52 protein-coding genes and 1 tRNA gene (2 of these 53 only partly in view) are annotated in these 56,470 nt (G+C 65.0%); 31 read left to right on the forward strand and 22 right to left on the reverse strand.

All coding sequences use genetic code 11. The annotated features are described in order from the left end of the window. Positions 1 to 834 carry the end of a polyribonucleotide nucleotidyltransferase gene (gene pnp / locus IVA96_RS24750; RefSeq protein WP_247419794.1) on the forward strand. Its footprint begins 1,329 nt before the window's first position, so only the last 834 of its 2,163 coding nucleotides appear in the window; the start codon falls outside the window, past its left edge; the stop codon is at positions 832 to 834. Between the two features lie 113 nt (positions 835 to 947). On the opposite strand, the gene katG is transcribed toward pnp, so the two are convergent. After that, a complete protein-coding gene (katG, locus tag IVA96_RS24755; protein ID WP_247419797.1) occupies positions 948 to 3,116 on the reverse strand; it encodes a catalase/peroxidase HPI in 2,169 nt (722 codons plus the stop codon). A 114-nt stretch (positions 3,117 to 3,230) separates the two neighbouring features. Between katG and IVA96_RS24760 the strand changes: the two genes are divergently transcribed. The 3 genes from IVA96_RS24760 to IVA96_RS24770 are packed head-to-tail and all read left to right on the forward strand — an operon-like array spanning position 3,231 to position 5,223. Then, positions 3,231 to 4,157, forward strand: a complete 927-nt coding sequence (locus IVA96_RS24760) for a hydrogen peroxide-inducible genes activator (protein WP_247276488.1) — start codon at positions 3,231 to 3,233, stop codon at positions 4,155 to 4,157. Positions 4,158 to 4,165: 8 nt separating this feature from the next. Beyond that, on the forward strand, positions 4,166 to 4,630 hold the full coding sequence (locus IVA96_RS24765) for a GNAT family N-acetyltransferase (RefSeq protein WP_247419799.1): 465 nt from the start codon (positions 4,166 to 4,168) through the stop codon (positions 4,628 to 4,630). Continuing rightward, on the forward strand, positions 4,627 to 5,223 hold the full coding sequence (locus IVA96_RS24770; protein ID WP_247419801.1) for a glutathione S-transferase family protein: 597 nt from the start codon (positions 4,627 to 4,629) through the stop codon (positions 5,221 to 5,223). Before IVA96_RS24765 ends, IVA96_RS24770 begins: the two co-directional genes overlap by 4 nt. Here the strand turns inward: IVA96_RS24770 and fabI are convergent. The 3 genes from fabI to fabA all read right to left on the reverse strand — a co-directional run bounded on the left by fabI (position 5,220) and on the right by fabA (position 7,942). Beyond that, positions 5,220 to 6,020, reverse strand: a complete 801-nt coding sequence (gene fabI / locus IVA96_RS24775; RefSeq protein ID WP_247419803.1) for an enoyl-ACP reductase FabI — start codon at positions 6,018 to 6,020, stop codon at positions 5,220 to 5,222. The two genes, IVA96_RS24770 and fabI, sit on opposite strands and share 4 nt — an antisense overlap. Positions 6,021 to 6,157: 137 nt before the next feature. Next, positions 6,158 to 7,381, reverse strand: a complete 1,224-nt coding sequence (gene fabB, locus IVA96_RS24780; RefSeq protein WP_130363909.1) for a beta-ketoacyl-ACP synthase I — start codon at positions 7,379 to 7,381, stop codon at positions 6,158 to 6,160. A 39-nt stretch (positions 7,382 to 7,420) separates the two neighbouring features. Then, positions 7,421 to 7,942, reverse strand: coding sequence for a bifunctional 3-hydroxydecanoyl-ACP dehydratase/trans-2-decenoyl-ACP isomerase (gene fabA / locus IVA96_RS24785; RefSeq protein ID WP_247276493.1), 522 nt, complete (start codon positions 7,940 to 7,942; stop codon positions 7,421 to 7,423). Positions 7,943 to 8,294: 352 nt separating this feature from the next. Here fabA and irrA point away from each other — a divergent pair, with 352 nt between their 5' ends. After that, a complete protein-coding gene (irrA, locus tag IVA96_RS24790; RefSeq protein ID WP_247276494.1) occupies positions 8,295 to 8,786 on the forward strand; it encodes an iron response transcriptional regulator IrrA in 492 nt (163 codons plus the stop codon). A gap of 90 nt (positions 8,787 to 8,876) precedes the next feature. On the opposite strand, the gene IVA96_RS24795 is transcribed toward irrA, so the two are convergent. Continuing rightward, positions 8,877 to 9,407 carry an SH3 domain-containing protein gene (locus IVA96_RS24795; protein ID WP_247276495.1) on the reverse strand — a complete coding sequence of 177 codons (531 nt, stop codon included), beginning with the start codon at positions 9,405 to 9,407 and terminating at the stop codon, positions 8,877 to 8,879. 339 nt (positions 9,408 to 9,746) lie between these two features. On the opposite strand from IVA96_RS24795, the gene IVA96_RS24800 reads away from it, so the two are divergent. Then, positions 9,747 to 10,748, forward strand: coding sequence for a D-glycerate dehydrogenase (locus IVA96_RS24800; RefSeq protein ID WP_247419807.1), 1,002 nt, complete (start codon positions 9,747 to 9,749; stop codon positions 10,746 to 10,748). Here the strand turns inward: IVA96_RS24800 and IVA96_RS24805 are convergent. Continuing rightward, complete coding sequence (locus tag IVA96_RS24805) at positions 10,745 to 11,656, reverse strand: LysR family transcriptional regulator (RefSeq protein ID WP_247419809.1); 912 nt, start codon at positions 11,654 to 11,656, stop codon at positions 10,745 to 10,747. The two genes, IVA96_RS24800 and IVA96_RS24805, sit on opposite strands and share 4 nt — an antisense overlap. A gap of 121 nt (positions 11,657 to 11,777) precedes the next feature. Here IVA96_RS24805 and IVA96_RS24810 point away from each other — a divergent pair, with 121 nt between their 5' ends. After that, a complete protein-coding gene (locus tag IVA96_RS24810; protein WP_247419812.1) occupies positions 11,778 to 12,785 on the forward strand; it encodes an aldo/keto reductase in 1,008 nt (335 codons plus the stop codon). A 6-nt stretch (positions 12,786 to 12,791) separates the two neighbouring features. Here the strand turns inward: IVA96_RS24810 and moeB are convergent, their stop codons facing one another. Then, entirely contained in the window at positions 12,792 to 13,595 is an 804-nt protein-coding gene (gene moeB, locus IVA96_RS24815) for a molybdopterin-synthase adenylyltransferase MoeB (RefSeq protein ID WP_247276499.1), read from the reverse strand. A 249-nt stretch (positions 13,596 to 13,844) separates the two neighbouring features. On the opposite strand from moeB, the gene IVA96_RS24820 reads away from it, so the two are divergent. Further along, positions 13,845 to 15,203: a serine protease gene (locus IVA96_RS24820; RefSeq protein ID WP_247419815.1), complete on the forward strand. Its 1,359-nt coding sequence runs from the start codon at positions 13,845 to 13,847 to the stop codon at positions 15,201 to 15,203. Positions 15,204 to 15,341: 138 nt separating this feature from the next. Here the strand turns inward: IVA96_RS24820 and mutM are convergent, their stop codons facing one another. Then, positions 15,342 to 16,223, reverse strand: coding sequence for a bifunctional DNA-formamidopyrimidine glycosylase/DNA-(apurinic or apyrimidinic site) lyase (gene mutM / locus IVA96_RS24825; RefSeq protein ID WP_247276501.1), 882 nt, complete (start codon positions 16,221 to 16,223; stop codon positions 15,342 to 15,344). 80 nt (positions 16,224 to 16,303) lie between these two features. Here mutM and ubiE point away from each other — a divergent pair, with 80 nt between their 5' ends. The 12 genes from ubiE (at position 16,304) to IVA96_RS24885 (ending at position 34,498) form a co-directional block, all read left to right on the forward strand. Beyond that, positions 16,304 to 17,065, forward strand: a complete 762-nt coding sequence (gene ubiE, locus IVA96_RS24830; protein ID WP_247276502.1) for a bifunctional demethylmenaquinone methyltransferase/2-methoxy-6-polyprenyl-1,4-benzoquinol methylase UbiE — start codon at positions 16,304 to 16,306, stop codon at positions 17,063 to 17,065. Next, complete coding sequence (gene ubiB, locus IVA96_RS24835) at positions 17,062 to 18,636, forward strand: 2-polyprenylphenol 6-hydroxylase (RefSeq protein ID WP_247276503.1); 1,575 nt, start codon at positions 17,062 to 17,064, stop codon at positions 18,634 to 18,636. The genes ubiE and ubiB overlap by 4 nt, the downstream gene beginning before the upstream one ends. A gap of 56 nt (positions 18,637 to 18,692) precedes the next feature. Further along, positions 18,693 to 20,147: a bifunctional phosphopantothenoylcysteine decarboxylase/phosphopantothenate--cysteine ligase CoaBC gene (coaBC, locus tag IVA96_RS24840; protein WP_247419818.1), complete on the forward strand. Its 1,455-nt coding sequence runs from the start codon at positions 18,693 to 18,695 to the stop codon at positions 20,145 to 20,147. Continuing rightward, positions 20,144 to 20,602, forward strand: a complete 459-nt coding sequence (dut, locus tag IVA96_RS24845; RefSeq protein ID WP_247276505.1) for a dUTP diphosphatase — start codon at positions 20,144 to 20,146, stop codon at positions 20,600 to 20,602. The genes coaBC and dut overlap by 4 nt, the downstream gene beginning before the upstream one ends. A 190-nt stretch (positions 20,603 to 20,792) precedes the next feature. Next, the gene (locus IVA96_RS24850; RefSeq protein ID WP_247276506.1) at positions 20,793 to 23,297 is read left to right on the forward strand and encodes a PAS domain-containing sensor histidine kinase; all 2,505 of its coding nucleotides are present in this window, start codon (positions 20,793 to 20,795) and stop codon (positions 23,295 to 23,297) included. After that, positions 23,294 to 24,814, forward strand: a complete 1,521-nt coding sequence (gene tsaE / locus IVA96_RS24855; protein WP_247276507.1) for a tRNA (adenosine(37)-N6)-threonylcarbamoyltransferase complex ATPase subunit type 1 TsaE — start codon at positions 23,294 to 23,296, stop codon at positions 24,812 to 24,814. Before IVA96_RS24850 ends, tsaE begins: the two co-directional genes overlap by 4 nt. An 87-nt stretch (positions 24,815 to 24,901) precedes the next feature. Further along, positions 24,902 to 25,219 carry a PilZ domain-containing protein gene (locus IVA96_RS24860; protein WP_247276508.1) on the forward strand — a complete coding sequence of 106 codons (318 nt, stop codon included), beginning with the start codon at positions 24,902 to 24,904 and terminating at the stop codon, positions 25,217 to 25,219. A 123-nt stretch (positions 25,220 to 25,342) separates the two neighbouring features. Continuing rightward, positions 25,343 to 26,065 carry a nucleotidyltransferase family protein gene (locus IVA96_RS24865; RefSeq protein WP_247276509.1) on the forward strand — a complete coding sequence of 241 codons (723 nt, stop codon included), beginning with the start codon at positions 25,343 to 25,345 and terminating at the stop codon, positions 26,063 to 26,065. Between the two features lie 242 nt (positions 26,066 to 26,307). After that, the gene (gene addB / locus IVA96_RS24870; RefSeq protein ID WP_247276510.1) at positions 26,308 to 29,454 is read left to right on the forward strand and encodes a double-strand break repair protein AddB; all 3,147 of its coding nucleotides are present in this window, start codon (positions 26,308 to 26,310) and stop codon (positions 29,452 to 29,454) included. Beyond that, positions 29,448 to 32,957 (forward strand): double-strand break repair helicase AddA, encoded by a 3,510-nt coding sequence (addA, locus tag IVA96_RS24875; RefSeq protein ID WP_247276511.1) that lies wholly within the window; start codon positions 29,448 to 29,450, stop codon positions 32,955 to 32,957. Before addB ends, addA begins: the two co-directional genes overlap by 7 nt. 67 nt (positions 32,958 to 33,024) lie before the next feature. Further along, positions 33,025 to 33,345, forward strand: a complete 321-nt coding sequence (gene trxA / locus IVA96_RS24880; RefSeq protein ID WP_074121876.1) for a thioredoxin — start codon at positions 33,025 to 33,027, stop codon at positions 33,343 to 33,345. Between the two features lie 145 nt (positions 33,346 to 33,490). Continuing rightward, positions 33,491 to 34,498, forward strand: coding sequence for an ATP-dependent DNA ligase (locus IVA96_RS24885; protein ID WP_247419829.1), 1,008 nt, complete (start codon positions 33,491 to 33,493; stop codon positions 34,496 to 34,498). A gap of 12 nt (positions 34,499 to 34,510) precedes the next feature. On the opposite strand, the gene IVA96_RS24890 is transcribed toward IVA96_RS24885, so the two are convergent. From IVA96_RS24890 to aroA, 12 genes are all read right to left on the reverse strand, one after another. Beyond that, positions 34,511 to 35,251, reverse strand: coding sequence for a metallophosphoesterase family protein (locus IVA96_RS24890; protein WP_247276512.1), 741 nt, complete (start codon positions 35,249 to 35,251; stop codon positions 34,511 to 34,513). A gap of 17 nt (positions 35,252 to 35,268) precedes the next feature. Continuing rightward, a complete protein-coding gene (locus IVA96_RS24895) occupies positions 35,269 to 36,612 on the reverse strand; it encodes a folylpolyglutamate synthase/dihydrofolate synthase family protein (RefSeq protein WP_247276513.1) in 1,344 nt (447 codons plus the stop codon). Then, positions 36,609 to 37,550 carry an acetyl-CoA carboxylase, carboxyltransferase subunit beta gene (accD, locus tag IVA96_RS24900; protein WP_247276514.1) on the reverse strand — a complete coding sequence of 314 codons (942 nt, stop codon included), beginning with the start codon at positions 37,548 to 37,550 and terminating at the stop codon, positions 36,609 to 36,611. The genes IVA96_RS24895 and accD overlap by 4 nt, the downstream gene beginning before the upstream one ends. Positions 37,551 to 37,661: 111 nt before the next feature. Continuing rightward, the gene (trpA, locus tag IVA96_RS24905) at positions 37,662 to 38,498 is read right to left on the reverse strand and encodes a tryptophan synthase subunit alpha (RefSeq protein WP_247276515.1); all 837 of its coding nucleotides are present in this window, start codon (positions 38,496 to 38,498) and stop codon (positions 37,662 to 37,664) included. After that, on the reverse strand, positions 38,495 to 39,709 hold the full coding sequence (trpB, locus tag IVA96_RS24910) for a tryptophan synthase subunit beta (RefSeq protein ID WP_247276516.1): 1,215 nt from the start codon (positions 39,707 to 39,709) through the stop codon (positions 38,495 to 38,497). The genes trpA and trpB overlap by 4 nt, the downstream gene beginning before the upstream one ends. Beyond that, positions 39,706 to 40,377: a phosphoribosylanthranilate isomerase gene (locus tag IVA96_RS24915; protein ID WP_247276517.1), complete on the reverse strand. Its 672-nt coding sequence runs from the start codon at positions 40,375 to 40,377 to the stop codon at positions 39,706 to 39,708. The genes trpB and IVA96_RS24915 overlap by 4 nt, the downstream gene beginning before the upstream one ends. A 66-nt stretch (positions 40,378 to 40,443) precedes the next feature. Beyond that, positions 40,444 to 40,836, reverse strand: a complete 393-nt coding sequence (locus IVA96_RS24920) for a lipopolysaccharide assembly protein LapA domain-containing protein (protein WP_247276518.1) — start codon at positions 40,834 to 40,836, stop codon at positions 40,444 to 40,446. A gap of 71 nt (positions 40,837 to 40,907) precedes the next feature. Further along, positions 40,908 to 41,213 carry an integration host factor subunit beta gene (locus tag IVA96_RS24925; RefSeq protein WP_008539997.1) on the reverse strand — a complete coding sequence of 102 codons (306 nt, stop codon included), beginning with the start codon at positions 41,211 to 41,213 and terminating at the stop codon, positions 40,908 to 40,910. A 173-nt stretch (positions 41,214 to 41,386) separates the two neighbouring features. Beyond that, entirely contained in the window at positions 41,387 to 42,367 is a 981-nt protein-coding gene (sppA, locus tag IVA96_RS24930; RefSeq protein WP_247419823.1) for a signal peptide peptidase SppA, read from the reverse strand. A 255-nt stretch (positions 42,368 to 42,622) separates the two neighbouring features. Further along, positions 42,623 to 44,329, reverse strand: a complete 1,707-nt coding sequence (rpsA, locus tag IVA96_RS24935) for a 30S ribosomal protein S1 (protein WP_247276520.1) — start codon at positions 44,327 to 44,329, stop codon at positions 42,623 to 42,625. Between the two features lie 266 nt (positions 44,330 to 44,595). Beyond that, positions 44,596 to 45,234, reverse strand: coding sequence for a (d)CMP kinase (gene cmk / locus IVA96_RS24940; protein ID WP_247276521.1), 639 nt, complete (start codon positions 45,232 to 45,234; stop codon positions 44,596 to 44,598). Beyond that, entirely contained in the window at positions 45,231 to 46,568 is a 1,338-nt protein-coding gene (gene aroA, locus IVA96_RS24945; protein WP_247276522.1) for a 3-phosphoshikimate 1-carboxyvinyltransferase, read from the reverse strand. The genes cmk and aroA overlap by 4 nt, the downstream gene beginning before the upstream one ends. Positions 46,569 to 46,727: 159 nt before the next feature. On the opposite strand from aroA, the gene IVA96_RS24950 reads away from it, so the two are divergent. From IVA96_RS24950 to IVA96_RS24960, 3 genes are all read left to right on the forward strand, one after another. Next, entirely contained in the window at positions 46,728 to 47,135 is a 408-nt protein-coding gene (locus tag IVA96_RS24950; RefSeq protein ID WP_247276523.1) for a TIGR02300 family protein, read from the forward strand. Positions 47,136 to 47,228: 93 nt separating this feature from the next. Next, positions 47,229 to 47,304, forward strand: a tRNA-Ala gene (locus IVA96_RS24955). A gap of 135 nt (positions 47,305 to 47,439) precedes the next feature. After that, a complete protein-coding gene (locus IVA96_RS24960; protein WP_247276524.1) occupies positions 47,440 to 47,682 on the forward strand; it encodes a GIY-YIG nuclease family protein in 243 nt (80 codons plus the stop codon). Positions 47,683 to 47,698: 16 nt separating this feature from the next. Here IVA96_RS24960 and IVA96_RS24965 read toward each other — a convergent pair whose 3' ends face one another. Further along, positions 47,699 to 48,160, reverse strand: coding sequence for a MarR family transcriptional regulator (locus IVA96_RS24965; protein WP_247276525.1), 462 nt, complete (start codon positions 48,158 to 48,160; stop codon positions 47,699 to 47,701). 152 nt (positions 48,161 to 48,312) lie between these two features. Between IVA96_RS24965 and IVA96_RS24970 the strand changes: the two genes are divergently transcribed. The 8 genes from IVA96_RS24970 to IVA96_RS25005 all read left to right on the forward strand — a co-directional run bounded on the left by IVA96_RS24970 (position 48,313) and on the right by IVA96_RS25005 (position 55,849). Further along, positions 48,313 to 48,738 (forward strand): organic hydroperoxide resistance protein, encoded by a 426-nt coding sequence (locus tag IVA96_RS24970; protein ID WP_247276526.1) that lies wholly within the window; start codon positions 48,313 to 48,315, stop codon positions 48,736 to 48,738. A gap of 175 nt (positions 48,739 to 48,913) precedes the next feature. After that, positions 48,914 to 50,119 (forward strand): CaiB/BaiF CoA-transferase family protein, encoded by a 1,206-nt coding sequence (locus IVA96_RS24975; RefSeq protein WP_247276527.1) that lies wholly within the window; start codon positions 48,914 to 48,916, stop codon positions 50,117 to 50,119. 397 nt (positions 50,120 to 50,516) lie between these two features. After that, entirely contained in the window at positions 50,517 to 51,833 is a 1,317-nt protein-coding gene (gene ugpB, locus IVA96_RS24980; RefSeq protein ID WP_247276528.1) for a sn-glycerol-3-phosphate ABC transporter substrate-binding protein UgpB, read from the forward strand. Positions 51,834 to 51,882: 49 nt separating this feature from the next. After that, complete coding sequence (gene ugpA / locus IVA96_RS24985) at positions 51,883 to 52,764, forward strand: sn-glycerol-3-phosphate ABC transporter permease UgpA (protein ID WP_247303926.1); 882 nt, start codon at positions 51,883 to 51,885, stop codon at positions 52,762 to 52,764. After that, complete coding sequence (ugpE, locus tag IVA96_RS24990) at positions 52,764 to 53,612, forward strand: sn-glycerol-3-phosphate ABC transporter permease UgpE (RefSeq protein ID WP_247276530.1); 849 nt, start codon at positions 52,764 to 52,766, stop codon at positions 53,610 to 53,612. Before ugpA ends, ugpE begins: the two co-directional genes overlap by 1 nt. Before the next feature lie 20 nt (positions 53,613 to 53,632). Further along, complete coding sequence (locus tag IVA96_RS24995) at positions 53,633 to 54,718, forward strand: sn-glycerol-3-phosphate import ATP-binding protein UgpC (RefSeq protein WP_247276531.1); 1,086 nt, start codon at positions 53,633 to 53,635, stop codon at positions 54,716 to 54,718. Between the two features lie 382 nt (positions 54,719 to 55,100). After that, positions 55,101 to 55,526, forward strand: coding sequence for an Hsp20 family protein (locus IVA96_RS25000; RefSeq protein WP_014438749.1), 426 nt, complete (start codon positions 55,101 to 55,103; stop codon positions 55,524 to 55,526). 50 nt (positions 55,527 to 55,576) lie between these two features. Next, positions 55,577 to 55,849: a DUF1150 domain-containing protein gene (locus tag IVA96_RS25005; protein WP_007598581.1), complete on the forward strand. Its 273-nt coding sequence runs from the start codon at positions 55,577 to 55,579 to the stop codon at positions 55,847 to 55,849. Positions 55,850 to 56,051: 202 nt separating this feature from the next. Here the strand turns inward: IVA96_RS25005 and ptsN are convergent, their stop codons facing one another. Further along, positions 56,052 to 56,470 carry the 3' portion of a PTS IIA-like nitrogen regulatory protein PtsN gene (gene ptsN, locus IVA96_RS25010; RefSeq protein ID WP_027514736.1) on the reverse strand. It continues 43 nt past the right edge of the window, so 419 of the gene's 462 nt are visible here — the last part of the coding sequence; its start codon lies off the right edge, out of view; the stop codon is at positions 56,052 to 56,054.

Raw genomic sequence — 56,470 nt, forward strand, 5'->3', positions numbered from 1 at the left:
GTCTGCGGCGCCTCGCTGGCGCTGATGGACGCCGGCGTGCCGTTGAAGCGGCCGACCGCGGGCATCGCGATGGGCTTGATCCTCGAAGACAAGCGCTTTGCGGTTCTCTCGGACATCCTCGGTGACGAGGACCATCTCGGCGACATGGACTTCAAGGTGGCCGGCACCGAGCTGGGCATCACCTCGCTCCAGATGGACATCAAGATCGAGGGCATCACCGAGGAGATCATGCGCGTCGCCCTCGGCCAGGCCAAGGATGGACGTATCCACATCCTCGGCGAAATGGCCAAGGCGCTCACCAACGCCCGCGCGGAGCTCGGCGAATACGCGCCGCGGATCGAGACCTTCAAGATCCCGACCGACAAGATTCGCGAAGTGATCGGCACCGGCGGCAAGGTGATCCGCGAAATCGTCGAGAAGACCGGCGCCAAGGTCAACATCGAGGACGACGGCACCGTGAAGGTCGCCTCCAGCGACGGCGAGGCGATGAAGGCCGCGATCAAGTGGATCAAGTCGATCGCGTCCGAGCCGGAAGTCGGCCAGATCTATGACGGCACCGTCGTCAAGGTGATGGAATTCGGCGCCTTCGTGAACTTCTTCGGCTCCAAGGACGGCCTCGTCCACATCAGCCAGCTCGCGTCCAACCGCGTGCAGAAGACCTCCGATGTCGTCAAGGAAGGCGACAAGGTTAAGGTCAAGCTGCTCGGCTTCGACGACCGCGGCAAGACCCGCCTGTCGATGAAGGTGGTCGACCAGACCACCGGCGAGGACCTCGAGGCCAAGGAGAAGGCCGCCGAGGGCGAGAAGGCCCCGCGCGAAGCGGCGGGCGAGTAAGTCTCGCCACACGGACAAAAACATGAAGGGCGGCCGAGAGGCCGCCCTTTTGTTTGTACTCGCCCCGGGGAGCGCTGCGCTCCCTCTCCCGCAAGCGGGAGAGGTGCAGAGCCTCAAGCCGTGAGATCGAACCGGTCGAGATTCATCACCTTGGTCCAGGCCTTGGCGAAGTCCTTGACGAACTTCTCCTTGGAATCCGACGTGGCGTAGACCTCGGCGAAGGCGCGGAGCTGCGAGTGCGCGCCGAAGATGAGATCGACGCGCGTGCCGGTCCACTTGACCGCGTTGGTCTTGCGGTCGCGGGCCTCATAGGTGCCGTCAGCGCCGGCCGGCGTCCACTGCGTGCTCATGTCGAGCAGGTTGACGAAGAAGTCGTTGCTTAGCGTTCCCACCTTGGCGGTGAAGACGCCGTGCTTCGAACCGTTCGCATTGGCGCCGAGCACGCGCAGGCCGCCGACGAGCACCGTCATCTCCGGGCCGGTGAGCCGAAGCAGCTGCGCACGATCGACGAGCGCCTCCTCGGGCATCATGAACTGATGCCGCTTGCCGATATAGTTGCGGAAACCATCGGCCCGCGGCTCCAGCGGCGCGAAGGAAGCAGCATCCGTCTGCTCCTGCGAGGCATCCATGCGGCCCGGCGTGAAGCCGACCTTGACCTCGACGCCGGCATCCTGGGCGGCCTTCTCGACCGCGGCGGTGCCGCCGAGCACGATCAGGTCTGCGAGCGAGACCTTCTTCGCGCCGGACGAGGCGTTGAAGTCCTTCTGAATCGCTTCGAGCTTGCCGAGCACCTTGGAGAGCTGAGCGGGCTGGTTCACCTCCCAGTCCTTCTGCGGGGCGAGACGGATGCGCGCGCCGTTGGCGCCGCCGCGCTTGTCCGAGCCGCGGAACGTCGAGGCCGACGCCCAAGCGGTCGAGACCAGCTCCGATACGGACAGACCCGAGGCGAGGATCTTCGTCTTCAGCGAGGCGATGTCCTGCTCGCCGACCAGCTCGTGATTCACGGCCGGAATCGGGTCCTGCCAGATCAGCGTCTCCTTCGGCACCAGCGGGCCGAGATAGCGCTGGATCGGCCCCATGTCGCGGTGCGTGAGCTTGAACCAGGCGCGGGCGAAGGCGTCCGCGAACTGATCGGGATGCTCGAGAAAGCGTCGCGAGATCTTCTCATAGGCCGGATCGAAGCGGAGCGAGAGGTCCGTGGTCAGCATCGTCGGCCGATGCTTCTTCGACTTGTCGAAGGCATCAGGAATGATCGCCTCGGCATTCTTGGCCGTCCACTGGTGCGCGCCGCCGGGGCTCTTCGTCAGCTCCCATTCGTACTTGAACAGGTTCTCGAAGAAGCTGTTGCTCCACTTTGTCGGCGTGGTGGTCCATGTCACCTCGAGACCACTGGTGATGGAATCGCCCGCGAGGCCCGTACCGTGCTTGCTCTTCCAGCCGAGGCCCTGGTCCTCGAGCGCGCCCGCTTCCGGCTCCGGACCGACCAGCGACGGATCGCCCGCGCCGTGGGTCTTGCCGAACGTATGGCCGCCGGCGATCAGCGCGACGGTTTCCTCGTCGTTCATCGCCATGCGGAAGAAGGTCTCACGGATATCCTTGGCCGCGGCGATCGGATCCGGCTTGCCGTTCGGGCCTTCCGGATTGACGTAGATGAGGCCCATCTGGACCGCGCCCAGCGGCTCGGCGAGCTGACGCTCACCGCTGTAGCGCTCATCGCCCAGCCAGGTCCCTTCGGGGCCCCAGTAGAGCTCTTCCGGCTCCCAAACGTCGGCGCGGCCACCCGCGAAACCAAACGTCTTGAAGCCCATCGATTCCAGCGCGACGTTGCCCGCGAGCACCATCAGGTCGGCCCACGAAAGCTTGCGGCCGTACTTCTGCTTGATCGGCCACAGCAGCCGGCGCGCCTTGTCGAGGTTGGCGTTGTCGGGCCAGCTGTTGAGCGGCGCGAAGCGCTGCTGACCGGCGCCGGCGCCACCGCGGCCGTCGGTGATGCGGTAAGTGCCCGCGCTGTGCCAGGCCATGCGGATCATCAGGCCGCCGTAATGACCGAAGTCGGCCGGCCACCACTCCTGCGAGTCCGTCATCAGAGCGGTCAGGTCCTTGATGACCGCGTTCAGGTCGAGCGACTTGAACTCCTTGGCATAGTCGAATTCTTTGCCCATCGGATCGGACAGGTCGGAATTCTTGTGCAGCACCTCGATGTTGAGCTGCGTCGGCCACCAGTCGCGGTTTGAGCGCGCGGGTTTTCCGCCCGAAAACGGGCATTTCGAAGTGTCGTCCATGAATACCTCCTCTGGCGGCGGCGAACTCGCGCCCTTGACCAGGTAGAACCACTCTAAGCATCGCCTCCTATCAGGGGAAGTTGACTTTAATGATCGCTGCGATAGGATTTTCTGATGATAAACCTGACGCTGCGTCAGCTTCGCTATTTCGATGCGCTGGCGCGCCACGGCCATTTCGGCCGCGCCGCCGAGGCCTGCTCGATCTCGCAGCCAGCCTTGTCGATGCAGATCAAGGAGTTGGAAGGGACCCTCGGCGGCCTGCTGCTGGAGCGTAGCGCGCGGCAGGTGGCGCTGACCCGGTTCGGCGAGGAGCTCGCGCAACGCGTCCGCGAGATTTTGCGCTCGGTCGATGAGCTCGGCGATTTCGCCCGGGCTTCACAGGATCGCTTCGCCGGCCGCCTGCGCATTGGCATGATCCCGACCATCGCACCGTATCTCCTGCCCAAGATCACCAAGAATCTCACGCGCATGCATCCCGAGCTCGACATCCGCGTGCGCGAAACCATGACGCCGCGGCTGATCCAGGAGCTGGTCGAAGGCCGGCTCGACACCGCCATCGTCGCGCTGCCGGTGTCCGAGCCCTCGCTCACCGAGGTCGCGCTATTCGACGAGAAATTCCTGCTGGTGCGGCCGGGCGCGGACGAGGGCACCCCGGTGCCGTCGCGCGAGATGATGCGCGAGATGCGGCTATTGCTGCTCGAAGAGGGGCACTGCTTCCGCGAACAGGCGCTGTCCTTCTGCAACATGCAATCGGCGCCGCCGCGCGAGATGCTGGATGCGAATTCGCTCTCGACGCTGGTCCAGATGGTCAGTGCCGGCATCGGCGTCACCCTGATTCCGGAGATGGCGGTGCCGGTGGAGACGCGATCGGCCTCGGTCTCGCTGGCGCGCTTCCGCGACCCCGAGCCCTCCCGCACCATCGGCATGGTCTGGCGCAAGACCAGCCCGCTGGCGCGACAGCTGCTGCAAATCTCCGAGGTGGTGTGCCTGTCGGCCGGCAAGGCGCGCCCACGTCAGGCGGCGCGCAGCCTCAGAGCCTGAGTTGCCGGATGTCGCAACCGATCATCCGCATCGCGCGCGCAGACGAATATGACGAGATCGCCCGCGTCTGGATGCTGAGCTGGGTCTCGACCGGCCTCGCCGAGGTCAGCGATTTCCTGCTGGCAAATCTCCGCGCCCGGATCCGACGCGAGATCGAGGACGGCTGGAGCCTGTTCGTCGCCGACGACAACGGCACGATCGCCGCGATGCTGGCGCTGCATCTGCCGAAGCGCTATCTCGACATGCTTTTCGTCGCGCCCGCTTATCAGGGCCAATCGCTCGGCCGGCGATTGCTCGCCTTCACACGCACGCAACTGCCTGACGAGATGTACCTGCGTTGCGTGCGCGAGAACGAAAAGGCCTGGCGCTGGTATGAGCGCGAAGGTTTCGTGTTCGAGACGGAAGAGATCGAACCGTCGAACGGGTTCGTGATGAAATATTATCGATGGAAGAATAAAGGAGACGCGTCATGATCAAGCTTTATTGGTCACCCCGCTCGCGCTCGTTCACGACGCTCTGGTTGATGGAGGAGAGCGGTCTGCCCTACGAGCGCGTGCTGACCGACATCTCGACCGGCGCGCAGAAGGCGCCGGATTATTTGAAGATCAACCCGATGGGCAAAGTGCCGGCGTTGACTGACGGCGACGCCGCGCTCGGCGAGGCCGCTGCGATCTGCGCCTATATCGGCGATCGCTATCCCGAGACCAAGCTCGCGCCCGCTGTGATCGATCCGCGCCGCGCGCGCTATCTGCAATGGCTGTTCTTCTCGCCGAGCTGCATCGAGCCCGCCATCATCCAGATCTTCACCAAGATCGAGATCCCGACCTCGACCGCGGCCTGGGGCAGCGCGACGCAGGTCTTCGACGTGCTGGAAGCGGCGCTCGAGAAGGGACCGTGGATCTTGGGCGACAATTTTTCCGCTGCTGACATCACAATCGGCTCGGGCCTGAACTTCGCGGTGCGTCTGTTCAAGATGGTGCCGTCGCGTCCGGCCTTCGACACCTATCTCGCGCGCTGCATGGCCCGGCCGGCGTTCCAGCGCGCAGAGAAGATCGCGGCCGGCTAGTCCGGCGACTTCAAGTCGTCCGGCTTCGGCATCAGGATGATGTTGTACCCGGAATCGACGTAGTGAATCTCGCCGGTCACGCCGCCCGACAGATCCGACAGCAGATACAGCGCCGAGCCGCCGAGCTCGTCGAGCGTGACGCCGCGGCGCAGCGGCGCATGTTTCTGCTGGAATGCGAACATCGCCCGCGCTTCACTGATGCCGGAGCCGGCGAGCGTACGGATGGGGCCTGCGGAGATCGCGTTGACGCGGATGCCGCGCGGCCCGAAATCCGCGGCGAGATAGCGCACTGAGGCTTCCAGCGCCGCCTTGGCCACACCCATCACGTTGTAATTCGGCATCGCCCGCATCGAGGCGCCGAAGGTCAGCGTGATCATGCTGCCGCCCTCTGTCATCAGCTCGGCGGCGCGCTTGGCGACTTCAGTGAAAGAGAAGCAGGAGATCACCATGGTGCGCGAGAAATTCTCGCGGGTGGTGTCGGCGTAGCGGCCCTTCAGCTCGTTCTTGTCGGCGAAGCCGATCGCGTGGATCACGAAGTCGAGCTGGCCCCACTTGTCGCGGAGCGCTGCGAAGGTCGCATCGACGCTGGTGATGTCCTCGACGTCGCAAGGCAGCACCAGATCGACGCCGAGCTGCTCCGCCAACGGCTTGACGCGCTTGCCCAAGGCCTCGCCCTGAAAGGTGAAGGCCAGCTCGGCGCCCTGGGCATGCAGCGTCCTCGCCATGCCCCAGGCGATCGAATGATCATTGGCGATGCCCATGATCAGACCGCGCTTGCCTTTCATCAAACCTTCCATTGCTTCTTTGCTCCCACTATTCCGGGGTCATCGCCCGCGCAGGCGGGCGATCCAGTATTCCAGAGCCGTATGTGATAGATCGAGAAGCCACGGCACACTGGATGCCCGCCTTGGCGGGCATGACAGCATCGCTAAAATCACACATCCAGCCGGCTGAACACCAGAGTGGCGTTGGTGCCGCCGAAGCCGAAGGAGTTCGACAGCACGGTGCCGATCTTGACGTTGTCGATGCGCTTGCGCACGATCGGCATATCCGCGAACACGGGATCGAGCTCCTGGATGTGCGCGCTCTCGCAGATGAAACCATTGTTCATCATCAGCAGCGAATAGATCGCCTCCTGCACGCCGGTAGCGCCCAGGGAGTGGCCGGTCAGCGCCTTGGTCGCGGAGATCGGCGGGCACTTCTCGCCGACGCCGAACACCCTTCGGATCGCCTCGATCTCCGGCGGATCGCCGGCAGGCGTCGAGGTCGCGTGCGGATTGATGTAGTCGACTTTGGTCTTCACCGTCGACATCGCCATGCGCATGCAGCGCTCGGCGCCTTCGCCTGATGGTGCGACCATGTCGTGACCGTCCGAGGTCGCGCCATAACCGACGATCTCGCCATAGATGCGCGCACCGCGCGCCTTGGCATGCTCGAGCTCTTCCAGCACCAGCACGCCGGCGCCGCCGGCGATGACGAAACCATCGCGATTGACGTCGTAGGGACGCGAGGCCGTGGCGGGCGTGTCATTGTACTTCGAGGACATCGCACCCATGGCATCGAACAGCACCGATAGCGACCAGTCCAGCTCCTCGCAGCCGCCTGCAAAGATGACGTCCTGCTTGCCGATCTGGATCGTCTCGTAGGCATTGCCGACGCAATGGTTCGAGGTCGCGCAGGCCGAGGAGATCGAGTAGTTCACGCCCTTGATCTTGAACCAGGTCGCCAGCGTCGCGGAGGCCGTGGAGGACATCGCCTTCGGCACCGCAAACGGGCCGACGCGCTTCGGCCCCTTGGTGCGGGTGATGTCGGCGGACTCGACGATGGTTCGCGCCGAGGGGCCGCCGGAGCCCATGATGATGCCGGTGCGGATGTTGGAGACTTCGTCGGGCGACAGACCGGAATCCTGGATCGCCTGCTCCATCGCGACGTGATTCCACGCCGCGCCCTGACCGAGGAAACGCATGGCGCGGCGGTCGACCACCGTCGATGGATCGAGTGTGGGCTCGCCTTGTACCTGCGAACGGAAGCCGAGCTCGGCATATTTCTCAGCCCGCGAAATGCCCGACTTCGCCTCGTGAAGGCTCGCAAGCACTTCCTGGGTGTTGTTTCCGATCGACGAGACGATGCCCATCCCGGTGACCACAACCCGCCTCATGACAGCCTCGCCTCAATCGTTGCCTTCTTGGTGATGCGCTCAGCCCAGGCTCGTGCCCTGCTTGAACAGGCCGACCTTCAGATCCTTGGCGCGATAAATAATCTGGTCATCGACCGAAAGCCACCCGTCGGCGATACCGAGCACGAGCTTTGCGCGCATCACGCGTTTGATATCGACGTTGTACACAACCTTGCGCGCGTCGGTCAGCACCTGGCCGCCGAACTTCAGCTCGCTGAGGCCGAGCGCGCGGCCGCGACCTTCGCCGCCGCTCCAGCCGAGATAAAAGCCGACCATCTGCCACAGCGCATCAAGGCCGAGGCAGCCGGGCATCACCGGATCGTTCTTGAAGTGGCAGCCGAAGAACCAGAGGTCGGGCTTCACGTCGAGTTCGGCGCGCACTAGACCCTTGCCGAACTCCCCGCCATTGTCGGTAATTTCCGTAATGCGGTCGAACATCAGCATCGGCGGCAGCGGCAACTGGGCATTGCCCGGGCCGAACATTTCGCCGCGGGCACACGCCAGCAGATCTTCGTATTCGTAACCGTTGCGCCTGTTCAGCATGCACGAGCCTCTGTTCTAATCCCGATTGAGCGGCGTTTTTTGGCGAAAATGGGCCCCGTCTCGGTCGGAGAGCAACGCCAATTGCCATCGTCAGGGGCACCTCCCGCAAGCCCGGATGGACTGCGGACCGGGCCACCATGCTTGGCTGCGCCAAATCGGCTAGGCGGAACCGCGCGCTCTCTAACACAGGCCATTTCGAGTGGCAAAGCGCGTCTATGAAGGTAAAATGACCGGCGCTTCGCGCGGTTCCAAGTTTGATTAGAACCTCTCTACTTGCGAGAAACTTGCACCTGCATCTTTCTGTCCTTATATTGCAGAGACATATAGTTCACGCGTGCCCGAAATCTGGATAATGAGCGAGAATACCGCGCCCCCTCACGACGACGACGTCCATTCCGCAGCCCTCTTGTCCGGCCGCCAGCCGGCCCTGACCGGTTGCCCGTGGCACGACGTCAACGAAATGCTCCAGTCCGCCGGGCTCCGTCCGACGCGCCAGCGCATGGCGCTCGGCTGGCTCCTGTTCGGCAAGGGTGCGCGCCACCTCACGGCTGAAATGCTCTACGAGGAAGCGACGTTGGCCAAGGTTCCGGTGTCGCTGGCGACCGTCTACAACACGCTGAACCAGCTCACCGATGCCGGCCTGCTCCGTCAGGTCAGCGTCGACGGCACCAAGACCTATTTCGACACCAACGTCACCACCCACCACCACTATTACCTCGAGAACAGCCATGAGCTGGTGGATATCGAGGATCCGCATCTGGCGCTGTCCAAGATGCCCGAGGTGCCCGAGGGTTACGAGATCTCGCGCATCGACATGGTCGTGCGCCTGCGCAAGAAGCGCTGAGATTTGCTGAGATAAATCTGAGATCGTCGTGGCCGGGCTTGTCCCGGCCATTTTTCGTTTGCCCAGCCGTCCTGGACGACGCCTGCGGCGTCAATTCACCTGCTCGTCCGAGTACACGCCCCAGAGGCGCTCCTGCTGGATCCAGCCGTCAAAGCCGCTGCCGGTGACGTGACACCAGCCTGCGCTGCACTTCTTCACTTGCGTGACGACGCCGGCCTGGAGCTTGGCTGCGACCGCGCTGTCGGGATCGGGACGGTCGTAGATCGGCGCGAGGTCGTCCTTGTGCTTCATGGTGACGACCGCGGTACGGCGGCCCGACAGCAGCGAGTGATAGACCCAGCCCTCGGCGCCTTCGGAATCACGCACCCGGCGCCAGTTCTCGAATTCAGCAGTGATTTCCACCGGCAGGCCGGCGCGGGTATAGACCCAGGCCACGTCATTGTCCTTGGTCGGGCCGGCGCGAACGTTGACGTGATCCGACTTGAGGCTGACATAGCGCGGCACCGGCAGTCCGCTGGCGGTCTGGGGGGTGGTGTCCTTCGCCGAATGCGAGGGGCTGACCGAGGCGCTCAACCAGGTGCAAACGAGCGCCATCACCGAACAAAAACGCCCCAACGCCATCAACCCGTCTCCTGTCGAAGACCCGCCCGAGGCGGGTCCTCACCCCAAAATCCAAAACCCTGCCGCGTCAGCCCCTGTCCCGCCCCACGCGGGTGTTCCCCAGAACGAGGTCCGCAAGCCCTGACCCGTGGTTCTTGTCTTGGCCCGGCCTTCTGCTAGAGAGGACGGACGCTTGAACAACCAGTTTGCCCCGATTTTCCGGCCGGAAATATCGGGAGAGCTTGAAGGAAACGCCGGGGACGACACGGCTAGGGCAGTGTCGAACAACCGGGTTAATGAGGCCTCAACGGCCAGCTTTTGGTGACAGAGGCGGGCTGCGACGCCTCATGAGGGCAGGACATGTCGGTGAAGAAAAAGCCCCTCGTCGTTGTGACGCGCAAGCTGCCGGACTCGGTCGAGACGCGCATGCGCGAGCTGTTCGACGCGCGGATCAATCTCGACGATACGCCGATGTCGGCCGAGCAGATCGCGGAAGCCGCGCGCACCGCCGACGTGCTGGTTCCGACCGTGACCGACCACATCAGTGCCGATGTCATCAATCAGCCAGACTGCAAGCTCCGCCTGATCGCCAATTTCGGCAATGGCGTGGACAATATCGACGTCGAAGCCGCGCATGCCCGCGGCATCACCGTCACCAACACGCCAAAAGTTCTGACCGAAGACACCGCCGATATGACCATGGCGCTGATCCTCGCCGTACCCAGGCGGATGATAGAAGGCGCTTCGATCCTGACGGAAGGAAAGCCCTGGGCAGGCTGGTCGCCGACCTGGATGCTCGGCCATCGCATCGGGGGAAAACGGCTCGGCATCATCGGCATGGGCCGCATCGGCCAGGCGGTGGCGCGCCGCGCCCGCGCCTTCGGCCTGCAGATCCACTATCACAACCGCCGCCCGGTCGCGCCGAAGATCGCCGAGGAACTGGGCGCGACCTATTGGGAGAGCCTCGACCAGATGCTGGCGCGGATGGATATCATCTCGGTGAACTGTCCGCACACGCCGGCGACCTATCATTTGCTCTCGGCGCGGCGACTGAAGCTGATCCGGAAAGACGCCTACATCGTCAACACCGCTCGCGGCGAAGTGACCGACGAGGACACGCTGATCAAGCTGATCGAAGGCGGCGAGATCGGCGGCGCCGGCCTCGACGTCTACGAGCATGAGCCCGCGGTCAACCCAAAACTGGTGCGGCTCGCCAAGGCGGGCAAGGTGACACTGATGCCGCATATGGGCTCCGCCACCATCGAAGGCCGCGTCGAGATGGGCGAGAAGGTCATCATCAACATCCGCACCTTCCTGGATGCCCACAAGCCGCCGGATCGCGTGCTGCCGAGCATGCTCTAGGATCGATCCGTCTTGCGCTTCCGCCAACCTGCGACGTAATCGATGAAGGCCCGCAGCGCCGGCGGCACTTGGCGGCGGCTCGGATAGTACAGGAACGGTCCGGGAAACGGCTCGCACCAGTCCTCCATGAGGCTGACCAGCGCGCCGGACTTCACGGCGTCATGGACGTAGCCATCGAGCGTTGCCCAGATGCCGGCGCCGTCGAGTACAGCGCGCATGGAAAGATTCATATTGGTCGAAATCAGCTTGGCCGGCGGATCCACCTTCACGATTTGGCCAGCCTTCTCGAATTCCCAATCGTGCATGACGCCGCTTGAGTAGCGTGCGCGGATGCAATCATGGTCGAGCAGGTCCCTCGGATGTTTCGGCCTGCCGCGGCGCGCGACGTAGTCGGGCGATGCGACGACAATATAGCGCTGCGAGCCGCTTAGCGGAATCGCCACCATGTCCTGCGCGAGATGTTCGCCATAGCGCACGCCGGCATCGTAGCCGGCGCTGACGATGTCGACGAAACCGCTCTCGGAGACGATGTCGAGATCGATTTGCGGATATGCTGCGAGGAACGGCCCCGCCATCGGCGCCAGCACGAGGTCGACCGCCGGCGGCGGCGCATTGATACGCAGGCGGCCCGAGGCGACCTCGCGCAGGCCCCGCACCAGATCCAAGGCATCGCCGACGTCGCGCAAGGCCGGTGCGACGCGCGATAGCAGCAGTTCGCCCGCCTCGGTCAGCGCGACACTGCGGGTGGTGCGGTTCATCAGGCGGACGCCGAGGCGCTCCTCCAGGTCCCGTAGTCGCTGGCTAAGGCTCGACACCGACACGCGAATATCCTGCGCCGCACGCCGGAAATTGCGGGTGCGGGCGACCGCCACGAAGACATCGAGATCGCGCAGGTCAGGCTCGGCCATTATTCGCTAGAATGAACAAGCTATTCTGGATTGTCCAGCTTATCGGGACAATGGACCAGGGGCATATCTGGCCTCGTCACGCGGCGCACTCAGCCTGCCGCATCTTTCGAGGAGAGCCATCATGGAACAGCGCAAACTCGGTTCAACCGGCCCCATCGTTTCCGCCTTTGGGCTCGGCTGTATGGGCATGTCAGAGGTCTACGGCCCCGCCGATCGCGGCGAGGCCATCGCCACGGTCCATGCGGCACTCGATGCCGGCATCACGCTGCTGGATACCGGCGACTTCTACGCGATGGGCCACAACGAGATGTTGGTCCGCGAGGCGCTGAAGGATACTTCGCGCGACAAGGTCCAGATCAGCGTCAAATTCGGCGCGCTGCGCGGCCCGGCCGGCGAATTCGCCGGCATGGATTGCCGCCCCATAGCGATCAAGAATTTCCTGGCCTATTCGCTGCAACGTCTCGGCACCGAGTATATCGACATCTACCGCCCGGCCCGGCTCGATCCGAACGTACCGATCGAGGAGACGATCGGCGGCCTCGCCGAACTGGTGAAGGCCGGCTACATCAGGCATATCGGCCTGTCCGAGGTCGGCTCCGACACCATCCGCCGCGCGCATGCCGTGCACCCGATCGCCGATCTCCAGATCGAATACTCGCTGATCGAGCGCGGCATCGAACGCGATATCCTCAAGACCTGCCGCGAGCTCGGCATTGGCATCACGGCCTATGGCGTGCTGGCGCGTGGACTGATCAGCGGCCATTGGACGAAGGACAGCGGCAAGGCCGGCAAGGACTACCGGCTGATGACACCACGTTTCCAGGGCGCGAACCTCGACGCCAATCTCGCGCTGGTGGAGCAGCTTCGCGCGGTCGCGAACGACATCCGCGCAACGCCGGCACTGGTTGCGATCGCCTGGGTGGCGGCGCAGGGCCAGGAGATCGTACCGCTGGTCGGCGCGAGAACCCGCACCCGTCTGGCCGAAGCACTCGGCGCAACCAAGGTGACGCTGACACAGGCTCATCTCGCAGCGCTGGCAAAGGCATTTCCGCCGGATGTCGCCGCCGGCACGCGCTATGCGGCCGAACAGATGGCGCATCTCGACAGCGAGAAGCCGGCCACGCGGTAGCGGCGATCAGGTGCGATGAGCGCTGAGATCAGTGATGACGGGCCCATCGCCGTTGAGCGGATTGGCGGGATCGCGCCCATAGCGCAGCGTTTCGAAGCGCATCGCGCGCGCATCGATCATCAGGAGGCGGCCGATGAGGCCGTCGCCAAAGCCGACGATCTCGCGGATCGCCTCCAGCGCCATCATCGAGCCGAGCACGCCCGCCAGCGCCCCCATGACGCCGGCCTCCGCACAGGCCGGCACCGTGCCAGGCGGCGGCGCCTCGGGAAACAGGCAGCGATAGGTCGGATTGAATTCGCCCTGCTCGTTCATCTCATGTGCACGGATGGTGGTGAGCGAGCCGTCAAAGGTTCCGAGCGCCGCGGTGATCAGCGGCCGCTTTGCAAAGAAGCAGGCGTCCGAGACCAGATAGCGCGTTGAGAAATTATCGGAGCCGTCGAGCACGAGATCGTAATCGCCGATCAGGCCGAGTGCATTGTCGGCGTTGAGCCAGGTGGCGTGGCCGACGAACCGGACATGTGGATTGAGTGCCGCGATCCGCTCGGCCGCGCTTTCGACCTTGTGCCGGCCGATGTCGGGCGTCGTATGGATCACCTGTCGCTGGAGGTTGGACAGCGACACCACGTCGTCATCGACCACGCCGAGCGTGCCCACGCCGGCGGCGGCCAGATACATCAAGGCGGGCGCGCCGAGCCCGCCGGCGCCGATCACCAGCACCGAGGCCCGCTTCAGCGCAGCCTGTCCGGGACCGCCGACGTCGCGCAGCACGATATGACGGGCATAGCGTTCGAGTTCGTCCGGGCTCAGCATCGTCGTACGCCTCTCTACACCCTCGCTATCGACCCTCGCGGTGCGGAGCGCGGAACGCGCTCTCCGGACGATGCTTCGCATCGCCCGGCGAACCATGAAGGCCCGGATCTCGCCTGCGGCCATCCTTCGAGACGCCGCTTGCGCGGCTCCTTCAGGATGAGCGGCACCGTCTGAACCACCGCGAGATTGTTCGCGACCAACGAGATGTGCTTCAATGACATGGCGTTCAATGGGCTGGCTGGATTTGTCATGAGATCGATGCTTGCGGCAACACTGATGTTTGCGGCCGCCACAGGCGCGAACGCCCAGATGACGGCGCCACAGGTCCCCGGTACCAAGCCGAAGACGGTCCAGACCGTACCGACCCGGCCTCCCGCGATGCAGACTCCGCCGGCCACAATGGATGCCATGGCAAGAGCTGAGCGGCTGGCGCTTCAGTCAGACCTCGCCTGGGTCGGCCAGTATAATGGCGCCATCACCGGCGACGCCAGTGAGCGCATGGTCAATGCCATCAAGGAGTACCGGAAGGCCAAGGGCAGCAAGCCGACCGGCGTGCTCAATGCGCAGGAGCGCGCCGCGCTGGCTGAGGCGGCACGAAAGAAACAGGAGAGCGTCGGCTGGAAGATCGTGACCGAGCCGACCACCGGCGCCCGGCTCGGCATCCCCGGCAAGCTGGTGCCGCAGCAGGCGAGCGACGCCAGCGGCGCGAAATGGACTTCCCCGACCGGCACGGTTCAGGTGCTGCTCAGCCGCCGCCAGGAGGTGAATCCGACATCGGCGAGGCTCGCCGATCTGGAGAAGGAGCCGTCTGGGCGCAAGGTCGATTACACTGTGGTGAAGCCCGACTTCTTCGTGCTGTCGGGATTGCAGGGTCTGAAGAAGTTCTACGTCCGCGGCACCTTCAAAGGCGACGAGGTTCGCACCATGACGATCCTCTACGACCAGGCAGCCGAGAACGTTGTCGAGCCGGTCGTGATCGCGATGTCGAGCGCCTTCAATGCGTTTCCGTCGGGGCCGCAAGCCGCGCCGCCGCCGCGCAAGACCGTCGACTACGGCACCGGAATTGTCGTCAGCGATGATGGCGCGATCGTCGCCGACCGCCTCGTCACCGATGGCTGTCTCACCATCACGATCGGCGGCTATGGCAGTGCCGACCGTCTCGCCGAGGACAAGGAGCACGATCTGGCGCTCCTGCACGTCTACGGCGCACGCGGCCTGAAGCCGCTCAGCCTCGCCGGCGACGCAGCGAAGGCGAGTGCGGATGTCATCGGCATCGCCGATCCACAGAGCCAGGGCGGCGCCACCGGCGTGTCGAGCCTCAAGGCTGCGCTGGCACCGGTGACAAACAGCAATTCCGCGCTGTCGCCTCCGCCGGCGCTCGGCTTCTCCGGCAGCCCGGCCATCGGCGCCGACGGCAGGTTTGCGGGCATCGCGCTGCTGAAGCCGGCGACGGTCGCGGGTCCCGCCACATCGGTGCCGGCGTCACAGGGGGTGATGATCGCCGCCGAGACGGTGCGCGATTTCCTCAAGGCGAACGGTGTTGCGGCGAATGGCACATCGACGGATGCGAAAGCCGCGGTCGTACGCGTGATCTGCGTGCGGAAGTAGGGTGCTGCAAGCATCTCCATTCTCGTGTCCCAGGCGTTGATGGCAGTTGGTGAGACCGATGTAGCCGCGAGCTCCCGACCCTCTCCCGCAAAGCTTGCAGGAGAGGGAGCGCACCACACCTCGATCAGCATGGCCGAGTTATTTCTGACATTTCGGGCACCAGAAGGTCGACCGGCCATTCTGCGTAAACCGCTTGATCGTGCCGCCGCAGCGAGGCATCGTGCATTTCTCGCCTTCGCGGTCGTAGACCTTGAAGGAGTGCTGGAAATAGCCGAGCTCGCCCGAGGTCTGGCGATGGTCCCGCAAGCTCGAGCCCCCGGCCTTGATCGCATCGTTCAGCACGGTGTGGATCGCGCCGACCAGGCGCTTGGCATGGTCCGTCGGCTCACCCTTCTTGGTCGATAGCGTCGCGGCGATCCGGCGCGGCGAAAGGTGCGAGCGATGCAGCGCTTCGCAGACATAGATGTTGCCGAGCCCCGCCACCACACGCTGGTCGAGCAGCGCCGCCTTCAAGCTCGTGGTCTTGCCGGCACAGGACTGCGCCAGCATCGCGGCATCGAACTCGTTGCCGAGCGGCTCGGGACCGAGTCCGCGCAGCAGCGGCTCTTCATCAAGCGCATCGCGCGCGATCACTTTCATGTAACCGAAGCGGCGCGGGTCGTTGAAGACGATGTCGGCGCCGGAGGACATCCGAAACAGCACGTGGTCGTGCGCGGAGTCCTTGGCTCGCGGATAGTGAAACTCGCCAGGCTGCGCGTCGTTGTCCGGTCTGATAACACGAAACGAACCCGACATGCCCAGATGCATCAAGAGCACGTCGCCGGAGGCGAGATCGGCCATGAGATATTTTGCGCGGCGGCCGAGGCCGGTGACGACCTGCCCCTTGAGCCGCGCGACGAAGTCCGGCTGGAACGGAAAGCGCAAATCCGCCCGCCGGGCCTCCGCCTTGAGGATTTTCGCTCCCTCCATGACGGGCTGAAGGCCGCGGCGGACCGTCTCGACTTCGGGCAATTCAGGCATGGTCGGGCATTCACCTTATGAGAGCGGTGTGATAGCGCCATTGCGGCGGGCGCGCTATGGTCCGCCAGTGGAGTAGAGTAATGGATCGGCCGGGCGAAACCACGCATTTTGGCTTCAGGGACGTGCCCTTAGGGGACAAGCAGACGCTGGTGAACGACGTGTTTCACAGCGTGGCCGCGCGCTATGATCTGATGAACGATCTGATGTCCGGTGGCCTGCACCGGGTCTGGAAGGACATCATGATCAACGCGCTCGACCCGCCGAGGAGCGATCGGCCGTTCGCGCTGCTCGATGTCGCCGGCGGCACCGGCGACATCTCGTTCCGCGCCGCCAAGGCGGCAGGCGCTGGCTTCCACGCCACTGTCTGCGACATCAACACCGACATGCTGGCCGTCGGCCGCGAGCGCGCCGCCAAGCGGCATCTCGAGACTCAGGTCGATTTTGTTGAGGGCAACGCCGAAGCACTCGCCTTTGCCGATCGCAGCTTCGACGCATACACGATCGCTTTCGGCATCCGCAACGTGCCGCGGATCGATCTGGCGCTGCGCGAGGCCTATCGGGTGCTGAAGCCGGGCAGCCGCTTCCTATGCCTGGAATTCTCGACCGTCGAAATGCCCGGGCTCGATCGTCTCTATGACTTGTTCTCGTTCAAGGTGATCCCGCCGCTTGGCCGCATGGTCACGGGCGACGCCGAGTCCTACCAGTACCTGGTCGAATCGATCCGCAAGTTTCCAAAGCCCGGCGCCTTCGCCGACATGATCCGCGACGCCGGCTTTTCTCGCGTCAGCTGGCAGACACTCACCGGGGGTATCGTCGCACTGCATTCAGGCTGGCGTTTGTGATCTCTGCCATCACCCACATTTCGCGCCTGATCCGCGCCGCGTTCGTGTTCGCGCGCGAGGGCGTGTTCGGTTCGGTCGATCCGAGCCTGGTGCCGCCGCCCGGGCAACTCGCGCTGAAGCTTGCGCGCCTGATCGAGCGGCGCGGCGTCAAGCACGGCCCGCGAATATCGCGCGCCCTCACCCGAATGGGCCCGGCCTATCTCAAGCTCGGGCAGTTCCTGGCAACGCGCCCCGACGTCGTCGGCGTCATCATCGCGCGCGACCTCGAAAGCCTCCAGGACCGCCTGCCGCCGTTTTCGCAAGCCGAAGCGGAAGCCACGATCACGATATCGCTGGAACGGCCGCTGAAGGATGTGTTTGCAAGCTTCGGCCCGCCGGTCGCGGCCGCCTCGATCGCACAGGTGCATCGCGGCGAGGTCTTGCGGGGCGGCATCCGTAGGCCGGTGGCGATCAAGGTGCTCCGGCCCAATGTCGCCGCACGTTTCCGCCGCGACCTCTCCGACTTTTTCTTCGTCGCGCACAAGGCCGAAGCCTATTCGGCCGAGGCGCGGCGCCTGCGCCTCGTCGAAGTCATCAACACCATGTCGCGCTCGGTCGCGATGGAGATGGACCTCCGGCTCGAAGCCGCCGCGCTGTCGGAGATGGCGGAGAACACGCGCGACGATCCTGATTTTCGCGTGCCGGCCGTCGACTGGGACCGCACCACACACAACGTGCTGACGCTGGAGTGGATCGACGGTATCGCGCTGAACGATCACAAGCGCCTTGCGGAGGCGCAGGTCGACCTGCCCGATCTCGGCCGCAAGGTGATCCAAAGCTTTTTGCGGCACGCGCTGCGCGACGGCTTCTTCCACGCCGACATGCATCCGGGCAATCTGTTCCTGGACGATGCCGGCCGTCTCGTCGCAGTCGATTTCGGCATCATGGGCCGGCTCGGCATGAAGGAGCGGCGCTTCCTCGCCGAGATCCTGCTCGGCTTCATCACCCGCGATTATCGCCGCGTCGCCGAGGTGCATTTCGAGGCCGGCTATGTGCCCGCGCATCATTCGGTCGAGAACTTCGCGCAAGCGATCCGCGCCATCGGTGAGCCGATCCACAACCGCACCGCCGAGGAAATCTCGATGGCGCGGCTGCTGACGCTGCTGCTCGAGGTCACCGGCCTGTTCGACATGACGACGCGGCCCGAGCTGATCCTGCTTCAGAAGACCATGGTCGTGGTCGAGGGGGTGGCGCGGGCTTTCGATCCCAAGCTGGATATCTGGAAGATTGCCGACCCCGTGGTGCGCGAATGGATCGAGCGCAACCTCGGTCCGATCGGCCGGGTCCAGGGCGCGCTGGCGGGCACCGGGGACATTGCGCGGGTGCTGATGCGGCTGCCGGAGATCGCCGAGCGGTCGGTGAAGGTGCTGGAGCAGCTCGAGACCATGACGCGGGACGGCATAAGGCTGTCGCCGGAGAGCATCGCGGCGATGGGCCGCAGCGAGGGCCGCAAGAACCGCTGGCGCACCGTGGCGCTCTGGATCATCGCCGCGACCTTCATCGGCATCCTGATCGCCGTCCGGAATCTATGATTGCACTGCAATCACACGAATGATAGCATCGCGATCATTCCGTGTTGGAGGGCGTCATGGCAAGCCTGACCATCCGCAAGCTCGACGATGCCGTCAAAACCTATCTCCGGCTGCGCTCGGCCAAGAACCGCAGGTCGGTCGAGGAAGAGGTCCGGGTCATCCTGCGGGAGCTGATCGAGGGCCGCGAGGAGCCGCTGACGCCGTTTGCGGTCCCACCTGCGGCATCCTCCTCAGCTCCGACACCACAACGTACCAGCGCCGTTCCCGAAGCCAGCGTCACCCTGATCATCGGCGGCGGTATCGCGGCCTATAAATCGCTCGACCTGATCCGCCGGCTGAAGGAACGCCGCGTCGAGGTTCGCTGCGTGCTGACCAAGGCGGCGCAGCAATTCGTCACGCCGCTGGCGGTGAGCGCGCTGTCGCATGAGCGCGTCTACACCGACCTGTTCGACCCGCAGAGCGAGTTCGACGCCGGCCATATACGGCTGGCGCGCGACTGCGACCTGATCGTGGTGGCGCCGGCAACCGCCGATCTCCTGGCCAAGCTGGCAAACGGTCATGCCGATGATCTCGCCAGCGCCATCCTGCTCGCCACCAATCGCAAGGTGTTGCTGGCGCCGGCGATGAATCCGCTGATGTGGAACAACGCGGCGACACGCCGCAACGTCGCGCAGCTTCAGCGCGACGGTGCGGTGTTGATCGGACCCAATTCCGGCGAGATGGCGGAAGCCGGCGAGGCTGGCATCGGCCGCATGTCGGAAGCCATCGAGATCGCCAATGCCGCCGAGCGGCTGCTGCGGCCGCCGGTGCCGCGCCCGCTCGCCGGCAAGCGCGTGCTCATCACCGCAGGTCCCACGCATGAGCCGATCGATCCGGTGCGCTACATCGCCAACCGCTCCTCCGGCAAGCAGGGCTTTGCCATTGCCGCCGCCGCGCAGGCCGCGGGCGCCGAGGTGATCTTGGTCAGCGGTCCGGTCGACCTCGACGATCCCCAGGGCGTGACGGTGAAGCATGTGGAATCGGCACGGCAGATGCTGGAGCAGGTGCAGGCGGCGCTTCCCGTCGACGTCGCGATCTTCGCCGCCGCGGTCGCCGACTGGCGCGTCGCCAACGAGGGCGAACAGAAGCTGAAGAAGACCTCGGCCGGCATGCCACCGCTTCAGCTCGTCGAAAACCCCGACATTCTCGCCACCATCGCCAAGCTGGCCGACAAGCGCCCGCCGCTGGTGATCGGCTTTGCCGCCGAGACCGAGCATCTCATCGACAACGCCAAATCAAAACTTGCCCGCAAGGGTTGCGACTGGATCGTCGCCAACGACGTCTCGCCGGCCACCGGCGTGATGGGCGGCGATCGCAACACCGTGCACCTGATCAGCCGCAAGAATGGCGCGAAGGACGGCGAGTTTGCAGTTGATTCCTGGCCGGTGATGACCAAGGAACAGGTCGCCATCGAACTGGTCGCGCATGTCGCAAGGACCGTGACCGACAAATCCCGGGAGCCGGCATCTTGAGCACGAAAGTCACGGTCGAACTGCAACGCCTCGCGCATGCCGATGGCCTGCCGCTGCCCGCCTATCAGACCGCCGAGGCCGCCGGCCTCGACCTGATGGCTGCGGTTCCGGACAGCGAGCCCTTGACGCTCGCGCCCGGTCAATATGCGCCGGTACCGACGGGCCTCGCGATCGCCTTGCCGGCCGGGCACGAGGCGCAGGTGCGGCCGCGCTCGGGGCTTGCGGCCAAGCACGGCGTCACCGTGCTGAACTCGCCCGGCACGATCGACGCGGACTATCGCGGCGAGATCAAGGTGATCCTGATCAATCATGGCCAGGCGCCCTTCGTGATCAAGCGCGGCGAGCGCATCGCCCAGATGGTGATCGCGCCCGTGGTGCAGGCCGCGCTGGTTCCCGTGGCGACCTTGTCGACGACCGATCGCGGCGCCGGCGGCTTCGGCTCGACCGGCCGCTAAGGCACGATAGCTCCGGCCGAATCACCCGAAGAACTACGTGCGTTGGAACAACGTGCCCGGCATTTTTGGGGGGCCGCCTTTGCGTTCACGATCTGGACTCTTACCGGCGGAGTCACGGTGAGGGTATTGTCTTTTGATTCGCGCGCGACGGGGGTCGCCGCGCGCAAATCCGTGCGATCTTGGGGCAACTATGTCAGGCGTGATCGTGTCGATGCGTCGGACGCTGCTGTCGTGCACATCGTTGGTGCGCAACGGCTTGTTGGGAGGCGCTTTGGCGGCGCTGCTGCCGGCTGCGCCGGCTGAGGCCGCCGACCTCGTCGACACTCTCTCCATCATGCTGGATTTCAACCGGCAGGAACTCGCGGTGCTCGCCACTGCGCTGGCCCTGCTCGGCTTCTCGGTGATGGCCGCGATCCTGTTGATGCGCACGCGCGTGCGCACGGCGAAGAACGAGGCGCGGCTGCGCGCGCGAATCGGGGAACTGCAACTTCAGGCCGATCGCTTCGGCGCCCTGCTGTTCGCCGAGCCGCAGATCCTGATCTCCTGGGCGGCCGGCGACAATCGCGCGCAGATTTCCGGTGACATCTCCATGGTGCTGCCGCGCGATTCCTCGCCGCAACGCGTGCTCGCATTCGGAACCTGGCTGCCGCCGGAACCCGCGCTCCAGATGGATCATGCGGTCGATGCGCTGCGCGAGCGCGGCGATGGGTTCCAGCTGACGCTGACGACTGCGCATGGCCACACGCTCGAGGCCATCGGCCGCGCCATCGGCGGCCAGGCCATTGTGCGGATTCGCGAACTCTCCGGGCTCCGGCGCGATCTGGCCGAGACCAATCTGCGTTACAAGGCGCTCTCCGACGAGACCGAGATGCTGCGCGGCTTCGCCGCCGCAGCACCCTGGCCGATCTGGGCCAAGGGGGAGAATGGCGCACTGACCTACGCCAACCCCGCCTATGTCCGAGCGACTGAGGCGAACAGCATCATCGATGCCCAGGAGCGCAAGCTCGAGCTGCTCGACAGCGCCAACCGCACCGCGATGGACCGAGGGCTGAAGGACGCCGCCAATTTCACCTCGCGGCTGCCGATCGTGATCGGTGGTGAGCGGCGCATGTATGACGTGCGCGCGGTCAATGTCGGCAGCGGCAGTGTCGGCGTCGCCATCGATGCCAGCGAGGCAGACGCGCTGAGCTCGGCCCTCGTACGCATGGCGGAAGCGCATCGCCGCACACTGGACCAGCTCTCCTCGGGCGTTGCCGTGTTCGATGGCCAGCGGCGCCTCGCCTTCTACAACGATTCCTATCGGCGGCTGTGGGACCTCGACCGCACCTTCCTCGACGCCAACCCTGATGATTCCGGTGTGCTCGACCAGCTCCGCGCCGCGCGCAAATTGCCGGAGCAGCCGGACTTCCGCGCCTGGAAGGCCAAGCTGCACGAAGCCTATCGCGCGGTCGAGACCGCCAAGGACACCTGGTACCTTCCCGACGGCCGCGCGCTTTCCGTCGTCACCACGCCGAATCCCGAAGGCGGCGTCACCTATCTGTTCGACGATGTCACCGAGAGCCTCGAGCTCGCCCGCCGCTTCGACGGCATGATCCGGGTTCAGCGCGAGACGCTGGACAGCCTCGCGGAAGGCGTCGCGGTGTTCGGCAGCAACGGCAAGGCGCAGCTGTTCAACCCGGCCTTTGTCCGGATGTGGAAGCTGTCCAGCGATGCCATGCGCGACGAACCGCACATCCAGACGGTCGAAGGCTGGTGTCATCAGCTCTACGATGATCCCGTGGTCTGGCGCCAGATCCGCGAAGCCATCACCTCGATCGAGAACCGCGCCGACGTGCCGCTGAAGCTGGAACGCAAGGACGGCAGCGTGCTCGATGGCATGATCCGCCCGCTGCATGACGGCGCGACCATGTTGACGTTCCAGGACATCACCGACACCGAGAATGTCGAACGCGCGCTGCGCGAGCGCAACGAGGCGTTGGAGGCCGCCGACCAGATGAAGGTGGATTTCGTCCACCACGTCTCCTACGAGCTGCGCTCTCCCCTTACCACCATCATCGGCTTCGCGCATTTCCTCAGCGATCCCTCGACCGGACCGCTGACGCCGAAGCAGGCCGAATATCTCGACTACGTCACCAAATCGACCAATGCGCTGCTGGCGCTGACCAACAACATCCTCGATCTCGCCACCATCGACGCCGGCGCGATGAAGCTGGAACTCGGCCCGGTCGACGTCAGCAAGGCCATCGAGCTCGCGGCCGAGGGTATCCAGGACCGCCTCGCCACTGACCGCATCCGCCTCAAGGTCGAGATCGCGCCCGACATCGGCAGCTTCATCGGCGACGAGAAGCGCGTGGTGCAGGTGCTCTATAACCTCCTTGCCAACGCAGTCGGGTTTTCTCCACAGGATTCCACCGTCGGCATCAGCGCACGCCGCACCGAGCGCAGCGTGGTCTTCACCGTGACAGATTCAGGGCCTGGAATACCTGCCGACATGAAGGACAAGGTGTTCAACTGGTTCGAAAGCCGCTCGCAGGGCTCGCGTCACCGCGGCGCCGGGCTCGGCCTGTCGCTGGTGCGCTCCTTCGTCGAGCTGCATGGCGGCAAAGTACGGGTGGACTCGATCGTCGGCCGGGGCACGGTCGTGATCTGCGACTTCCCGACCGACCAGGCGGCGCATCGCGACGCCGCCGAATGACCGAAGCAACCACATTCTCCGTCGCGCTCCACAACGAGACGGCTACCGCGCAATTGATGGCCGACCTCGCGCTGCTGGTCGGCCCCGGCGACGCCGTCACGCTCACTGGCGATCTCGGGGCCGGCAAGACCGCAGCCGCGCGCGCCCTGATCCGCTATCTCGCCGGTGACGAGACGCTGGAAGTTCCGAGCCCGACCTTCACGCTGGTGCAGGGCTACGAGCTGCCACCCTTCCCGGTGATGCATGCTGACCTCTACCGCGTCGAGGACGAGAGCGAGCTCGAGGAGATCGGGCTGTCGCCGCTGCCGGACGCAACCCTCGTTCTGATCGAATGGCCAGAGCGTGCGCCGTCGGCGATGCCCGAAGACCGCATCGACATCGCGCTGACGCACCGGCCGGCGCTGGGCTCGAATGCGCGCGCGGCCGACATCACCGGTTACGGCAAGGGCGCCGCGCAAGTCGTGCGACTGAAGGCCCTGCGCGAATTCCTCGACGCCTCCGGCTATCTCGACGCGACGCGTCGGCGCATGGCCGGCGATGCCTCGACCCGCTCCTATGCGCGGCTGCTGCGCGACGGCGAGACCGTCATTCTCATGAACTTTCCGCAGCGCCCCGACGGCGCCGCCCTTTATGACGGAAAGTCCTACAGCGCCGCAGTGCATCTCGCCGAAAATGTAAAGCCCTTCGTCGCCATCGACGAAGGCCTGCGTGCACAGGGAATCTCTGCGCCCGCGATCCACCATTCGGATCTCGACCACGGCTTTCTGATCACCGAAGATTTCGGCAGCGAAGGCGTGATCGAAGGCGATCCGCCGCGCCCGATTCCCGAACGCTATGAGGCTGCGATCGATGTGCTGGCCATGCTGCACGGCAGGACGCTGCCGGAAACCTTACCGCTCGCCGGCCAGAGCTACGAGATACCGGTCTTCGACGCCGAGGCGCTGCTGATCGAGATCGGCCTGATGCCGGAATGGTATCTGCCCGATCGCAATGCTCCGCTCAGCCAAGAGGCGCGCGCCGAGTTTCTCGCGATGTGGCGCGAGCTGCTGAAGAAGCCCTTGGCGGCGCCGCGGACGTGGATCATCCGGGACTACCACTCGCCCAATCTGATCTGGCTTGGGAATCGCAGCGGCATCGAACGCGTCGGCGTGATCGATTTCCAGGACACCGTGCTTGGACCGAAATCCTACGATGTGGTGTCGTTGCTCCAGGACGCCCGCATCGACGTGCCCGAAAGCCTCGAGCTGACGCTGCTGTCGCGCTATATCAAGGCACGCCGCGCCAGCGACGCAAGCTTCGACGCCGCCGGCTTCGCCGAGCTCTACGCCATCATGTCGGCGCAGCGGAATACCCGCCTGCTCGGCACCTTCGCCCGGCTGAATCGCCGCGATGGCAAGCCGCATTATCTGCGTCACCAGCCGCGGATCTGGACCTATCTCCAACGCTCGCTGGCGCATCCCGCGCTCGGCTCTTTGCGCGACTGGTATCTCGCCAACGTCCCGCCGCCGCAACCCTGATCCGGGCCCGATTTACCAGCCGTTAGCCAAGATGTCGCTATTCTGGCCGCGAGGCAGCCGGATCGTTACGGGGCTGGAGCAAGGGTGATGACGGCGAAAGCGGATCAGCGCGGCAATAACCGGGTCGTTTTCGAGCGCGGGGTTCCGGCCCAGATGATGGGCATCGACGGCACCTGGCGGCGTGACTGCACCATGGAGGACGTTTCCGATACCGGCGCCAAGCTGACCATCGACGGCTCGGTCGAAGGCCTCCATCTGAAGGAATTTTTTCTCCTGCTGTCGTCCACCGGACTTGCGTACCGGCGCTGCGAGCTGGCCTGGGTCAATGGCGACCAGATCGGCGTCAATTTCCTCAAGCTCGGCGACAAGAAGAAAAAGGTGCGCTCCACCGCCATCGGGGCGTGACGGCAACACCCGTCGTACAACCGTCACGGCGGGCGATTAAGGCGGTTGGGATGCGGTGCGGCTGGCCGAGGCTCATGCTAGGATTGCCGCGAAAGCGAAATCAAGGGATTTGAGAAAGCGAGAATGTCCGTCAAACCGACCAAAGCCATGGTGCTTGCCGCAGGGTTCGGCCTGCGCATGCGTCCGCTGACGGACAAGATGCCGAAGCCGATGGTGCCGGTGGCCGGCCAGCCGCTGCTCGACCACGTGCTCGACAAGCTCGGCCATGCCGGCGTGACCGAGGCGGTGGTCAACGTGCACTATCTGCCGGACCAGATCATCAATCACACCGCATCGCGCCAGCATCCGCGCGTGACCATCTCCGACGAACGCGACCAAGTGCTCGGCACCGGCGGCGGCGTCGTGAAGGCGCTGCCGCTGCTCGGCGACGCGCCGTTCTTCCACGTCAATTCCGACACGCTGTGGATCGACGGCGTGCGCTCGAACCTGACGCGGCTTGCGGAAAACTTCGACCCCGCGCGCATGGACATTCTGCTGCTGATGGCGCCGACCGCGACCAGCATCGGCTATAGCGGCCGCGGCGATTACGGCATGCTGCCCGACGGGGCCTTGCGCAAGCGCAAGGAAAAGGAGGTCGTTCCGTTCGTCTATGCCGGCGCCGCGATCATGTCGCCCGCGATCTTTGCCGATGCGCCCAGGGGCGAGTTCTCGCTGACAAAAATGTTCGATCGCGCCAACGAGCAGGAGCGGCTGTTCGGCCTGCGGCTCGACGGCGTCTGGATGCATGTCGGCACGCCTGATGCGGTGCATGCGGCTGAAGAGGCGTTTCTGGAGAGCGTGGCCTAGGGCTGCTTCCATGTCCCGGACGCGGTGCAGCGCGTAGCGGTGCGCCGCTGAGCCGGGATCCAGAAAGCTACAGGCAAGGCGGCGAGATGGGCCCCGGCTCTGCAGCGCATCGAAGGAGCGCTGCGCTGCGTCCGGGGCACGAGAACGGTGATGCCGCGCAAACGGCGGGGAAGACGTCACCTCGGCCCATGACCATTTGACCTTGTCTCCCTATATTGGCGCCTGATCGAATCAGGCAGCCCATGCGCGTTTTCAGCGTTCCCATCTCAGTTCCGTTCCTGCGCACGGTCGTCGCGAGCCTGCTCGACGGCCGGCTGGCCGATGGCTTCGAGGCGCGCAAGGAACCGGCGCGGCTTGCGGATGCGACTCTGTACCTGCCGACCCGACGCGCGATGCGCGTGGTCCGCGAGATCTTCCTCGACGAGATGAAGGCGGATGCTGTGGTGCTGCCGCGCATCGTCGCACTCGGCGACATCGACGAGGACGAGCTCGCCTTTGCCGACGAGGGCGAACAGTTCTCCGGCGCGACGCCGCTCGACATTCCGCCCCGGCTCGGCGAGCTCGAACGGCGGCTGACACTTGCGCAACTGGTGGCGGCCTGGGCCAAGCGCCCGGTGCTGTCCCCGCTGGTGGTCGGCGGCCCCGCCTCGACGCTTGCATTGGCGTCCGATCTTGCACGGCTGATCGACGACATGGTGACGCGCGGTGTCGACTGGAGCGCGCTCGATGGGCTCGTGCCTGATAATCTCGACCGCTACTGGCAGCACTCGCTCGAATTCTTGCGCATCGCGCGCGTTGCCTGGCCCGGCCACCTCGCCGAGATCAAACGGATCGAGCCGGCGGCACGGCGCGATCTCCTCATCGCGGCGGAAGCCAGGCGGCTGACCGCGCATCCGAACGGGCCGGTGATCGCGGCCGGTTCAACCGGCTCGATGCCGGCCACCGCTAAATTCCTCCATGCGGTCGCATTGCTGCCGCATGGCGCCGTGGTTCTGCCGGGCCTCGACACCGATCTCGACGAGGACGCCTGGCGCACCATCGGCGGCGTGCGCGATGCGCTCGGCAAGTTCGCGGAGCATCCGGCGTCGAACCATCCGCAATATGCCATGCATGCGCTGTTGCAGCGTTTTGGCATCAAGCGCAGCGACGTCGACATTCTCCAGCCGCCGGCAGAAGGCGGGCGCGATCTGCTCGCATCGGAATCGATGCGGCCCTCGGCCAAGACGGAAGTTTGGCATGACCGGCTGAAGCAGCCGGATGTCGCCGCAAAGATCGCTGGCGGCATGAAGAACCTGGCGGTCGTGGAAGCCCCCAACCCCGAAATGGAAGCCCTCGCGATCGCCATCGCGATGCGCGAGGCGCGGCATCTCGACAAATCGGCGGCGCTGGTGACGCCCGATCGCGCGCTGGCGCGGCGGGTAATGGCTGCGCTGACCCGATGGGACCTCGCCTTCGACGATTCCGGCGGCGACGTGTTGATGGAAACGTCGGCCGGTGTCTTTGCCCGCCTCGCAGCAGAGGTCGCGACCAAGGGCCTGGAGCCGCCGACGCTCCTGGCGATGCTGAAACATCCGCTGTGCCGGCTCGGCCGGCTACCTGGCGCATGGAAGGCGGCGATCGAGGGACTCGAGCTCGCGGTCTTGCGCGGCACACGCCCACCCGCCGGCACGGCCGGCCTGTTGCGCGAATTCAACCGCTTTCGCGACGAGCTGGCAAAGCTGTGGCGCAGCGAAGTCTCCGCGCTCCATCGCGCGGAGCCCCGCGCGCGGCTCAAGGCGGAGGATCTCGATCGCATCCAGGCGCTGATCGATGCTTTGCGACACGCATTGGCGCCGATCGAGAGCCTGGCCTCATCAAAACCTTATGACTTCGCCGAGCTCGCGCACCGGCATCGCGAAATCCTGATCGAGCTGTCGCGCGACGAGCAAGGCATTCCGCTCGCCTTCGAGGATCGCGAGGGCCTCGCCCTCGCCAGCGCCTTCGACGATCTGCTGCGCGGCGGAACGACCAGCGGGTTGATGGTGCCGTTGCCTGACTATCCCGATGTCTTCCAGACCGCGTTCGGCGACCGCGCGGTGCGGCGGCGGGATAGGCCCGGCGCGCGGCTGCAGATCTACGGCCCCCTGGAATCGCGCCTGATGCAGGCCGACCGCATCATCGTCGGCGGTCTGATCGAGGGCGTCTGGCCACCGGCACCACGCATCGATCCCTGGCTGAGCCGGCCGATGCGGCACGAGCTCGGTCTCGATCTGCCGGAGCGCCGCATCGGCCTCTCCGCGCATGACTTCGCACAGCTGCTCGGCGCCGACGAGGTGATCCTCACCCATTCCGCCAAGGCCGGCGGCGCGCCGGCGGTGGCGTCGCGCTTCCTGCACCGGTTAGAGGCGGTTGCGGGCGACCATCATTGGAACGCGGCAGTTCGCGCCGGCGAGAAATACGTGCAGTTCGCCGGCGCAATGGACCAGCCCGACGAGGTCAGGCCGATCAAGCAGCCGGAGCCGCGACCGCCGCGCGCGACGCGGCCGCTCAAGATGTCGGTCACCGAAATCGAAGACTGGCTGCGCGATCCCTACACGATCTACGCCAAACGCATCTTGCGATTGGATGCACTCGATCCGGTCGACATGCCGCTCTCGGCTGCCGACCGCGGCTCGGCGATCCATGGCGCGCTCGGCGAGTTCACGGAAACCTATGCGGCACGCCTGCCCGACGATCCCGCGCGCGTGCTGCGCGCGATTGGCGAAAAACATTTTGCCCCGCTGATGGAGCGGCCCGAGGCGCGGGCGCTGTGGTGGCCGCGTTTCCAGCGCATCGCGCGCTGGTTCGGCGAATGGGAGACGGCGCGGCGCGACGCGATCGAGGCCATCACGGCAGAGACCCACGGCGAGATCTCGATCGCGCTCGACAACGCGCGCAGCTTCCGCCTCTCCGCGCGCGCGGACCGCATCGAACGGCGCCAGGGCGGCCGCTATGCCATCCTCGATTACAAGACCGGGCAGCCGCCCACCGGCAAGCAGGTCCGCATGGGCCTGTCGCCCCAGCTCACGCTGGAAGCTGCGATCCTGCGCGAGGGAGGCTTCCCAGACATCGAGGCCGGCGCGTCCGTGAGCCAGCTCGTCTATGTCCGCCTCAGCGGCAACAATCCACCGGGCGAGGAGCGCGTTCTCGAACTCAAGTTCAAGCCAGGCGACGAGCCGCAACCACCGGACACCGCGGCGGCCGAGGCGCGCGCCAAATTGGAGGCGCTGATCCGCGCCTTCGAGGACGAGAACCAGGCCTATACCTCGCTGAACCTGCCGATGTGGGCGAACCGCTACGGCACCTATGACGATCTCGCCCGGATCAAGGAATGGTCGGCGGCCGGCGGATTGGGGATCGAGGAATGGTGAAGGCACCGCGCCCCATCCCCGACGAGGTGCGCGCGCGGCAGGCGCGTGCATCCGATCCGACCGCATCGGCTTTCGTGTCGGCCAACGCCGGCTCGGGCAAGACGCATGTGCTGGTGCAGCGGGTCATCCGTCTGCTGCTCGCGGGCGTCCCGCCGGAAAAGATCCTCTGCATCACCTTCACCAAGGCCGCGGCCGCCAACATGGCCGAGCGCGTGTTCACCACGCTCGGTCATTGGGTGACGCTGGACGACGCTGCGCTCGACGCAGCCATTCGCGCGGTCGGCATCCCGCATCCCAGTGCAAAGCTGCGGCGCGAGGCGCGAAAGCTGTTCGCCTGCGCGCTGGAAACGCCGGGCGGGCTGAAGGTGCAAACGATTCACGCGCTGTGCACGCGCCTGCTCCAGCAGTTCCCGTTCGAAGCCAACGTGCCGGCACGCTTCGCCGTGATCGACGAGCGCGACCAGACCGACATGATGGAACGCGCCAATCTGAGGGTGCTGCTGGAGGCCGCGCGTGATCCCGAGAGCCTCACCGGCCGCGCACTGTTGACGGCAATGGCGAGCGCCGCCGACGTCACCTTCAAGGAGGTCGTACGCGAGGCGTGCCTCAGCCGCGATCATTTCATGGCCTGGACCGACCAAGCTGGCGATGCCGGAGCGGCGGTCGAACAGATGGCGGCTGTGCTGGGAGTCGACGCGGGCGACCAGATCGAGGATGTCGAGACGGAGATTCTCGACGGCCCTTTCCTGCCGCGGTCGCGCTGGGACGATATCGCGCTTGCGCTGGAGGACGGCAGCAAGTCGGACAAGGACCAGGCCGGCCGGCTCCGCGAAGCAAAAGTCTTTTCCGGCAGCGCGCAGGTCGATGCCTATCTCTGCGTCTTCCTTACCGACGACAAGCTGCCGCGCAAGGTGGTGCTGACCAAGAAGCTTTGCGATCACAACCCGTCCGTGGCCCGCCTGTTCGAGGCCGAGGCGCAGCGGCTCGGTGGGCTGATCGAGAAGCGCCGCGCGGTGACCATGCGCGACCGCACCGCGGCCCTGCTACATATCGCGACCGCTGCTGCCCAAAACTACCGCCGCGAGAAGCAGGAGCGCGGACTGCTCGACTACGACGACCTCATCGACAAGACCCTGGCGATGCTGGACCGCGTCTCCGCGGGCTGGGTGCATTACAAGCTCGATCGCGGCGTCGATCACGTCTTGATCGACGAGGCCCAGGACACCAGCCCGCGGCAATGGGACATTGTCGCGCACATCATCTCCGAGTTCACCGCAGGCGAAGGCGCGCGCGAGGGGCTGAACCGCACCATCTTCGCCGTCGGCGACGAGAAGCAATCGATCTTCTCGTTCCAGGGCGCGGCTCCCCACGAATTCGATGCCCGACGGCGCGAGCTGCACCGCAAGTTCACCGCGGCCGGGCTGAAATTCGACCCGGTCGCCTTCACCTATTCGTTTCGCTCGGGCGCCACGATCCTGCACTCGGTCGATCACGTCTTCCGCGATCCCCAGATCTACAAGAGCATCCATTCGGTCGAGATCGGCCACCCCCTGCACAACGCCCTCGCCGATGCAGGGCCGAGCGTGATCGAGCTGTGGGATCTCGCGGAGGCCGACGATCGGCAGGATATCGAAGGCTGGCGCGCCCCCTTCGACGGCGTCGCCGTCACCAGCCCCGAAGTAAAGCTCGCTCACCGCATCCAGGCCGAAATCAAGCGGCTGGTCGAGAGCGGCACGCTGACGGGGCACGAAGGCGAACGCCGGCCGCTGCGCTATGGCGACATGCTGATCCTGGTGCGGCGACGCGGCAACGCATTCGATGCCGTGATCCAGGCGCTGAAGCATGCCAACGTGCCGGTCGCCGGCGCCGATCGACTCAAGCTCACCGAGCACATCGCCATCATCGATCTGATGAATCTCGCCGATGCGCTGCTGCTGCCGCAGGACGATCTCGCGCTCGCGGTGGCGCTGAAGAGCCCGCTGTTCGGGCTCGACGACGACGACCTCTTTACCCTCGCCTGGGATCGCAAGGCATCGCTGCGCCGTGCGCTTCGCGAGCATGCAGCCACACGCGAGAAGTTCGCCACGGCATTGCGGCGCCTGGAAGCCTGCGAGGCACGCGCGCGCGAGGAGACGCCGTTCGCGTTCTACGCCTGGCTGCTCGGCGGCGATGGCGGCCGTGCGCGCATCCTGCGCCGGCTCGGCTTTGAGGCCAACGATGCGCTCGACGAATTTCTTGAGCTGGCACTGAACTACGAGCGCAAGGCGCCGGCCTCGCTGCAAGGCTTCATGGCCTGGCTGCGTTCGGCCGACACCGAGGTGAAGCGCGACATGGAAATCTCGCGCGACGAGGTGCGGGTGATGACGGTGCACGGCGCCAAGGGCCTGGAGGCTTCGGTCGTGTTCATGGTGGACACCACGTCCTCGCCCGCGGACTCGCAGCGGCTGCGGCTGATCCATGTGCCGCGCGGCAATGGCGGCGAGGTGGTGGTCTGGGCCGGCCGCAAGGCGGACGACCCGAAGCCGGTCGCCGAGGCGCGCAAGGCGATGCTGGAGGAGACCGAGGACGAGTATCGCCGCCTGCTCTATGTCGCGATGACGCGCGCGGCCGACCGCCTGATCGTCGGCGGCTGCATGCCCGGCAACATGAAGACCGTCCGCAAGCTGAGCTGGTACGATCTGGTCGACACCGGTCTCGCCGGCTCGGGCCTGGACAAGCAGGTCATCGAGACGCCGCTCGGCAAGGTGACGCGGTTCTCGCGGCCGGAGGATATCGTGGCACTGGGCGCACCGGCGGCATCGGTCCGCCAGACGATCACGCTGCCGGGCTGGCTGCGGGCGCCGGCTCCGCGCGAGATCGTCGACGATGATGCCCTGCGCCCCTCGGGCCAGTCGGCCGAAGAGGGCCGCAGCGTACGATCAGGCGAATCGGTGCAGTCGCGCGCGCTGGCGCTGCAGCGCGGCACGCTGGTGCACCGCCTGCTGCAATCGCTGCCCGACATTGCCGCCGAGCGCCGGCGCGAGGCCGCACGCGACTTCATGGCCCGCAACGCCTCGGACTGGCCGGAGGCCGACCGCGCCGCGCTGGCCGACAAGGTGCTCGCCTTGATCACTGAGCCGCGCTTCGCCCCGGTATTTGCCGCCGGCAGCAGGGCCGAGGTTGCCATCGCCGGCAAATTGGAGCGGCCGGGCCGCGCCCCGGCGCTGGTGTCGGGGCAGATCGACCGGCTGGTCGTTCGCCCCGAGGAGGTCCTGATCGTCGACTTCAAGACCAACCGGGCGGCGCCCGGAAGCGCGGCCGAGGCACCCGCCGCCTATGTCCGGCAGCTCGCGCTGTACCGGGCGGTGCTATCGCGGCTTTATCCCCAAAAGCTGGTCCGCGCCGTCCTGCTCTGGACCGAGGCCCTTGAATATATGGAGATTTCGGCCCCCGCGCTGGACGCGGCGCTGGCATCCCTTCATCTCGGTGTGAGCGTCCTTGACCCGGCAAGGGGCCGTTCATAGGTTGACCTCATGATCCCAAGCGCGATTCCAGGTCGCGCCGATTCTTTCAACCGAGTGAGGTACTCCAATGGCCGTTAGCAAGGTTTCCGACGCCGATTTCGAAACCGAAGTGCTCAAGGCGAACGGCCCCGTGGTCGTCGATTTCTGGGCCGAATGGTGCGGCCCCTGCCGCATGATCGCGCCCGCGCTCGACGAGATCGCCGGCGCGATGGGCGACAAGGTCAAGATCGTGAAGCTCAACGTCGACGAGAGTCCGAAGACCGCGTCCAAGTACGGCGTCATGTCGATCCCGACCCTGATGATCTTCAAGGGCGGTGAGATGGCTTCCCGCCAAGTGGGCGCGGCGCCGAAGGCGAAGCTTCAGCAGTGGATCACCTCCGCGGTCTGATCCGCCTCGCGCAGGATTATTTTCGAAAGCGGCCGGCGAAAGCCGGCCGCTTTGCGTTGACGGGACATGTTCAGCGTAGGACGAGTCCCAGCCCTTGCCAGCCCCTCCCGCAAAACGCGCCCGAAAATCGGCCTCTCTCGTAGCAATGGAGGCGAGGTCGGTCGAGGCGATCCCGCGCGGCAAGGAATGGCAGTACGAGCCGAAATGGGATGGCTTCCGCTGCTTGCTGGCGCGCAGTGGCAGCAACGTCGATCTTCGCTCGAAGTCCGGCGAGGATCTCGCGCGCTATTTTCCTGAGATCGTCGCCGCCGCGCTGAGCCTGAAAGCGGATCGTTTCACGCTCGACGGCGAGATCGTCGTGCCGCACGGTAAAGGCTTTTCCTTCGACGCATTGCTGCAACGAATCCATCCTGCCGCAAGCCGCGTGAAGAAACTCTCGCAGGATACGCCGGCGCTCTACCTCGTCTTCGACCTGCTCGAAACGGCCAAGGAGAAGCAGCTTGCCGGAAAATCGCTGAGCGAGCGGCGCCCGCTCCTGGAAGCATTTGCGAAAGACCATTTGAAGAACAGCCTTTTCCATCTCTCGCCGGCGACGACGAGCTACGCCACCGCCCAAAAATGGCTGGCGCAGTCGGGCGGCGGCTCGGACGGCGTCATCGCCAAGCGCATCGACCTGCCCTACCAGGCGGGAACGCGCGAGGGCATGCAGAAGATCAAGAAGTTTCGCAGCGCCGATTGCGTGGTCGGCGGCTTCCGCTATGCCAGCAATAAGATCGGCGGACGCAACGTGGTCGGCTCGCTGCTGCTCGGGCTCTATGACGACAATGGCTTGCTGCACCATGTCGGCTTCACCTCGGCCATCAAGGCGCAGGAGAAGCCGGCGCTGACCGATCGCCTGGAGGCATTGATTGGCGAGCCCGGTTTCACCGGCAACGCCCCGGGCGGACCGAGCCGCTGGTCCACCGAGCGCTCGGCCAAATGGTGTCCGCTCAAGCCGAAGCTGGTGATCGAGGTCTGCTACGACCATTTCAGCGGAGAACGCTTTCGCCACGGCACCTCGATCCTGCGCTGGCGTCCCGACAAGGCACCACGGCAATGCACATTCGAGCAGTTGATGCAGAAAGTGGCCGATCCGATGAAATTATTGAAGTGAACGTAGCCGCAGCTACTTGATCCACCCCGTCGCCAGCGCATTCGCCAGTTCGGGCTGATTGTTGCGTCGCGCCAGCGCGGCCATGGCCTCGTGATCATAAGCGACGTGGCGGAACGTCACCTGCCAAGCGCCGTCAGCGAGCTCGAGAACGGCATAACGCGCGTGCGGCGTGCCGGCTTCGACGGCATGCGGGAATGGATGCTTGTCCCGAAAGCCGGGACTGCCGACGCTGCCGGGATTGACGATCAGCCGCCCGTCGGGCAGGCGCACGGCCCGCGCAAGGTGGGTGTGGGCGCAGAGGATCAAGGATTGCGTGATGCCTTGCGCGAATGGTTCGATGCGATCGAGCGGCGATAGCGCGACCGTGCCGTCGGGACGCACGGTATCGAGCCAGTACACCTCGTCGCTGCCGGGCGTCGCATGGCAAAGGAACACCTGTTCTCGGAAGACCCGTGTCATCGGCTGCGCGCGCAGCCAGTCGAGCTGCGCGGCGTCGATCTGCGCATGGGCGGGGCGATCCCACGAGCCCATCTTTTCCGGAGCGCGGTCGAGCAGATAGCGATCGTGATTGCCAAGCACGTGCACGGCGTCGATCCTCATCAGGATCTCGATCGTCCTGCGAGCATCGAGTGGCCCGCTCAGCATGTCGCCGAGATTGACGATGTCGGCAATGCCGAGTGTGCGGATGTCGGCGAGCACCGCTTCGAGCGCGAGGTAGTTTCCGTGGACGTCGGCAATCGCAGCAAAACGCATCGTGGTCACCGTAGTCGCTATGCAGGAGGCGTGCCGTTGATTGCGAGCACGTGGCCGGCCAGATACAGCGAGCCGGTGATCAGGATGCGCGGCGGCACCTCGTAGGCGAGCTTCGCCAATGCGCGCAGCGCAGCTTCGATGCCGGGCGCGGGCTCCACACGCATGCCGAGGCTGCGCGCGGCGTCCGCTAGGCGGTCGACCGGCATCGCGTTCTCGGTATCAGGGATCGGCACCGCGATGATGTGACGGGTAAGCCCGGCGAAATTGGCAAGAAAACCCTGCGCATCCTTGTTGGCCATCATGCCGGCGATGACGACCAGCGGCCGCGACACCCGCTCTTCGAGATCACCGAGCGCGGCGGCGGCCACGCGGCCGCCTTCAGCATTGTGCCCACCATCGAGCCAGATGTCCGAGCCCTGCGGTCCCCAAGAGAGCAGCTCCCCCGAGGTGATGCGCTGCATTCGTGCCGGCCATTCCGCCCCGACGATACCGGCCTCGAACGCCGTCTGGCTGACCTTGAACGCCGGGACGGCGCGCAGCGTCGCGATTGCAAGGCCGGCATTGTCGAACTGGTGGCGGCCGAACAGGCGCGGCGCCGCAAGATCCATCAGGCCGCGATCGTCAGAATAGACCAGACGTCCGCGCTCGACATTGACGTGCCAACTTTCGTTCGCCGCAAACAGCGGCGCACGCATGCGCCTGGCCTGTGCTTCGATCACGGTCATCGCCTCGGCAGCCTGCTCGGCACAAATCACGGGCGCGCCACGCTTGATGATCGCGGCCTTCTCGCCGGCGATGGATGCCAGGGTGTCGCCGAGGAAGTCCATGTGGTCCATGCTGACAGGCGTGATCACGCAGGCCGCCGGCGCATCGACCACATTGGTCGAATCGAGCCGGCCGCCGAGACCAACCTCGAGCAGCACCACGTCGGCCGCATTTTGCGCGAACAGATGAAAGGCCGCGGCGGTCTTCAGCTCGAACAATGTCGCAGCCTCGCCGGCATTGGCGCGCTCGATCTCTTCCAGAGCGGTGCGCAGTTCATCATCGCTGACGAGCACGCCGCCGCCGACGCGACCGAGCCGGAAGCATTCGTTGATGCGGACGAGATAGGGTGAGGTATAGGCGTGGACGCGCAAGCCTGCGGCCTCCAGCGTCGCGCGCAGATAGGCGAGCGTGGAGCCCTTGCCGTTGGTCCCGGCGATGTGGATCACCGGCGGCAGCTTGCGTTCGGGATGGCCGAGCCGCGCGAGCAGACGATGCATCCGCTCGAGCCCGAGATCGATGCGTTTCTGATGCAGGGCCGACAGCCGCCCGATCAGTTCGCCGAGCGGCGGCTTTGTGCTGTCAGAGGAGGCGTTCACGCGTGGGGCGCAGCCGGCGCCGTCTCGGCGGCCGATACGATCTGCGCGGGGCTCGCGACCGGCTGCACCGATCTCGATGCGCCTTCCTGCGGCGGCGCCTTGGTCAGCAAGCGGCAGAGCCGCGCCAGGGTCGGACGCAATTCGTGGCGATGTACGACCATGTCGACCATGCCGTGCTCCTTCAGATACTCGGCGCGCTGGAACCCCTCGGGGAGCTTTTCGCGGATGGTCTGCTCGATCACGCGCGCGCCGGCGAAACCGATCAACGCGCCGGGCTCGGCAATGTGCACGTCGCCCAGCATGGCGTAGGACGCGGTGACACCGCCGGTGGTCGGATTGGTCAGCACGACGATATAGGGCAGTTTTGCCTCACGCAGCATCTGCACCGCCACCGTGGTGCGCGGCATCTGCATCAACGACAAAATGCCTTCCTGCATGCGCGCGCCGCCCGATGCGGCAAACACGATGAATGGCGACTTCTTCTCGACCGCGAGCTCCATTCCACGCACGATGGCTTCGCCCGCGGCCATGCCGAGCGAGCCGCCCATGAAATCGAAGTCCTGCACGGCGACGACGACGGCGGAGCCTTCAAGCTTGCCGTAGCCGACCTTGATCGCGTCGTTGAGGTTGGTGCGCGCGCGCGCATCCTTGATGCGGTCGACGTATTTTTTCTCGTCGCGAAACTTGAGCGGGTCGGGCGTGACCTCGGGCAGCGCGACGTCGAACCAGGTCTCGTTGTCGAAGATCGACTTCAACCGCGCCACCGCGCCCATGCGCATGTGGTAGTTCGAGCCGGGGATGACGAACTGGTTGGCCTCGACGTCCTTGTAGAACACGAGCTGTCCGGAATCCGGACACTTGATCCACAGATTCTCCGGCGTCTCCCGCCGCAGCATGTTGCGGATCTTCGGCCGGACCACATTGGTAAGCCAGTTCATGCTTTGCTCCGATGCGCGAACCCGCCTCGCGGGTCGCCTGTAGAATATATGGCGGCCGGGCCGCTGCCCGGCAAGCTGCCGTGTCGCCTGCCCGGAAAGCGGAACTATGGCCTATTCCGCCGCTTGCTGCGCCCCCTTGACGCCCTGGGCCAGGGCCGCCGTCAGCTCGGCGACGGCGTCAACGGTTTTATCGGTCGCTCGCCCCTCGGCATCGAGGCTGTTCTTGAGCGCATCCACCAGTGCTGTGCCAACCACCGCACCATTGGCGTGCGAGGCGATCGCCTTGGCTGTCTCCGGCGTGCGGATGCCGAAGCCGACGCAGACCGGCAGCTTGGTATGTCGCTTGATGCGCGCAACGGCTTCGCTCACCGCCGAGGAGTCCGCAGCCGCCGCTCCGGTGATACCGGTGATCGAGACGTAGTAGACGAAGCCCGATGTGTTGGCGAGCACGGCCGGCAGGCGCTTGTCGTCGGTGGTCGGCGTCGCCAGGCGGATGAAGTTGAGGCCGGCCTTCATCGCCGGCAGGCACAGCTCGTCGTCTTCCTCCGGCGGCAGATCGACGATGATGAGGCCATCGACACCTGCGCTCTTCGCGTCAGCCAGGAACTTGTCGACGCCGTAGATGTAGATCGGATTGTAATAGCCCATCAGCACGATCGGCGTCGCGTTATCGTCCTTGCGGAAGCCGCGCACGAGCTCTAGCGTCTTCTTCAGCGTCATGCCGGCCTTGAGCGCGCGGAGACCCGCGGCCTGGATCGACGGACCATCGGCCATCGGATCGGTGAAGGGCATGCCGATCTCGATCACGTCGGCACCCGACCGCGGCAGCGCCTTGATGATCTCGAGCGACGTCGCCGCATCAGGGTCGCCGGCCATCAGGAAGGTCACGAAGGCCGGGCGGCCCTGCTTCGCAAGCTCGGCAAAACGGGTGTCGATACGCGTGCTCACTTCTTGCCCCTCAGGATGTCGCCGACTTGCGGGACGTCCTTGTCGCCCCGGCCGGACAGATTGACGACCATCAGGTGATCCCGAGGCCGCTTCGGCGCGAGCTCCATCACCTTGGCGATGGCGTGCGCCGGCTCGAGCGCCGGAATGATGCCTTCCAGCCGCGACAGCAATTGGAACGCAGCGAGTGCTTCGTCGTCCGTCGCGGAGAGATATTTGACGCGCCCGACCTCGTGCAGCCAGGAATGTTCGGGGCCGATGCCGGGATAGTCGAGACCGGCCGAGATCGAATGCGCGTCCTGGATCTGACCGTCCGCATCCATGAGAAGATAGGTGCGGTTGCCGTGCAGCACGCCGGGACGGCCGCCCGCGATCGAGGCGGCGTGCAGCTGCGTGAGTCCGTGGCCGGCGGCTTCGACGCCGAAGATCTCGACGGAGGGATCATCGAGGAACGGATGGAACAGGCCCATCGCGTTCGAGCCGCCACCGATGCAGGCCACCAGCGAGTCCGGCAAGCGGCCCTCGATCTCCTGCATCTGCGTCTTGGTCTCGTTGCCGATGATCGACTGGAAGTCGCGCACCAGCGTCGGATAGGGATGCGGGCCCGCCACCGTGCCGATGCAATAGAACGTGTTGTGCACGTTGGTGACCCAGTCGCGCAGCGCTTCGTTCATGGCGTCCTTCAGCGTGCGCGTGCCTGACTGCACCGGCATCACCTTGGCGCCCAGCATCTCCATGCGGATGACGTTGGGCTGCTGCCGCTCGACGTCAACGGCGCCCATATAGACCACGCATTCGAGGCCGAAGCGCGCGCACAGCGTCGCGGTGGCGACACCGTGCTGGCCGGCGCCGGTCTCGGCGATGATGCGCTTCTTGCCCATGCGCCGCGCCAGCATGATTTGGCCGAGCACATTGTTCACCTTGTGTGAGCCGGTGTGGTTGAGCTCCTCGCGCTTGAGATAAATCCTGGCGCCGCCGAGATGCTCGGTCAGGCGCTCAGCGAGATAGAGTGGCGAGGGCCGGCCGACATAGGTCTTGAGGTAGCCGTTCATCTCGGCCTGGAACGCCGGATCGGCCTTGGCTTCGGTATAGGCCTTCTCCAGATCGAGGATCAGCGGCATCAAGGTTTCGGCGACGAAGCGGCCGCCGAAAATACCGAAATGGCCGCGCTCGTCGGGGCCACTACGGTAGGAATTGGGTTTGGCGACGTTCATCGGACACTCAACTCTTGGCTCGTATCTTGGCTGGCGCGCGCGGCGCGGATGAAGGCCTTGATCATCTCCGGATCTTTCACGCCCGGAGCGCTCTCGACACCGGAGGAGACGTCGACGCCGCCGGCTCCGGTGACGCGGAGGGCTTCCGCAACGTTGTCGGCGTGAAGCCCGCCCGAGACCATATAGGGCAGGCTCACATCGAGATTTTGGAGCAGGTGCCAGTCGAAGGGGGCGCCGAGACCACCGGGGCGGGTTGCATCTTTCGGTGCGCGCGCATCGAACAGGATGCGGTCGGCGACTGCGGCGTAGCCGGGCAGCACCGCGAGATCGGCAGATGTGGCGACCGGCACCGCCTTCATCACCGGACGGCCGAACCGCTGCTTGATGTCGCGCAGCCGCGCCACGCTCTCCTTGCCATGGAGCTGAAGAATGTCCGGCGCCAGCGCGTCCATGATGTTGTCGAGCATGGCATCGTCGGCATCGACGATCAGCGCGACCTTGAGCGCACGGCGCTTCACCTGGCGCCCGAGATCGCGTCCCGCTTCCAGCGACAGGTGCCGCGGCGACGGCCGAAAGAACACGAAACCCACCATGTCGGCACCCGCCTCGAGCGCCACCTCGAGCGTCTCGGGCGTGGACAGACCGCAGATTTTGACGAGCAGGGACATGGTCTCAAAGCGGATGGAGGCCGCGGGCCCGCGGCCGGAAAACAGGGCTTTCGATTGCGGCCGCTTCTACAACGTCGCGCGCTGCTTGTCTCGCCCGATGGGCCCATAAAGGCCGACCCCCGAAGGGACTGGGAGGCGCTGGGACTCGGGCCTTGCCGCCGCCATTTGGGCCCGCAGATCGGCCAGTTCGCCCCTGGCAGCGCGTGCATCCGCCTCATTGCGGCGCGCCGCGCGCCGCCAGTGCCACTGGCCGAGCCAGACTGCGCATCCACCCGTCAGCACGCCAAGGGCAGCGACCAGGATCAAAAGCAGGAACAGCGGCAAGGTGACCGACAGCGAGGGGTCGGCCGACATGAAGGGATCGAAGGAGACGGTGACGAAATGCCGGTTGGCGACGGCGAAAACCAGCAGGAGCAGGCCCAGCGGAATCACGATCAGCGCGGTCAGGAACTTTCGCATCTCGCTTCGCTCGCCTTGAATCAAGCTTGCGGCCGCATCATGCGCGACCGCAGAAAATCCTGATGCCCGGCTCAATCTGCCGCGCCGGGATCCGGATGGTCGCGGTTCAGCCGCTCGCGCATTTCCTTGCCGGTCTTGAAGAACGGGACGCTCTTCTGGTCGACAGGCACATGAGCGCCGGTGCGCGGATTACGTCCGGCGCGTGCAGGGCGATGCTTGACCGAGAAGGCACCGAAGCCGCGCAGCTCGACGCGATCACCGCGTGCGAGGGCCGCTACGATCTCTTCGAGAATCGCATTCACAATGTTCTCGACATCCCGCTGGTACAGATGCGGGTTGTGCTCGGCGATACGCTGAACAAGTTCGGATTTGATCATCGAGAGATAGGACCCGGGAGCGTGCGGATGACCATTTCCGTGAAAATACCTTGATCTGTCAAGACGCTAAATCAAGATTGAGCGTCGTGAAAATACGTGACAAATGCCGAAAAAGCAGGCTGTGCCGGCACCCGTCACGCGGGAAAACCCCCGCACGCTCGCCTCGGTTCCGGTCAGTTTGACGCGGCCGGCTGCCACAGGGCCAGCATTCCATCCATTCCGAACCGATCGACCGCCTGTGCGACGCCGGTTTGCCCGATTTGATACGCAATCGAGCTCAAACCCAGCGCTTCCAGCGTCACGGCGGCGGCCGTCTTGAGGAAGGGCAGATCGCCGAAGCGCGGCTCGAGCTTGTAATCGCGCACGCTGAGCCCCTTCTTGACGCCCTTCTGCTCGACCAGCCAGGTCACCGCCGTCTTCTCGTCGCCGATCTGGTCGATCAGCTTGAGATCGATCGCCTGGCGGCCGGTGAAGACGCGGCCATCGGCCACTTTCTCGAGCAGCGTGTCATCCATGCCACGCCGTTCCTTCACCAGGCCCCTGAACCAGGCGTAGGAATCCTTCACCAGCGCATCGAGCGCGGCCCGCGCCTCGGGGCTGGTGGGCTCGAAACCATTGGGCGCGGCCTTCAGCGGCGACGACTTCACCTCCTCGACCTTGACGCCGATGGTCTTCAGCAACTCGGAGACATTGGGGTATTGAAACAACACGCCGATCGAGCCGACCAGCGAGCTCTGCTGGGCGATGATGTGGTCGCTGGCGATCGCGGTGATGTAGCCGCCGGAGGCGGCAAGGCCCTCGACCACGACGACGAGCGGCTTCTTCGCCTTCAGTCGGGTGAGCGAATCGTAGAGCTGCTCGGAGCCGGCGGTGGTGCCGCCCGGCGAGTTGACGTGAACGATGACGGCAGCGGCCTGCGAATTCTCCAGCCGCTCCAGCGCCTGGGTGCGATCGGAATCGCTGCGGATCAGGCCCTCGATGTGGACGCGCGCGATCGAACCGGCAGACGCGAACGTGCCGCGCGCACCTGGTGTCGCGATCAGCGCAAAGCTCGCGATCGCCGCGATCGCGATCAGCGCGGCCATCACGCGCCAAAACGTCAGCTTGCGGCGGATCCTGCGGCGATCGACGATGATGTCCGAATCCAGCGACATCGGAATATCTCCAAAATGAAAGACGGAGCGCGTTGTGCCGTCACAGCGTGACCGTCGGCTTATTCTCGATACATCAATTGCGGCGCAATTTGAAGAAAACAAGGCCCGTCCTAGCCCGGATGGAGCGAAGCGCAATCCGGGATTGGCGGCGCAAGGACTTTCCCGGATGACGCTGCGCTCCATCCGGGCCGCGAGCACGCAACAAAAAGCCCCGGCTCGCGCCGGGGCTTCGATGCAGCGAAACGTGCGTTTCGCTTACTTGTTGTCGCGGTTCTTGAGCGCGGTGCCCAAGATGTCGCCGAGCGTTGCACCCGAATCGGAGGAGCCGTACTGCGCGATGGCTTCCTTTTCTTCGGCGACTTCGAGCGCCTTGATCGACACCTGGACCTTGCGGGCCTTCTTGTCGAACTGGATCACGCGGGCATCGACCTTCTCGCCGACGGCAAAGCGTTCAGCGCGCTGGTCGTTGCGGTCACGGGCGAGCTCCGAGCGCTTGATGAAGGTCGAGAAGTCGGTACCGGCGATCTTCACCTCGATGCCGCTCTCCTTCACTTCGAGCACTTCGCAGGTCACGACCGCGCCCTTCTTGACATCGCCCGGCTCGGCGAAGGGGTCGCCTTCGAGCTGCTTGATGCCGAGCGAGATGCGCTCCTTCTCGACGTCCACGTCGAGCACCACGGCCTTGACCATGTCGCCCTTCTTGTAGTTGTCGATCACCTGCTCGCCCGGAAGCTTCCAGTCGAGGTCGGAGAGGTGGACCATGCCGTCGACGTCGCCTTCGAGACCCAGGAACAGACCGAACTCGGTCTTGTTCTTGACCTCGCCTTCGACCACCGAACCGGTCGGGTGAGCTTCGACGAAGACCTCCCAGGGGTTGCGCATGGTCTGCTTGAGGCCGAGCGAGATGCGGCGCTTGACGGAATCGACTTCCAGCACCTGCACGTCGACTTCCTGCGAGGTCGAAACGATCTTGCCGGGGTGCATGTTCTTCTTGGTCCACGACATCTCGGAGACGTGGATCAGGCCTTCGATGCCCGGCTCGAGCTCGACGAACGCGCCGTAGTCGGTGATGTTGGTGACGCGGCCGGTGAAGCGGGCACCCAGCGGGTACTTGGCTTCGATGCCCTGCCACGGATCATCCAAGAGCTGTTTCATGCCCAGCGAGATGCGGTGCGTCTCGTGGTTGATCTTGATGATCTTGACCTTCACGGTCTGGCCGATCGAGAGCACCTCGGTCGGATGGTTGACGCGGCGCCAGGCGATGTCGGTGACGTGCAGGAGGCCGTCGATGCCGCCGAGATCAACGAACGCACCGTAGTCGGTGATGTTCTTGACCACGCCGTCGATGACCTGACCCTCTTCGAGATTCTGCACCAGCTCCTGACGCTGCTCGGCGCGGGTCTCTTCCAGCACGGTGCGGCGGGACACGACGATGTTGCCGCGACGGCGATCCATTTTGAGGATCTGGAACGGCTGCGAATTGTTCATCAGCGGCGCGACGTCGCGGATCGGACGGATGTCGACCTGCGAGCGCGGCAGGAAGGCCACGGCACCGTCGAGGTCGACGGTGAAGCCGCCCTTGACCTGGTTGAAGATGACGCCGTTGACCTTCTCGTTGTTCTGGAACGCCTTCTCGAGCTTGCCCCAGCTCTCTTCGCGGCGCGCCTTGTCGCGCGACAGCACGGCTTCGCCGAGGGCGTTCTCGATGCGATCGAGGAACACTTCCACCTCGTCGCCGACCTTGATCTCGCTGTCACGGCCGGGGCCGGAAAATTCGCGCAGGGCAACGCGGCCCTCGGTCTTCAGGCCGACGTCGATGACGGCCATGTCCTTTTCAATTGCAACCACCTTGCCCTTGACGACGGAGCTTTCCTGCAGGTTGCCGCCTGCGAAGGATTCGTCGAGCATCGCGGCGAAATCGTCGCGCGAGGGGCTATAGGTATCAGCAGAAGTCGAAGCCATTTGTTCTCCAGTTGCGGAAGTCTTGCCGGCCGTTGGGTTCATGGGCGCATCGCACACGCAGTGTCGGAAGGTCCGCAAGACCTTCGAGCGACCGCTCGCGGCTCCGGCTCGGTGCTGGAGCAGCGGAAGCGGGCCGGCTGAGGCCCGCGCGTTCGATACGTGGAAATTCTTGTCCGGAGCCTGGATCGCGTCGGCCCCAAATAGGGACCGAAGGTTATCGACCTCAAAGAGCGGGAGCGGGCGCTTCCTCCAATGACGGCTGCGGCTTAACCCCGCGACCGGCCCGCTCGGACGGCCTCGATAATGTCGATGGCAGCCCGGACGCCGCCTTCTATATCCAGTTGGGAGTTATCAAGCAAGTAAGCATCCGGCGCCGGCTTTAAAGGCGCAATCGGCCGGTTCTTGTCGCGCTCGTCGCGCTGCATGATGTCGGCAAGCACGGCCGCCTCGTCCGCCTCCTCGCCCCGCGCCCGCGCCTCCATGGTCCGGCGGTGAGCGCGGACCCTGGGGTCGGCGACCACGAAAATCTTCACGTCGGCATGGGGGCAGATCACGGTTCCAATGTCCCGGCCATCGAGCACGGCGCCGGGCGGATCGGCGGCGAATTGCCGCTGGAAATTGACCAGGACTTCGCGGACTCTCGGAATGGCCGAGACGATGGAGGCCCCCTCGCCGACCGTCTGGGTCTTGAGGACGGGATTGCCGAACTTTTCGGGGTCGAGTTCCAGCGCCGCCGCGACCGCGGCTGCCTCGTCGCGGAGATCATGACCGGACTGCATCAGCTCGTAAGCCACTGCGCGATAGATGACGCCGGTATCGAGATGGCGATAACCGTAATGGTGGGCGAGGCGCTTGCCGAGCGTCCCCTTGCCCGAGGCTGCGGGCCCGTCGATGGCGATGATCATGAAAACTCGGCCCCTAGCGAACGCATCATCGGAATGAAATCCGGAAAGCTGGTGGCGATGAAGGCGGTGTCGTCGACGCCGACCGGCTGGTCGGACGCGCAACCCATCACCAGCGCGGACATCGCGATGCGATGGTCCATGTGGGTGGCAACAACGCCCCCGCCGGGCACGTGACCGCGGCCTTCGACGATCAGATCGTCACCGGAGACCTCGACCTTGACGCCGTTGACGCGAAGCATGTCGGCCGTGGCCTCGAGCCGGTCGGATTCCTTGACGCGCAGCTCTTGCAGGCCGCGCATGATGGTCGTGCCCTCGGCGAAAGCGGCCGCGACGGCCAATACGAGGTATTCGTCGATCATCGAGGGCGCGCGCTCCGGCGGCACCTCGACGCCGCGCAGCTTCGACGCGCGCACGCGCAGCTGGGCCATCGGCTCGCCGGCGTCGCGTCGTACGTCGCTCTCCTCGATCGAGGCGCCCATTTCGCGCAGCGTGGTGAACAGGCCGGTGCGCAGCGGATTGGTCATTACGTCGGACAGGACGACGTCGGAGCCATCGGCGATCAGCGCGGCAACGACGGGGAAGGCCGCCGAGGACGGGTCGGCCGGCACGATGACGTTGGCACCGTGCAGCTCTGGCTGGCCTTGAAGCGTGATGCGGCGGCCGTGCTGGCCTTCCTTCGTGGAGGTGATGGCGGCACCAAAATGCTGCAGCATCAGCTCGGTATGGTCGCGGCTCGCCTCGGTCTCGATCACCGTGGTTGTGCCCGGCGCAGCCAGGCCCGCGAGCAGCACGGCCGATTTGATCTGGGCCGAGGCGACCGGGGTCATGTAGGTGATCGGCAGCGGATCGCGCGCGCCCTGCAGGGTCAGCGGCAGACGGCCGCCCTCGCTGCCCGACAAGGCCCTGGCGCCCATCTGTTCGAGTGGATCGAGGATCCGGCGCATCGGGCGGCTGCGCAGCGAGGCGTCCCCGTCGAACACCGCCGAGATCGGGCAACCCGCGACGGCGCCCATGACCAGGCGGCAGCCGGTGCCGGAATTGCCGAAATCCAGCGCCGCCTTGGGCTGGGCGAAGCCACCGACGCCGACACCGTTCACCGTCCAGGCGAAATCACCGGTGCGCTCGACCCTGGCGCCCAGCGCCTGCATGGATTTGGCGGTGTTGAGAACGTCTTCGCCCTCGAGCAGTCCCGAAACCCGGGTCTCGCCGACCGCGAGCGCCCCCAGGATCAGGGCGCGGTGGGAGATCGACTTGTCACCGGGTACCCGTACTTTCCCGGTCAGGGGGCCGCTGGCGCGAGACTGCAGCGGCCTCGGTTGGTCGGAATGGGTCAAGATTGTGTCCTTGGATGCGCCCTAAGGGGCTGGGGCGCAGGTACCACATGGTCCGCGCCCCGTCACGGGCATGTCGTTCTCCTGTAATGCGCTATTGACAGCGGGCCGCCAACTAGCCAAGTGAAGCACCGCTTTTCAGACATTCCCAGGATTCCTGCCGTGGCCAAGTCCGAACTCGGAACTAAACGTATTTGCCCGACCACGGGCAAGAAGTTCTATGACCTCAACAAGAATCCGGTGATCTCGCCCTATACCGGCGAAGTGGTGCCGATCGCCCCGGTCGCGCCCGCACGTGCGTCCCGCGGCGCCGAAGCCCGCAATGTGGCCCCGGACACGACGCCGGAGCCGGCAGAGGCCGAGGAGTTGGTCTCGCTCGAGGAGGCCGACGCCGAGGAGAACACCGGCAAGGTCAAGGCCGTCGTTCCGGAGTCCGAGGACGACATCGAGGTCGACGAGACCATCGAGGATGACGATGACGACGATTCGACCTTCATTGCCGACGACGAAGAAGGCGATGAGGACGTAACCGACATCATTGGTGATGTCGGAGGTGATGAAGAGACTTGAGATCAGCCCTGATCTGTGAAAAAGGGTGCACCGCGCGAGTCACCAGGGCTCGCCGGTTGGGGTGATCCACCAGGTTCATCCGGTCTAAGTTAAGGGGCCATAGCTCAGCTGGGAGAGCGCTTGCATGGCATGCAAGAGGTCGGCGGTTCGATCCCGCCTGGCTCCACCACGCTTCGCCCTTCGGGCTTCGCGTGGCGCAGCCACGCAGAGCCCGAAGGGTAAAGCGTGGTGTCCGGCGTAGCCCGAAGGGCGAAGACGGACTGGTGCGACGCCCACCTAACGACTACCCAGGCGATAGGCGTCAATGTGGTACGTCTACATTCTCCAAAGCGTTGACTTTCCTGATCAGGAATACATCGGCGCCACGGAAGATTTGAAGCGGCGAATTCCGGAACACAATGCCGGCAAATCTAGCCACACCGCTAAATATAAGCCTTGGAAACTGATCTGGTACTGCGCCTTCCCCGACAAGTACAAAGCTCTGGCGTTTGAAAAGTACCTGAAGTCTCATTCCGGCCGCGCCTTCACGAAGAAGCGGCTTTCCTAGGCTCTGACGAACTCCCCTACTCCCCGATCACCGCATTGAGCCGGTCGCGCAATGCGACGATCTCGTCCTTCATTGCGACCAGTTCCGGCACCGAGCAATCCGAGGCCGCCAGAATGGATTGCGGCACGCTGCGTGCCTTGTCCTTCAGCGCCTGGCCCTGCGGCGTCAGGGCGATCAGCACCTGACGCTCGTCCTCGCTCGAGCGGGTGCGCCTCACGAGATGGGCGGCCTCGAGCCGCTTGAGCAGCGGCGTCAGCGTGCCCGAATCCAGGAACAGCTTCTCGCCGATGTCCCTCACCGGTACGTCGTCGCGCTCCCATAGCACCAGCATCACCAGATATTGCGGATAGGTCAGGCCGAGCCGACCGAGCAGCGGCTTGTAGACACGATTGAAAGCATGCGCGGCCGAATAGACCGCAAAGCAGATCTGATTGTCGAGCCGCAGCGGCGCGTCCGCTGCCGATGGTTTCCGGGCCATGGGGACTCTCACGGGATTTGCCCGTATTGTGGGGTCGGGCGGCCGTAAATTCAATTGCAAACAATTAAATGTGAGGCACTGTAATTTCAGTTGTGCGCGATCTAATTGAAGCGATACAGATCGCGTCCACCCGAACCCCCAGGGAGATGAAAATGTCCGTGAACGTCCTCTACAAGACCAGTGCCAAGGCGACCGGCGGCCGCGACGGCCATGCTGCAACGCTCGACGGCGCCCTAGACGTCAAGCTGACCACGCCGAAGGAGCTCGGCGGCGGAGGCGGCGCCGGCAACAATCCCGAGCAGCTGTTTGCGGCGGGCTATGCGGCCTGCTTCATCGGCGCGATGAAGTTCGTGGCGTCGCAGGGCGGCCCCAAGGTTCCCAATGACGCGTCCGTCACTTCGACCGTCGGCATCGGCCCGCGCTCCGAGGGCGGTTTCGGTCTCGAGATCGATCTCGCCGTCTCGCTGCCGGGCCTGGCTCGCGCCGAGGCTGAGGCGTTGGTCGAGAAGGCGCACCAGGTGTGCCCGTACTCCAACGCCACGCGCGGCAATGTCGACGTTCGTCTGACGGTCGTCTGACCGCAATTGCGGATTGGCTGGCCCGAGATCCCCCTCGGGCTGGCCGCTTCCCATTGGTTTGCCATTCTGGGATTGCGCCGCGGCGGCGCATGCGGCCCTACGCGCGAAGCCATTGCTGGGATGCACGAACCTCGCTAGGCCTGTGATCAAGCATCGACACAGGGGAAGCGAAGGCATGAGTTCTGAAGCCGCCACAGGTGCCATGAGCGGATTGCGCGTCATCGATCTCACGCGCGTGCTCGGCGGTCCCTACTGCACCCAGATCCTCGCCGACCACGGCGCCGACGTGATCAAGGTCGAGCCGCCCGCGGGCGACGAGGTGCGCGAATGGGGCCCTCCCTTCCATGAGGAGGATGCGGCCTATTTCGTCGGCATCAACCGCAACAAGCGCTCGATCGGCCTCGACCTCGCCTCCGAAGGCGGCCGCGCCGTGCTGCTGAAGATGCTGGAGACGGCCGACGTCCTGATCGAGAACTTCAAGCCAGGCACGCTGGAGAAATGGGGCATCGGCAACGAGGTGCTGCGCGCAAAATTCCCGCGCCTCGTGCACTGTCGGATCTGCGGCTTCGGCGCCGACGGCCCGCGCGGCGGCAATCCCGGCTATGACGCCATCATCCAGGCCATGACCGGCATGATCGCGGCGACCGGCTCGCCGGAGAGCGGCCCGATGCGGATCGGCGTGCCGCTGGTCGACATCACCACTGGCCTGTACGCGGCGATCGGCATCCTGATGGCGCTGTCGGAGCGCCAGCGCTCCGGCAGGGGCCAGTTCCTGGAGACGACGCTGTACGAGACCGGCCTTGCCATCATGCATCCGCACACCGCCAATTATTTCATGCATGGCAAGCCACCCGCGCTCACTGGCAACGAGCATCCCAACCTCGTGCCTTACGCGATCTTCCCGACGAAAACCGACAACATCTTCATCGGCGTCGGCAACGACGGCACGTTCCGCAAGCTCGCCAAGGAGATCGGCAAGCCCGAGCTCGGCACCGATCCGCGCTTTGCCCGCAACAAGGACCGCATCGCCAATCGCGAGGCGCTGCGCGCCGAACTCGCCGCGGTGTTCAGCCAGCACGAGGCCGAGCCGCTCTGCAACCGCCTGCTCGCGGCGGGCCTGCCCGCTGGCCCGGTGCAGAAGATCGACCAGGCACTCACGAATCCGCACACGATCGCGCGCGGCGATATCATCGAGAAGGATTGGTACAAGGGCGTCGCCTCGCCGATCCGGCTCGACCGCAGCAAGCCGAGCCTGCGCCGCCTGCCGCCGAAATTCAGCCAGCACGCGGCTGAGGTGCTGGGCGAGTTCGGCTACTCCCGGGCGGACATCGACGCGATGGTCGAAAAGGGCGTGGTCTGCGGCCCCGAGCGTAAGCGCTGAGGCCTCGTGAAATAGACTTCAGCGTTGCCGCAACGGCGGTGCGCTCCCTCCCCGCTTGCGGGGGAGGGTTGGGGAGAGGGCGTCTCCAGAACGGGACAATCCCCAAGCGGAGAGAGCAGTCACCCGCGCCTTCGGCGCGACCTCTCCCGCAAGCGGGAGAGGTGTTCGAGATCGTGCCTGATGGACAACTCACGTCATCCAATGCCGCACTGCGGCGCGAGCACGCGTGTGCAGCGCGAACGCACGGCGCGGTCTCCCGCACGCCTTCGCCTATTTTCCGGCTTCCCTTTTCCAGCGCTTGCCGCTTTCGTTTCGGCCGCTTACACAGTCATGTGAACGTCATGTGGCACTGCTAGCGCAAGCGCTTCTTTATTGACGGGCAAGGGAGGTTTTCTTGATGGCTCTTCGACATTTTGGTGCGGCTGCGGCTGTCGCAGTCACGGTCGGCATGATGGCCTCGCCGGCCCTGGCCGTGACCGACATCCAGTGGTGGCACGCGATGACCGGCGCCAACAACGACGTCATCGTCAAGCTCGCCACCGACTTCAACGCGTCGCAGAGCGACTACAAGGTAATCCCGACCTACAAGGGCAACTACCCCGACACGATGAACGCCGGCATCGCGGCCTTCCGCGCCGGCAATGCGCCGCACATCATGCAGGTGTTCGAGGTCGGCACCGCCACCATGATGGCGGCGACCGGCGCGGTGAAGCCGGTCTACAAGCTGATGGCCGAGACCGGCGAGAAGTTCGATCCGAAGGCCTACCTGCCCGCGATCACCGGCTATTACTCGACCTCGAAGGGCGAGATGCTGTCCTTCCCGTTCAACTCGTCGTCGACGGTGATGTGGGTCAACCTCGACGAGCTGAAGAAGGCGAACGTCGCAATCCCGAAGACCTGGCCTGAAGTGTTCGATGTCGCCAAGAAGCTGCACGACAACGGCCACCCCACCTGCGGCTTCTCCAATTCCTGGGTCACCTGGGTCAATCTCGAACAGCTCTCCGCCTGGCACAACGTGCCGCTGTCGACCAAGGCCAACGGCCTCGACGGCTTCGACACCGTGCTCGAATTCAACGGCCCGCTTCAGGTCAAGCACCTCGAGAAGCTGGTCGAGCTCCAGAAGGACAAGACCTACGATTATGCCGGCCGCACCAACACCGGCGAAGGCCGCTTCACGTCAGGTGAATGCCCGCTCTATCTGACCTCCTCGGCGTTCTTCGGCAACGTCAAGGCGCAAGCCAAGTTCGCCTTCACCGCCGTGCCGATGCCCTATTATCCCGACGTCAAGGGCGCACCGCAGAACTCGATCATCGGCGGCGCCTCGCTCTGGGTGATGGGCGGCAAGTCGGCCGACGAGTACAAGGGCGTCGCGAAATTCCTGGGCTTCCTGTCCGACACCGACCGCCAAGTCTACATCCACAAGGCCTCCGGCTATCTGCCGATCACCAAGGCGGCCTATGAGAAGGCCAAGGCGGAAGGCTTCTACAAGGACCAGCCCTATCTCGAGACCCCGCTGCTCGAGCTGACCAATAAGGAGCCGACCGAGAATTCCCGCGGCCTGCGCCTTGGCAACATGGTGCAGCTCCGTGACGTCTGGTCGGAAGAGATCGAGCAGGCGCTCGCCGGCAAGAAGACCGCCAAGCAGGCGCTCGATGCCGCGGTCGAACGCGGCAACACGATGCTGCGGCAGTTCGAAAAGACCGCCGTGAAGTGAGGCGATCGGCGGCAGGCCGGTAACCCGGCCTGCCGCTCCTGCGCGCATCATGCAAAAGCAAGCCATTTTCCAATCGAAGCTATTGCCCTACGCGCTGGTTGCGCCGCAGCTCGCGATCGTCCTGATTTTCTTCTACTGGCCGGCGTTGCAGGCAGTGATCCAGTCCTTCCTGCTCCAGGACGCCTTCGGTCTTTCGACGAGCTTCGTCTGGTTCGACAACTATCTCGAGCTTCTGCAGGACCGCGCCTATTTCGAAGCGATCGTGCGGACCTTCTTCTTCTCGTTCGCCATCGCGGTCTCATCGCTATCCTTTGCGCTGCTCCTCGCCGTGATGGCGGACAAGCCGCTGCGCGGCTCGATGCTCTACCGCACGCTGCTGATCTGGCCCTATGCGGTGGCGCCGCCGGTCGTCGGCGTGCTCTGGATTTTCATGCTGCATCCCTCGCTGGGCGTGCTCTCGCGTTATTTGCGCGTCCTGGGCATCGACTGGAATCCGCTGCTCGACGGCGACCAGGCCGCAACGCTGATCATCCTCGCCGCCGCCTGGAAGCAGATCTCCTATAATTTCCTGTTCTTCCTCGCGGGCCTGCAGAGCATCCCGCGAAGCGTGCTGGAGGCCGCCGCGATCGACGGCGCGCGCCCGATGCGCAGGTTCTGGACCGTGACCTTCCCGCTGCTGTCGCCGACCATCTTCTTCCTTTTGGTCGTCAACATCGTCTACGCCTTCTTCGACACGTTCGGCATCATCGACACCATGACCCGCGGCGGTCCCGGCAAGTCGACGGAGACGCTGGTCTACAAGGTCTATTCCGACGGCCTGCTCGGCGGCAATCTCGGCAGCTCCGCGGCGCAATCGGTGATCCTGATGATCATGGTGATCGTGCTGACGGGAATCCAGTTCCGCTTCGTCGAACGCAAGGTGACCTACTGATGGTCGAGGAAGAAGGCTTTCGGCGCTACGTCGCTCATATCATCCTCTGGATCGGGATCGCGATCGTCGCCTTCCCCGTCTACATCGCGATCGTCGCCTCGACCCAGGACAACGCGCTGATCGCGAACGGACAGATGTCGCTGCTGCCAGGCGGTCATTTCTTCAAGACTTACTACCAGACGATCTTCATCGGCACGAGCGGCTCGACCCGGGAGCCGGTCGGCAACATGATGCTGAACTCGCTGGTGATGGCGCTCTTGATCGCGGTCGGCAAGATCGCGATCTCGATCATCTCGGCCTATGCGATCGTGTATTTCCGCTTTCCGTTCCGGATGCCGATCTTCTGGCTGATCTTCATCACCCTGATGCTGCCGGTCGAGGTGCGCATCTATCCCACCTACAAGATCGTCGCCGATCTGCACATGCTCGACAGCTATGCCGGCCTGTCGCTGCCGCTGATCGCGTCGGCCACCGCAACGCTGCTGTTCCGCCAGTTCTTCATGACCGTGCCGGACGAGCTTTTGGAAGCCTCGCGGATCGACGGCGCCGGTCCCTTGCGCTTCTTCTGGGATACGCTGTTGCCGCTGTCGCGCACCAACATGGCGGCGCTGTTCGTCATCCTGTTCATCCTCGGCTGGAATCAATATCTCTGGCCGCTGCTGATCACCACCCGCGACGACATGCAGACGATCCAGATCGGCATCCGCAAGATGATCACCACCACCGACGCGCTGACCGAATGGCCGATCGTGATGGCAACTGCCGTGCTGGCCATGCTGCCGCCGGTGTTCGTCGTCGTCGCCATGCAGAAGCTGTTCGTGCGCGGCCTGGTCGAGACGGAGAAGTAGGTTCTTGCAAGTGAGTTTTCATGGCTAACGTCACCCTGCGCAACGTTCGCAAGACCTATCCCGGCGGCTTCGAAGCCATCAAGGGCATCGACGTCGATGTCGGCGACGGCCAGTTCTGCGTGCTGGTCGGCCCGTCCGGCTGCGGCAAGTCGACCTTGCTGCGCATGGTCGCGGGGCTGGAGACTGTCACCGGCGGCGAGATCGACATCGGCGGCCGCGTCGTCAACCAGATCGAGCCCGCCGATCGCGACATCGCGATGGTGTTTCAGAACTACGCGCTCTATCCGCATATGAGCGTCTACAACAACATGGCCTATGGCCTGCGCAACCGCGGAATGGCGGAAGCCGAGATCAAGACCCGCGTCGGGGAAGCGGCGCGCGTGCTCGAGCTCTCCGCCATGCTGGAGCGCAAGCCGCGCCAGCTTTCCGGCGGCCAGCGCCAGCGCGTCGCCATGGGCCGCGCCATCGTGCGCCAGCCGAAGGTGTTTCTGTTCGACGAACCGCTCTCCAATCTCGATGCCAAGCTGCGCATCGCGATGCGCGTCGAGATCCGCAGATTGCAGCGCCGGCTCAACACGACGTCGATCTACGTCACCCATGACCAGCTCGAGGCGATGACGCTCGCCGATATTCTGGTGGTGATGAATGGCGGCCAGGTCGAGCAGGTCGGCAATCCCCTCGCGATCTACCAAAAGCCGGCCACGACCTTCGTCGCCTCTTTCATCGGCGCGCCGCCGATGAACCTGATGTCCACCCGTCCCGACGAGATCAAGTCGCAGCTCGGCGGCAGCGCGGGCGAAGCCGGCATCCTCGGCATCCGTCCCGAAGACTTCGTCATCACCGACCAGACGCCCGCCGGCGGCGTCGCGCTGCCACTTACCGTTGAAGCGATCGAACGCGTCGGCGCCGAAACCTTCGTCTACGGCTCGCGGGCTCAGGAAGACCAGCGCGTCGCCGCCACGCCCGGCGAGCTGCCGCCCGGCGAGGTCATCGTCCGCCTTCCCGGAACCGAGGCGCCAGCCATCGGCCAGCAGATCCGCGTCGCAGCGGTTCGCCAAAAGCTGCATTTGTTCAGCGGCGATGGGCGGAAGCGGTTGGAAGCCTGACCGGGTTCCGAAGGGACAGCTAACAAAAAGTGCGAAAACAACCCCATGCACAGTAGCGGGGCCTTGTTTTCATTGACATAAATCGGCCTGCAATTTGCCGTCCCCGAACTTGTCCCGGGCGTTGCTCTGGCTGTCGAGAGAAAGGTCGTGGGGGATATCGGCGAGCGGTAGCGACGCCGTCCTACGGACGGCCATGCCCCGGCCATGACGATGTGGAAACGCCCGGCGCGAAGCAAAGCGCATCACATGCGGGAATGCCACCTGTGCAGGGCTCCTGCTACCTGCTTGAACCCACACGGGGATATGCCCATATTGCTGACCAAGGGGTGCCGCTTGCGGGCTCCGACACACCAAAGTCGCTTCTGCGAGGACTTTGTAAACTATGTCTCGTGTTCCAACGCTCTCCAGTCCCTTCCTGCTGGGCTTCGACGAGATCGAGCGCGTGCTCGATCGGGTCGTCAAAGGTGCCGACGGTTATCCTCCCTACAATATCGAGAGGTGCGACCGGTCGGACGGCCAGCCCGAGCGTTTGCGCATCACGCTGGCGGTCGCCGGCTTCACCCGCGACCAACTCGATGTAACTATTGAGGAAAACCAGCTCGTGATCCGCGGGCGGCAGCAGGACGACAAGACCCGGCAATACATCCATCGCGGGATCGCCGCCCGCCACTTCCAGCGCACCTTCGTGCTGGCGGAGGGGATGCTGGTGCTGGGTGCGGATCTGAAGAACGGGCTGTTGTCGGTCGATCTGGCCCGGCCTGAACCGGAGAGGATCGTTAAGACAATCGCTATCAATGAACACGAATAATGGAACGAGTAGCGGACTCGACCGCTTAGTGTTCCAGAGGAGTCGAGACCATGAGTGAAGGTCACGTTGCGTTCGAATACGAAGCCAAGAATGTCTCGCCCGAGACGCTGGCAACCCTCGGCGAAGGCCATATCGCCTATGTGAAGCAGATCCGCTCGGAGGACGTGCCGGGCCTGTTTCCCGAAGCACCGAAAATCGCGCCGGGCTTAAAACTCTTCGCGCTCCACGCCGCCGACGGCACGCCGATCATGCTGACCGACAGCCGCGAAGCCGCGATCGCCAATGCCTGGAGCAACGAGCTGCAAGCGGTGAGCGTGCACTGAGCACGCGCGTCGCGCGAACAGGGTTTCAAACGGGCATGCCTTCATGAGAAGGCGTGCCCGTTTTCATTTCGGGAGATGCAGTCTCGCGCGTCGTCACTGCGAACGCGGCGGAGTGCGGCTTAACTCTCGTGTCCCGGACAAGCTGCAACGCCCAGCGCTGCGCTGCGTCCGGGGCACGCGCCCTTAGAGTCGGCAATGACGCTCAAGCCGCCGTCGCCGGCGGCAGGGCCAGCACCGAATAGATCGCCTGGGCGTCGCGCGAGGCGCGGAGTTTCTTGGCGATGTCCTGGTCGCGCAAGAGGCGAGCGATGCGGGCGAGTGCCTTGAGATGGTCGGCGCCGGCGCCTTCGGGGGCGAGCAGCAGGAAGACGAGATCGACCGGCTGGCCGTCCATCGATTCGAAATCGATCGGGCGATCGAGGCGCGCGAACAGGCCAAAGATCTTTTCCAGCTTGGGCAGCTTGCCGTGGGGAATGGCGACGCCGTAACCGACTGCGGTGGTGCCGAGCTTTTCGCGCTGAAGCAGGACCTCGAACACGGAGCGTTCGTTCTGCCCGGTCAGCTCGGCGGCCTTGGCCGCGAGTTCCTGCAACGCCTGCTTCTTGCTGTTGACTTTCAATG

It is taken from the genome of Bradyrhizobium sp. 159, from assembly GCF_023073795.1.
Lineage (GTDB): Bacteria > Pseudomonadota > Alphaproteobacteria > Rhizobiales > Xanthobacteraceae > Bradyrhizobium.

What these genes read in the sequence shown, in the direction of transcription:
- katG (WP_247419797.1), bottom strand. Translation starts at nt 3,116, where the DNA reads ATGGACGACACTTCGAAATGCCCGTTTTCGGGCGGAAAACCCGCGCGC.
- IVA96_RS24760 (WP_247276488.1), top strand. Translation starts at nt 3,231, where the DNA reads ATGATAAACCTGACGCTGCGTCAGCTTCGCTATTTCGATGCGCTGGCG.
- IVA96_RS24765 (WP_247419799.1), top strand. Translation starts at nt 4,166, where the DNA reads ATGTCGCAACCGATCATCCGCATCGCGCGCGCAGACGAATATGACGAG.
- IVA96_RS24770 (WP_247419801.1), top strand. Translation starts at nt 4,627, where the DNA reads ATGATCAAGCTTTATTGGTCACCCCGCTCGCGCTCGTTCACGACGCTC.
- fabI (WP_247419803.1), bottom strand. Translation starts at nt 6,020, where the DNA reads ATGGAAGGTTTGATGAAAGGCAAGCGCGGTCTGATCATGGGCATCGCC.
- fabB (WP_130363909.1), bottom strand. Translation starts at nt 7,381, where the DNA reads ATGAGGCGGGTTGTGGTCACCGGGATGGGCATCGTCTCGTCGATCGGA.
- fabA (WP_247276493.1), bottom strand. Translation starts at nt 7,942, where the DNA reads ATGCTGAACAGGCGCAACGGTTACGAATACGAAGATCTGCTGGCGTGT.
- irrA (WP_247276494.1), top strand. Translation starts at nt 8,295, where the DNA reads ATGAGCGAGAATACCGCGCCCCCTCACGACGACGACGTCCATTCCGCA.
- IVA96_RS24795 (WP_247276495.1), bottom strand. Translation starts at nt 9,407, where the DNA reads ATGGCGTTGGGGCGTTTTTGTTCGGTGATGGCGCTCGTTTGCACCTGG.
- IVA96_RS24800 (WP_247419807.1), top strand. Translation starts at nt 9,747, where the DNA reads ATGTCGGTGAAGAAAAAGCCCCTCGTCGTTGTGACGCGCAAGCTGCCG.
- IVA96_RS24805 (WP_247419809.1), bottom strand. Translation starts at nt 11,656, where the DNA reads ATGGCCGAGCCTGACCTGCGCGATCTCGATGTCTTCGTGGCGGTCGCC.
- IVA96_RS24810 (WP_247419812.1), top strand. Translation starts at nt 11,778, where the DNA reads ATGGAACAGCGCAAACTCGGTTCAACCGGCCCCATCGTTTCCGCCTTT.
- moeB (WP_247276499.1), bottom strand. Translation starts at nt 13,595, where the DNA reads ATGCTGAGCCCGGACGAACTCGAACGCTATGCCCGTCATATCGTGCTG.
- IVA96_RS24820 (WP_247419815.1), top strand. Translation starts at nt 13,845, where the DNA reads ATGAGATCGATGCTTGCGGCAACACTGATGTTTGCGGCCGCCACAGGC.
- mutM (WP_247276501.1), bottom strand. Translation starts at nt 16,223, where the DNA reads ATGCCTGAATTGCCCGAAGTCGAGACGGTCCGCCGCGGCCTTCAGCCC.
- ubiE (WP_247276502.1), top strand. Translation starts at nt 16,304, where the DNA reads ATGGATCGGCCGGGCGAAACCACGCATTTTGGCTTCAGGGACGTGCCC.
- coaBC (WP_247419818.1), top strand. Translation starts at nt 18,693, where the DNA reads ATGGCAAGCCTGACCATCCGCAAGCTCGACGATGCCGTCAAAACCTAT.
- IVA96_RS24850 (WP_247276506.1), top strand. Translation starts at nt 20,793, where the DNA reads ATGTCAGGCGTGATCGTGTCGATGCGTCGGACGCTGCTGTCGTGCACA.
- tsaE (WP_247276507.1), top strand. Translation starts at nt 23,294, where the DNA reads ATGACCGAAGCAACCACATTCTCCGTCGCGCTCCACAACGAGACGGCT.
- IVA96_RS24860 (WP_247276508.1), top strand. Translation starts at nt 24,902, where the DNA reads ATGACGGCGAAAGCGGATCAGCGCGGCAATAACCGGGTCGTTTTCGAG.
- IVA96_RS24865 (WP_247276509.1), top strand. Translation starts at nt 25,343, where the DNA reads ATGTCCGTCAAACCGACCAAAGCCATGGTGCTTGCCGCAGGGTTCGGC.
- addB (WP_247276510.1), top strand. Translation starts at nt 26,308, where the DNA reads ATGCGCGTTTTCAGCGTTCCCATCTCAGTTCCGTTCCTGCGCACGGTC.
- addA (WP_247276511.1), top strand. Translation starts at nt 29,448, where the DNA reads ATGGTGAAGGCACCGCGCCCCATCCCCGACGAGGTGCGCGCGCGGCAG.
- trxA (WP_074121876.1), top strand. Translation starts at nt 33,025, where the DNA reads ATGGCCGTTAGCAAGGTTTCCGACGCCGATTTCGAAACCGAAGTGCTC.
- IVA96_RS24885 (WP_247419829.1), top strand. Translation starts at nt 33,491, where the DNA reads ATGGAGGCGAGGTCGGTCGAGGCGATCCCGCGCGGCAAGGAATGGCAG.
- IVA96_RS24890 (WP_247276512.1), bottom strand. Translation starts at nt 35,251, where the DNA reads ATGCGTTTTGCTGCGATTGCCGACGTCCACGGAAACTACCTCGCGCTC.
- accD (WP_247276514.1), bottom strand. Translation starts at nt 37,550, where the DNA reads ATGAACTGGCTTACCAATGTGGTCCGGCCGAAGATCCGCAACATGCTG.
- trpB (WP_247276516.1), bottom strand. Translation starts at nt 39,709, where the DNA reads ATGAACGTCGCCAAACCCAATTCCTACCGTAGTGGCCCCGACGAGCGC.
- IVA96_RS24915 (WP_247276517.1), bottom strand. Translation starts at nt 40,377, where the DNA reads ATGTCCCTGCTCGTCAAAATCTGCGGTCTGTCCACGCCCGAGACGCTC.
- IVA96_RS24920 (WP_247276518.1), bottom strand. Translation starts at nt 40,836, where the DNA reads ATGCGAAAGTTCCTGACCGCGCTGATCGTGATTCCGCTGGGCCTGCTC.
- IVA96_RS24925 (WP_008539997.1), bottom strand. Translation starts at nt 41,213, where the DNA reads ATGATCAAATCCGAACTTGTTCAGCGTATCGCCGAGCACAACCCGCAT.
- sppA (WP_247419823.1), bottom strand. Translation starts at nt 42,367, where the DNA reads ATGTCGCTGGATTCGGACATCATCGTCGATCGCCGCAGGATCCGCCGC.
- rpsA (WP_247276520.1), bottom strand. Translation starts at nt 44,329, where the DNA reads ATGGCTTCGACTTCTGCTGATACCTATAGCCCCTCGCGCGACGATTTC.
- cmk (WP_247276521.1), bottom strand. Translation starts at nt 45,234, where the DNA reads ATGATCATCGCCATCGACGGGCCCGCAGCCTCGGGCAAGGGGACGCTC.
- IVA96_RS24960 (WP_247276524.1), top strand. Translation starts at nt 47,440, where the DNA reads ATGTGGTACGTCTACATTCTCCAAAGCGTTGACTTTCCTGATCAGGAA.
- IVA96_RS24965 (WP_247276525.1), bottom strand. Translation starts at nt 48,160, where the DNA reads ATGGCCCGGAAACCATCGGCAGCGGACGCGCCGCTGCGGCTCGACAAT.
- IVA96_RS24970 (WP_247276526.1), top strand. Translation starts at nt 48,313, where the DNA reads ATGTCCGTGAACGTCCTCTACAAGACCAGTGCCAAGGCGACCGGCGGC.
- IVA96_RS24975 (WP_247276527.1), top strand. Translation starts at nt 48,914, where the DNA reads ATGAGTTCTGAAGCCGCCACAGGTGCCATGAGCGGATTGCGCGTCATC.
- ugpB (WP_247276528.1), top strand. Translation starts at nt 50,517, where the DNA reads ATGGCTCTTCGACATTTTGGTGCGGCTGCGGCTGTCGCAGTCACGGTC.
- ugpA (WP_247303926.1), top strand. Translation starts at nt 51,883, where the DNA reads ATGCAAAAGCAAGCCATTTTCCAATCGAAGCTATTGCCCTACGCGCTG.
- ugpE (WP_247276530.1), top strand. Translation starts at nt 52,764, where the DNA reads ATGGTCGAGGAAGAAGGCTTTCGGCGCTACGTCGCTCATATCATCCTC.
- IVA96_RS24995 (WP_247276531.1), top strand. Translation starts at nt 53,633, where the DNA reads ATGGCTAACGTCACCCTGCGCAACGTTCGCAAGACCTATCCCGGCGGC.
- IVA96_RS25000 (WP_014438749.1), top strand. Translation starts at nt 55,101, where the DNA reads ATGTCTCGTGTTCCAACGCTCTCCAGTCCCTTCCTGCTGGGCTTCGAC.
- IVA96_RS25005 (WP_007598581.1), top strand. Translation starts at nt 55,577, where the DNA reads ATGAGTGAAGGTCACGTTGCGTTCGAATACGAAGCCAAGAATGTCTCG.